The sequence below is a fragment of the Roseburia sp. OF03-24 genome (assembly GCF_003463035.1).
Taxonomy (GTDB): Bacteria; Bacillota; Clostridia; order Lachnospirales; family Lachnospiraceae; genus Roseburia; species Roseburia rectibacter.
In genome coordinates, this window is record NZ_QSCK01000028.1 from 1 (window position 1) to 57,671 (window position 57,671).

General features: G+C 42.4%; 41 protein-coding genes and 1 pseudogene (1 of these 42 running past the window's edge). 35 read left to right on the plus strand and 7 right to left on the minus strand.

Translation table 11 applies throughout. The features are described 5' to 3' along the window. Positions 1 to 384 precede the first annotated feature (384 nt). The 10 genes from DXA60_RS13780 (at position 385) to DXA60_RS13825 (ending at position 13,641) form a co-directional block, all read left to right on the plus strand. Complete coding sequence (locus DXA60_RS13780; RefSeq protein WP_117921959.1) at positions 385 to 1,848, plus strand: ABC transporter substrate-binding protein; 1,464 nt, start codon at positions 385 to 387, stop codon at positions 1,846 to 1,848. 50 nt (positions 1,849 to 1,898) lie between these two features. Beyond that, positions 1,899 to 2,924 (plus strand): carbohydrate ABC transporter permease, encoded by a 1,026-nt coding sequence (locus DXA60_RS13785; protein ID WP_006855606.1) that lies wholly within the window; start codon positions 1,899 to 1,901, stop codon positions 2,922 to 2,924. Between the two features lie 4 nt (positions 2,925 to 2,928). Beyond that, the gene (locus DXA60_RS13790; protein ID WP_006855605.1) at positions 2,929 to 3,804 is read left to right on the plus strand and encodes a carbohydrate ABC transporter permease; all 876 of its coding nucleotides are present in this window, start codon (positions 2,929 to 2,931) and stop codon (positions 3,802 to 3,804) included. A gap of 21 nt (positions 3,805 to 3,825) precedes the next feature. Beyond that, a complete protein-coding gene (locus DXA60_RS13795; RefSeq protein ID WP_117921960.1) occupies positions 3,826 to 5,055 on the plus strand; it encodes an AGE family epimerase/isomerase in 1,230 nt (409 codons plus the stop codon). Positions 5,056 to 5,098: 43 nt separating this feature from the next. Further along, the gene (locus DXA60_RS13800; RefSeq protein ID WP_117921961.1) at positions 5,099 to 6,277 is read left to right on the plus strand and encodes a glycoside hydrolase family 130 protein; all 1,179 of its coding nucleotides are present in this window, start codon (positions 5,099 to 5,101) and stop codon (positions 6,275 to 6,277) included. Positions 6,278 to 6,359: 82 nt separating this feature from the next. Further along, positions 6,360 to 7,382, plus strand: a complete 1,023-nt coding sequence (locus DXA60_RS13805) for a glycoside hydrolase family 130 protein (protein ID WP_015520962.1) — start codon at positions 6,360 to 6,362, stop codon at positions 7,380 to 7,382. A gap of 201 nt (positions 7,383 to 7,583) precedes the next feature. Continuing rightward, on the plus strand, positions 7,584 to 8,630 hold the full coding sequence (locus DXA60_RS13810) for a GDSL-type esterase/lipase family protein (protein ID WP_117921962.1): 1,047 nt from the start codon (positions 7,584 to 7,586) through the stop codon (positions 8,628 to 8,630). 16 nt (positions 8,631 to 8,646) lie between these two features. Further along, the gene (locus DXA60_RS13815) at positions 8,647 to 9,765 is read left to right on the plus strand and encodes an SGNH/GDSL hydrolase family protein (RefSeq protein ID WP_117921963.1); all 1,119 of its coding nucleotides are present in this window, start codon (positions 8,647 to 8,649) and stop codon (positions 9,763 to 9,765) included. A gap of 23 nt (positions 9,766 to 9,788) precedes the next feature. Beyond that, a complete protein-coding gene (locus DXA60_RS13820; RefSeq protein WP_117921964.1) occupies positions 9,789 to 12,095 on the plus strand; it encodes a GH1 family beta-glucosidase in 2,307 nt (768 codons plus the stop codon). 199 nt (positions 12,096 to 12,294) lie between these two features. After that, a complete protein-coding gene (locus DXA60_RS13825) occupies positions 12,295 to 13,641 on the plus strand; it encodes an ATP-binding protein (RefSeq protein WP_117921965.1) in 1,347 nt (448 codons plus the stop codon). Positions 13,642 to 13,825: 184 nt separating this feature from the next. Here the strand turns inward: DXA60_RS13825 and DXA60_RS13830 are convergent, their stop codons facing one another. Both DXA60_RS13830 and DXA60_RS13835 read right to left on the minus strand, forming a co-directional pair. Then, positions 13,826 to 14,689: a bifunctional 5,10-methylenetetrahydrofolate dehydrogenase/5,10-methenyltetrahydrofolate cyclohydrolase gene (locus tag DXA60_RS13830; protein ID WP_117921966.1), complete on the minus strand. Its 864-nt coding sequence runs from the start codon at positions 14,687 to 14,689 to the stop codon at positions 13,826 to 13,828. Positions 14,690 to 14,769: 80 nt separating this feature from the next. Beyond that, positions 14,770 to 15,417 carry a cyclodeaminase/cyclohydrolase family protein gene (locus DXA60_RS13835; protein WP_199536234.1) on the minus strand — a complete coding sequence of 216 codons (648 nt, stop codon included), beginning with the start codon at positions 15,415 to 15,417 and terminating at the stop codon, positions 14,770 to 14,772. A 273-nt stretch (positions 15,418 to 15,690) separates the two neighbouring features. Here DXA60_RS13835 and DXA60_RS13840 point away from each other — a divergent pair, with 273 nt between their 5' ends. The 3 genes from DXA60_RS13840 to clpB all read left to right on the plus strand — a co-directional run bounded on the left by DXA60_RS13840 (position 15,691) and on the right by clpB (position 23,256). Further along, positions 15,691 to 19,239: an HD domain-containing phosphohydrolase gene (locus DXA60_RS13840; protein ID WP_117921968.1), complete on the plus strand. Its 3,549-nt coding sequence runs from the start codon at positions 15,691 to 15,693 to the stop codon at positions 19,237 to 19,239. 1 nt (position 19,240) lies between these two features. Continuing rightward, positions 19,241 to 20,431: a BMP family ABC transporter substrate-binding protein gene (locus tag DXA60_RS13845; protein ID WP_158570879.1), complete on the plus strand. Its 1,191-nt coding sequence runs from the start codon at positions 19,241 to 19,243 to the stop codon at positions 20,429 to 20,431. A gap of 242 nt (positions 20,432 to 20,673) precedes the next feature. Continuing rightward, on the plus strand, positions 20,674 to 23,256 hold the full coding sequence (clpB, locus tag DXA60_RS13855) for an ATP-dependent chaperone ClpB (RefSeq protein ID WP_022112541.1): 2,583 nt from the start codon (positions 20,674 to 20,676) through the stop codon (positions 23,254 to 23,256). Positions 23,257 to 23,427: 171 nt separating this feature from the next. Here the strand turns inward: clpB and DXA60_RS13860 are convergent, their stop codons facing one another. Continuing rightward, on the minus strand, positions 23,428 to 24,750 hold the full coding sequence (locus DXA60_RS13860) for an MATE family efflux transporter (RefSeq protein WP_117921971.1): 1,323 nt from the start codon (positions 24,748 to 24,750) through the stop codon (positions 23,428 to 23,430). A gap of 32 nt (positions 24,751 to 24,782) precedes the next feature. After that, a complete protein-coding gene (locus DXA60_RS13865; protein ID WP_117921972.1) occupies positions 24,783 to 25,634 on the minus strand; it encodes a patatin-like phospholipase family protein in 852 nt (283 codons plus the stop codon). A 350-nt stretch (positions 25,635 to 25,984) separates the two neighbouring features. Here DXA60_RS13865 and DXA60_RS19800 point away from each other — a divergent pair. The 20 genes and pseudogenes from DXA60_RS19800 to DXA60_RS13970 all read left to right on the plus strand — a co-directional run bounded on the left by DXA60_RS19800 (position 25,985) and on the right by DXA60_RS13970 (position 53,463). Further along, a pseudogene (locus DXA60_RS19800) lies at positions 25,985 to 26,457 on the plus strand (HAD-IA family hydrolase). 125 nt (positions 26,458 to 26,582) lie between these two features. Next, positions 26,583 to 27,623, plus strand: a complete 1,041-nt coding sequence (locus tag DXA60_RS13875) for a LacI family DNA-binding transcriptional regulator (RefSeq protein ID WP_243006893.1) — start codon at positions 26,583 to 26,585, stop codon at positions 27,621 to 27,623. 185 nt (positions 27,624 to 27,808) lie between these two features. Continuing rightward, positions 27,809 to 30,232 carry a glycoside hydrolase family 31 protein gene (locus DXA60_RS13880; protein ID WP_117921974.1) on the plus strand — a complete coding sequence of 808 codons (2,424 nt, stop codon included), beginning with the start codon at positions 27,809 to 27,811 and terminating at the stop codon, positions 30,230 to 30,232. 11 nt (positions 30,233 to 30,243) lie between these two features. Continuing rightward, positions 30,244 to 31,917, plus strand: coding sequence for a glycoside hydrolase family 13 protein (locus DXA60_RS13885; protein ID WP_117921975.1), 1,674 nt, complete (start codon positions 30,244 to 30,246; stop codon positions 31,915 to 31,917). A 120-nt stretch (positions 31,918 to 32,037) separates the two neighbouring features. Further along, on the plus strand, positions 32,038 to 34,032 hold the full coding sequence (gene pulA / locus DXA60_RS13890; RefSeq protein WP_243006894.1) for a type I pullulanase: 1,995 nt from the start codon (positions 32,038 to 32,040) through the stop codon (positions 34,030 to 34,032). Positions 34,033 to 34,292: 260 nt separating this feature from the next. Beyond that, positions 34,293 to 37,763, plus strand: coding sequence for a DNA polymerase III subunit alpha (locus DXA60_RS13895; RefSeq protein WP_117921977.1), 3,471 nt, complete (start codon positions 34,293 to 34,295; stop codon positions 37,761 to 37,763). Between the two features lie 62 nt (positions 37,764 to 37,825). After that, positions 37,826 to 38,800, plus strand: a complete 975-nt coding sequence (gene pfkA / locus DXA60_RS13900) for a 6-phosphofructokinase (RefSeq protein WP_117921978.1) — start codon at positions 37,826 to 37,828, stop codon at positions 38,798 to 38,800. A gap of 156 nt (positions 38,801 to 38,956) precedes the next feature. Beyond that, positions 38,957 to 39,826 carry a TrmH family RNA methyltransferase gene (locus tag DXA60_RS13905; RefSeq protein WP_117921979.1) on the plus strand — a complete coding sequence of 290 codons (870 nt, stop codon included), beginning with the start codon at positions 38,957 to 38,959 and terminating at the stop codon, positions 39,824 to 39,826. 6 nt (positions 39,827 to 39,832) lie between these two features. Next, a complete protein-coding gene (locus DXA60_RS13910) occupies positions 39,833 to 40,096 on the plus strand; it encodes a hypothetical protein (protein WP_006855571.1) in 264 nt (87 codons plus the stop codon). A 33-nt stretch (positions 40,097 to 40,129) separates the two neighbouring features. Beyond that, the gene (gene fic / locus DXA60_RS13915; protein ID WP_117921980.1) at positions 40,130 to 40,735 is read left to right on the plus strand and encodes a protein adenylyltransferase Fic; all 606 of its coding nucleotides are present in this window, start codon (positions 40,130 to 40,132) and stop codon (positions 40,733 to 40,735) included. A 118-nt stretch (positions 40,736 to 40,853) separates the two neighbouring features. After that, positions 40,854 to 41,915, plus strand: coding sequence for a PTS transporter subunit IIC (locus DXA60_RS13920; protein WP_117921981.1), 1,062 nt, complete (start codon positions 40,854 to 40,856; stop codon positions 41,913 to 41,915). A gap of 124 nt (positions 41,916 to 42,039) precedes the next feature. After that, a complete protein-coding gene (locus DXA60_RS13925) occupies positions 42,040 to 42,699 on the plus strand; it encodes a GTP pyrophosphokinase (protein WP_117921982.1) in 660 nt (219 codons plus the stop codon). Then, on the plus strand, positions 42,689 to 44,629 hold the full coding sequence (locus DXA60_RS13930; protein ID WP_243006895.1) for an EAL domain-containing protein: 1,941 nt from the start codon (positions 42,689 to 42,691) through the stop codon (positions 44,627 to 44,629). The genes DXA60_RS13925 and DXA60_RS13930 overlap by 11 nt, the downstream gene beginning before the upstream one ends. A 10-nt stretch (positions 44,630 to 44,639) precedes the next feature. Further along, complete coding sequence (locus tag DXA60_RS13935; protein WP_055195497.1) at positions 44,640 to 45,377, plus strand: LytR/AlgR family response regulator transcription factor; 738 nt, start codon at positions 44,640 to 44,642, stop codon at positions 45,375 to 45,377. Continuing rightward, positions 45,374 to 46,633: a sensor histidine kinase gene (locus DXA60_RS13940; protein ID WP_117921983.1), complete on the plus strand. Its 1,260-nt coding sequence runs from the start codon at positions 45,374 to 45,376 to the stop codon at positions 46,631 to 46,633. Before DXA60_RS13935 ends, DXA60_RS13940 begins: the two co-directional genes overlap by 4 nt. Positions 46,634 to 46,812: 179 nt before the next feature. Then, a complete protein-coding gene (locus DXA60_RS13945; protein WP_243006896.1) occupies positions 46,813 to 47,424 on the plus strand; it encodes an isomerase in 612 nt (203 codons plus the stop codon). A gap of 12 nt (positions 47,425 to 47,436) precedes the next feature. After that, positions 47,437 to 47,958: a LemA family protein gene (locus tag DXA60_RS13950; protein ID WP_015521477.1), complete on the plus strand. Its 522-nt coding sequence runs from the start codon at positions 47,437 to 47,439 to the stop codon at positions 47,956 to 47,958. A 20-nt stretch (positions 47,959 to 47,978) separates the two neighbouring features. After that, entirely contained in the window at positions 47,979 to 49,808 is a 1,830-nt protein-coding gene (locus DXA60_RS19285; RefSeq protein WP_243006897.1) for an InlB B-repeat-containing protein, read from the plus strand. A 222-nt stretch (positions 49,809 to 50,030) separates the two neighbouring features. Beyond that, positions 50,031 to 51,509, plus strand: coding sequence for a DUF1846 domain-containing protein (locus tag DXA60_RS13965; protein ID WP_117921985.1), 1,479 nt, complete (start codon positions 50,031 to 50,033; stop codon positions 51,507 to 51,509). 49 nt (positions 51,510 to 51,558) lie between these two features. Beyond that, positions 51,559 to 53,463, plus strand: a complete 1,905-nt coding sequence (locus DXA60_RS13970) for an ABC-F family ATP-binding cassette domain-containing protein (RefSeq protein WP_117921986.1) — start codon at positions 51,559 to 51,561, stop codon at positions 53,461 to 53,463. Between the two features lie 41 nt (positions 53,464 to 53,504). On the opposite strand, the gene DXA60_RS13975 is transcribed toward DXA60_RS13970, so the two are convergent. From DXA60_RS13975 to DXA60_RS13985, 3 genes are all read right to left on the minus strand, one after another. Then, the gene (locus DXA60_RS13975) at positions 53,505 to 55,148 is read right to left on the minus strand and encodes a sensor domain-containing diguanylate cyclase (protein WP_243006898.1); all 1,644 of its coding nucleotides are present in this window, start codon (positions 55,146 to 55,148) and stop codon (positions 53,505 to 53,507) included. A gap of 188 nt (positions 55,149 to 55,336) precedes the next feature. After that, the gene (locus DXA60_RS13980) at positions 55,337 to 55,786 is read right to left on the minus strand and encodes a threonine/serine exporter family protein (protein ID WP_117921993.1); all 450 of its coding nucleotides are present in this window, start codon (positions 55,784 to 55,786) and stop codon (positions 55,337 to 55,339) included. Between the two features lie 5 nt (positions 55,787 to 55,791). Further along, the gene (locus tag DXA60_RS13985; RefSeq protein WP_117921988.1) at positions 55,792 to 56,565 is read right to left on the minus strand and encodes a threonine/serine ThrE exporter family protein; all 774 of its coding nucleotides are present in this window, start codon (positions 56,563 to 56,565) and stop codon (positions 55,792 to 55,794) included. A 716-nt stretch (positions 56,566 to 57,281) separates the two neighbouring features. On the opposite strand from DXA60_RS13985, the gene DXA60_RS13990 reads away from it, so the two are divergent. Then, entirely contained in the window at positions 57,282 to 57,449 is a 168-nt protein-coding gene (locus DXA60_RS13990; protein WP_117921989.1) for a membrane-spanning protein, read from the plus strand. Further along, positions 57,440 to 57,671, plus strand: partial view of a stage V sporulation protein AA gene (locus DXA60_RS13995; RefSeq protein WP_117921990.1) — the start only. 422 nt of this gene lie beyond the right edge of the window; the window shows 232 of its 654 coding nt (coding positions 1-232); the start codon lies at positions 57,440 to 57,442; its stop codon lies off the right edge, out of view. The genes DXA60_RS13990 and DXA60_RS13995 overlap by 10 nt, the downstream gene beginning before the upstream one ends.

Here is a 57,671-nt window from a genome sequence, read left to right on the forward strand (position 1 = left end):
ACACACCATTGGGACGGGCGATTTATTTCATAAACAAACCAGCATTTGGTGAGCATTTTATATTGTTAAGTTATGGATGTTCTGCAGATAACGCTGTGGTGAAATAAGTAATTAGTTAAATAATCAAAAACATAGCTTAATATAAAAAATTAATTAATTGTACAAATTAGGCTAAAATAAGCTAAATAACAAAAATAATTGAAAAACAAATGTGAAAAAGTGCACAAAAATCGATAAATAGAATTGTTTATAGTGCCGAAATGCACAATGAAAGCCTTAAAAAGGTTAAAAAACAAGAAAAAAGTGTTGACTAAAAAACAAAACGATATATAATTAAATTAAGTTACAAAACAAAGTAACAAACATCAAAAGGAGGAAAATTCTATGAAATTAAAAAAGGTTTTATCAGTTGCATTAGTAGCAGTTATGACCATGAGCATGGCAGCATGCGGCGGTTCAAACAATGCAGCAGACAATGGGGGAGCAACAAACGGAGCAGCTTCTGATAACAGTGCAGAAGCAACAAATGATGCAGCAGCTACCGAGAGCAGTGATGCAGCAGCATCCACAGACGGATCTTTATCCTATGCAGACATCAAACTCGGTGAGGATTATACAGATCTGACAGCAACAATTTCATTATTCAACCACAGAACAGATCTTGAATCTGACGATTATAACGGAACAACATGGAAAGAGTATTTAGCAGCATTCAATGAAATGTATCCAAATATTACAGTTGAACTTACAACCGATACCAACTATGCAGATGATGCTTTGATGCATTTACAGTCTGGTGACTATGAGACAGTCATGATGATCCCGGCGGTTGATAAGGCAGACTTAAGCAATTACTTTATTTCATATGGTGATCTTGATACCATGAAGACCCAGATCAATTATGCAACTACATGGGAGTATGGCGGACAGGTTTACGGTGTTCCTTCTACAGCAACTACACAGGGTATCGTATACAATAAAAAAGTATTTGAAGAAGCAGGAGTTACAGAACTTCCAAAGACTCCGGAAGAATTTATCGATGCATTACAGAAAATCAAAGATAACACAGATGCAATCCCACTTTATACAAACTATGCAGCAGGCTGGACAATGGGAGCATGGGATGCTTACATCGGAAATAATGCAACAGGCGACAATACATATATGAACCAGAAATTAGTTCATACAAAAGATCCATTCCAGAATTATGGCGATGATACACATGCTTATGCAGTTTACAAGATCCTCTATGATGCAGTTGCAGACGGACTGATCGAAGATGACTTTGCAACAACTGACTGGGAGGGCTGTAAAGGTATGATCAACAATGGTGAGATCGGTTGTATGGTACTTGGCTCATGGGCTTATCCTCAGATGGAAGCAGCAGGCGAAAATGGCGCAGATATCGGTTATATGCCATTCCCAATCACTGTAAATGGTGAGCAGTATGCATCCGCAGGTGCTGATTACTCTTATGGTATCAATGCAAATGCAACAGATGATGAAAAAGCAGCAGCTATGGTATTCGTAAAATGGATGACAGAAAAATCCGGTTTCTCATACAACGAGGATGGACTTCCAGTCGCAGCCAGCAGTACAGATACAAAACTTTCCTTCGATGGGGTAACATTCTTAGAGGATGAACCGGCATTAGAGGGCGAGGAAGATTTCTTAAATGAGATGAATGCAGAGTCTGAGTTAAATATTAACGCAGGTGGAGACAGTAAAATCCAGGCAATCATTGAGCATGCATCCAATGGCGATAAGACATTTGATGAGATCATGGACGAATGGAACACAGCATGGTCTGATGCACAGGAATCAAACGGAATTGAAGTAACTGAGTAATATAGTTCCACAAAAGGGAAGGGGAGGTTCCCCTTCCCGGATAAAAGACAATGGATGGAGGAATTGTGGATATGGAAGGGAAAAAACCATTCAGTTTTACAAAATGGGCAAAAAGCAGAAAAGGACAGCAGGTGATCATCTGTGTGGCATTTATGACAATTCCGCTGTTATTGCTGTTTGTATTTACTTATCTGCCTTTTGCCGAGATGGTAAAATTCAGTTTTTATAAGATGAAATATTTAACTCCGGTAGATCAGAGAAAATTTGTCGGATTTAAAAATTATATTGACGTATTTCGCAGGGATGACTGCTTTGGAGCATTAAAGCTCAGTCTTTATTATATGGTAGGTGCGATTATTCAGCTTGTACTTGCACTTTATCTGGCTACTATTTTAAGTTTTAAGGTAAAGGGAGGAAACTTCTTTAAAGGATTAATGTTTTTCCCATATCTGATCAGTGGTATTGCGATCGGATTTATTTTTAAATTTTTCTACACCAGAGGATTTGTATTTGATACGATCTTACAATGGTGTGGATTTAAACTTGACAATCTTCCATACTGGCTGAAAGATCAGTCAATTAACAACTGGTCTTTGGTGGCTACTTCGGTATGGCGTTATTTTGGACAGAACATGGTATTGTTTATCGGTGCGATCATGTCTGTGGATGCAGACCTTTACGAAGCAGCAGAGTTAGATGGTGCAAATAAATTTCAGCAGTTTAAACATATTATTCTGCCGAGTATCAAAACAATTATCACATTAAACGTAATTCTTTCCATTACAGGTTCCTTAAGTGCATTTGAACAGCCTTACGTTATCACAGATGGTGCAAATGGAACCGGAACATACTTTGTAATCATGAATGAGATCGCTCATGTAAGCCAGAAGGTAGGTCTTGCTTCTGCAATGGCAGTTGTACTTCTTCTTATCATTTTTGCATGTACGATTTTACAGAAGTTATTCTTTAAATATATCTTCCGTGATGCTGAGAGTGAGGATGAATCCTACAAGGCAAAACGCGCAAGATTAAAAGCGGAAAAACAGGCAAAGAAAGCTGGAAAGGGAGTGGCATAGGAAGATGAGAAAACATAATGTAAATGTGCAGAAAAGAAAAAAACATTATACCGTTGGTGCAATCCTCTGGCTGATCGTTGAATATGTATCGTTGATTTTCTTTGGACTTTGTGCAGTTGTTCCTGTTATCTCCTGTGTGATTACAGCGTTTAAGACACAGGAAGAATATCAGACGACCAATGTTATGACATTGCCGAAGAACTGGCTGAATTTTGATAATTTTATTAAAGCATTTCAGACAGCGGATATGGGAAGAGCTTTCTTAAACTCCGTGATCGTTATGGTATCTGTCCTGGTTGTTTCCATTGTAATCGGAACACAGCTTGCTTATGTATTAAACCGTTTTAAATTCCCGGGAAACGGACTGATCCGAAACCTGTTTTTGTTTGCTTCACTGCTTCCTGCAGTTGCAATGCAGGTAACTGTATATAATATCATGACAGCACTGCACTTTGTCAATCATTTATATGGATATATTATTCTGATGTGCGGAACGGATGTTATCTCAATTTACATTTTCATTCAGTTTATGGAAAATATACCAATATCTCTGGATGAATCGGCAATCATTGATGGCGCATCCTATTGGACAATTTACTGGAAAATTATGCTTCCACTATTAAAACCGGCAATCGTGACATCCTGTATTTTAAAGGGCGTTGGTGTTTATAACGAGTACTATATGGCAAACCTTTATCTGATGGATAAAAAGTTACATACAATCGCGACATCACTTTATACATTTGTTGGCCCGATGGGAAGTCAGTACAATCTGATCTGTGCAGGTGTTATCATTTCCCTGCTTCCGGCATTGATCGTATTTATCCTCTGTCAGAAACAGATTTACAGTGGAATTGCTGCTGGTGCAGTAAAAGGCTAAAGAGAGAAAGAGGAAACGGTTATGAGTGAGTTAAAAGAACTTGCAGCAGAAGCAAAACACGAACTGCTCACACATATCATTCCATTTTGGAGAGGTATGCGGGATGATAAGTTCGGCGGATATTACGGTTATCTTTCCTATGATCTTGCACTGGATGAAAAAGCAGAAAAAGGATGTATCTTAAACAGCCGTATTACCTGGTTTTTTGCAAATGCGTATTTACTTTATAAAGACGGCGGCATTTCGGAAGAGGAATGCGAGGCAGCAGGTTTTAAGGGAGAAGACCTGCTTGCCGAGGCAAAACATGGTTATGAATTTTTAAGGGAACATTGTATCGACAAAGAATACGGAGGGATCTTCTGGTCATTAAATTATGACGGAACACCACTTGATACAACTAAACATACATACAATCAGGCATTCTGTATTTATGCGTTGTCATCTTACTATGATGCAGCCGGGGATAAGGAAGCGTTAGAACTTGCTTTTTCCCTGTTTGATATCATTGAGGAGCGCTGCACGGATGAGATCGGATACTTAGAAGCTTTTACAAGAGATTTCAAACCAGAATCAAATGAGAAACTTTCCGAGAACGGTGTACTTGCAGATAAGACAATGAACACACTGCTTCATGTTTTTGAGGCGTATACAGAATTGTATCGCGTGACAAAAAATGAAAAAGTCGGAAAGAGACTGATGTGGATCATGGATACCTTTGCAGATAAGGTATACAATCCGGTAAAACAGCGTCAGGAAGTATTTTTTGATGCAGACTATAACACAATCTTGGACCTTCATTCCTACGGTCATGATATCGAAACGGCATGGCTGATGGATCGTGGTGTTGACGTGTTAAACAATGAACATTACCGCGAGAAAATGACAGCGATCACAGAGACGCTGACCTCAAGAATTTATCAGGTGGCGTTTGATGGTCATTCCCTTGCGAACGAATGTGACCGCGGCGTGGTCAATGCACACCGCGTCTGGTGGGTGCAGGCAGAAACCGTTGTTGGTTTCTTAAATGGTTATGAAAGAAACACAGGACATTCTGAATATTGCGATGCTGCACTGGCAGAGTGGGAGTTCATCAAAACCTATGTGGTTGATAAGAGAAATGGTTCTGAGTGGTTCTGGGAAGTCAATGAGGATGGAAGTCCGATTTTAGACAGACCGATCGTAGAGCCGTGGAAATGTCCGTATCATAATGGAAGAATGTGTATAGAAGTCATCCGCAGAATCGGAGCATAAAACAGATTCATTTATTTTTAGAAAAAGAATGGAGATTCGACGAATGTTACATGAGAGATATTATGTAGAAAAAGAAAAGCAGGAAAGACTGCTTTCCCGCAAAAATGTAAAATCGGATTTTTACAATGGTGTTTATGACCGTTATGAATATCCGGTATTGACAAGAGAGCATATTCCTCTGACCTGGAGATATGACTTAAACCCGGAGACAAATCCATATTTCATGGAGCGTCTTGGAATCAACGCAGTGATGAATTCCGGCGCGATCGAACTGAACGGAAAATATTATCTGGTTGCAAGAATCGAAGGAAATGACAGAAAATCTTTCTTTGGTGTTGCTGAGAGTGATAACGGAATCGATGGTTTCCGTTTCTGGGATTATCCGATCCTGTTACCGGATACCTGTCCGGAAGAGACCAATGTCTATGATATGCGTCTGACCAAACATGAAGATGGTTACATCTATGGTGTATTTTGTTCTGAGTCAAAAGATACAACCGTAAACGATCTTTCCGCAGCCGTAGCTGCAGCAGGAATCGTTCGTACTAAAGATTTAAAGAACTGGGAGAGACTGCCAAATCTTGTTACTTTAAATTCTCCGCAACAGAGAAACGTGGTACTTCATCCGGAATTTGTAGATGGAAAATATGCATTCTATACAAGACCGATGGATGACTTTATTGAAACCGGATCAGGCGGAGGAATCGGATTTGGACTTTGCGAAGATATCACACACGCCGTGATCGATGAAGAAAAAATGACAAGCCTTCGCAAATATCACACGATCACAGAGGCAAAGAACGGTGCAGGTGCAACTCCGATCAAGACAGACAAAGGCTGGATCCACATTGCACATGGTGTCCGCAACACCGCAGCAGGACTCCGTTATGTTATCTATGCATTTGCAACAGATTTAAACGATCCGTCAAAAGTGATCGCAGAGCCGTCCGGACTCTTAATTGGACCGAGAGGTGAAGAGCGTGTCGGTGACGTAAGCAATGTTGTATTTACCAACGGTGCGATCGTAAATGAGAATAACGAAGTATTTATCTACTATGCATCTTCGGATACGAGAATGCATGTAGCGACAACTACCGTGGATAAACTGGTGGATTATGTATTTAATACACCGCAGGATCCGGGCAGAAGCGTTGAGTGTGTGGCACAGAGATGCGGACTGATCGAGAAGAATTTAGAGTTCCTTGCAAAGGAAGATAAATAAGAAATAAAAAAGAACGACGAAAATAAATTGCAGATAGAATCTGCAGGTGCGTGGATGTAAGACGCAGAAATGGAGGAAGAAAATGAGCAAATATAAAATGATCAGCCAGCCGGTACCAAATGTACCATGGCAGGAAAGACCGGAAAACTTAACAGGAGCACCGGTATGGAGATACAATGAGAACCCGATCATCGGACGTAACCCGGTAAAAGGTGTTGCAAGAATTTTCAACAGTGCCGTTATGCCGTATGAAGATGGATTCATCGGTGTATTCCGTGGAGAGCAGACTAACGGTATTCCTTACATTTACCTTGGAAGAAGCAAAGATGCGATCCACTGGAATTTTGATGAAAACAAGATCAATTTCGTAGACGAGGAAGGCAAACCGTTTATGCCGCGTTATGCATATGATCCGCGTCTTGTAAAAGTAGAAGATACCTATTACATCATCTGGTGTCAGGATTTCTACGGCGCAGCAATCGGTATAGCAAAGACAACAGATTTCAAGACATTCACAAGAATTGAGAATCCGTTCCTTCCATTCAACAGAAATGCAGTGCTGTTCCCAAGAAAGATCAACGGAAACTTCATGTTATTATCCCGTCCGTCCGACAGCGGACATACACCGTTCGGTGATATTTTCGTGAGCGAGAGCCCGGATCTTACTTACTGGGGAAAACACAGACATGTGATGGGCAAAGGCTCTGAGTGGTGGGAGTCCTTAAAGATCGGTGGAGGTGCTGCCCCGATCGAAACATCCGAAGGATGGCTGTTATTCTACCACGGAGTAAGCGGAACCTGTAACGGTTATGTATATTCCATCGGTGGAGCAATCTTAGACATTGACAATCCATCTATCGTAAAATATCGTTGTGAGACATTCTTACTCACACCGGAAGAATGGTATGAGGAGCGCGGATTTGTTCCGAACGTATGCTTCCCATGTGCAACAATCCATGATTCCGAATCCGGAAAAATTGCAATTTACTACGGTGCTGCAGACAGCTATGTTGGTCTTGCATTTACAGAACTTGATGATATCATTGATTACATCAAAGAAAACAGTGTCGTAACACCGGAAGATACCGAGATCGGAAGACGCTAAAATTGCTGCTATTCATCCTTAATAGCATAAAATTGATTTGTAACACAGGCTGCCAGATGCAATGAAAATTGCGGCAGCCTTGTTGCGTAATTCATGAAACGTGTGATGGAGTGTCCGCAGAACGTGCATTTTATCATAATGGAATGTCCGCGGAGCGGGCAGTCTGCTTACATATTTAATTTTTGGAGGGGAACTCAGAACATGATAATTAAACCAGACAATGAAATGTTATCTTACAGTGGAAGAATTGATTTTGATGACAGGCTTGCACCGGTTCTTGTCTATGCGTGCAGTTCGATCGGAATGAAATTTACCGGAACATCCTTAAAGGCAGTGATCGTAAACCACCGTTCCTGCTGGACGAATGAGCTGGGATATTTTATAGACGGGGAACAGAAGCGTTTTACCTTATCGTCCGATGAGGAGAAAAAGACTTATACTTTAGCGGAGAACCTGCCGGAAGGAACACATGAACTGCTTTTATTTAAGAGGATGGATTCCTGTCATACATTTACATTTTACGGATTTGAGATCGATGATGGAGCTAAAGTGCTGGCACTGCCGGAAAAACCAAAACGTAAAATGGAATTTTTCGGTGACAGTGTTTCCTGCGGAGAGGTTTCAGAGGCTGTGGAATATGCCGGAAAACCGGACCCGGAGCATGATGGGCAATACTCAAACAGTTGGTATTCCTATGCATGGATGACGGCGCGCAAATTAAATGCACAGATCCATGATACGTCACAGGGTGGAATATCACTTTTAGATGATACCGGCTGGTTTGCCGCACCTCATTATAAAGGTGTTGAATCCTGCTATGATAAGATCGAATACCACCCGGATCTCGGACCGACAAAACAGTGGGATTTTTCCCAATATATCCCGAATGTAGTCGTTGTCGCGATCGGACAAAACGATAATCATCCGGTAGACTATATGGCAGAAGATTACGACAGTGAAAAATCCGAAAACTGGAGAAAACATTACCAGGCATTTATCGAAAAACTGATGGAACTATATCCAAAAGCACAGATCATTTTAGCTACCACGATCCTGTGTCATGATAAAAACTGGGACCGCTCCATCGATGAAGTCTGCACCCGTATTGGAAGCAGCAGAGTCCATCACTTCCTCTACACGAAAAATGGCTCCGGCACACCTGGACATATCCGTATCCCGGAGGCAGAGCAGATGTCGGACGAACTTGCAGCATATATTACATCACTCGGAGATGAAATCTGGGAATAAAAAGGAGAACATCAACATGGAATATCAGATCAAATACGAAAACGGCATTGCCAACCACGGCAACTTATACCGCTTAAAAAAAGTTATGGACCGCGCAAAAGCCGGCGAACCATTAAACATTGCATTCTTAGGAGGTTCAATCACCCAGGGAAGTCTTTCCACCAAACCGGAACTCTGTTATGCATATCATGTTTATGAGTGGTGGAAAAAGACATTCCCACAGACAGATTTTACTTATATTAATGCAGGAATCGGCGGAACAACCTCACAGTTTGGTGTGGCGCGCGCAGAAGCTGATCTGCTTTCCAAAGAGCCGGATTTTGTCATCATCGAGTTTTCCGTCAACGATGACAGCACGGAGCACTTTATGGAGACCTATGAGGGACTGGTGCGAAAAGTATATACCAGTAAGACAAAACCGGCAGTCCTTTTAGTGCACAACGTATTTTACAATAACGGTGCCAATGCGCAGCTGATGCACGGACGCATTGCAAGACATTATAATCTTCCGGCTGTCAGCATGCAGAGTACGATCTACCCGGAAGTTGTCGCCGGGCGCATCGAAAACCGTGAGATCACACCGGATGACCTGCATCCGAATGATGCCGGACATGCACTTGTCGCATCGGTGATTACATACTTTTTAGATAAAGTAAAAACAGAAGATGCAACGGAACAGAGCGAACCGGATTATCCGACACCTCTCACAAAAAATACTTATGAGAAATCCATCCGTCATCAGAACAGCGACGAAAACGTAGTCTGCCATGGATTTGTCGCAGATACGTCCGCACAGAGAGATATTACCGACTGTTTCAAACACGGATGGACAGCTTCAAAGAAAGGTGATTCCATCACACTTGATGTTGAGGGCTGCAATATTTCAGTACAGTACAGAAAATCTGTAAAACTTCCGGCACCGGTCGCAGAGATCATCGTAGATGGGGACACGGATCATGCAGTTCGTCTGGATGCGAACTTTGATGAGACGTGGGGCGATAAATTAGAGCTTGACACTATCTTAGAATATGGAGAAAATAAAGTACATAAGGTGGAAGTCCGTCTGGTAGAGACACATGAGGACGATGCGGTGCCGTTTTATCTGGTTTCTGTCATTGGTTCCTCTGAAAAATAGCTCATTGGGAAAGGAAAAGAAGAATGTTTCGGGATGATTTTGTTTGGGGTGTTGCGAGCAGTTCTTATCAGGTAGAGGGAACCGATGCAAACGATGGAAGAGGAAAAAACGTCTGGGATGCATTTACGGAGGCGGGCAGGATATATGAAAATCAGAATGCGTATACGACCTGCGATCATATGCATCATTATAAGGAAGATTATGCGCTGATGAAAAATCTTGGCATCAAGGCATATCGTTTTTCATTAAACTGGGCACGTATTCTGCCGCAAGGAACCGGACGTGTCAATGAAAAAGCAATCCAGATGTACCGTGATATGATCACATGTATGAAAGAAAATGGGATCACGCCATATATTACCATGTTTCACTGGGAGTTTCCGCAGGCTCTTTATGAAAAAGGAGGCTGGTTAAATCCAGAGGTGATAGACTGGTTCGGGGAATATGCCAAAGTCGTTGCAGAGAACTTTTCCGATATCTGTGAGTATTTCATTACGATCAATGAGCCGCAGTGTGTGGTAGGACTGGGACATTTAAGCGGTGTGCATGCACCGGGATTAAAGCTGTCGACAAAAGATACATTCCAGATTGCGCACAACCTCATGAAAGCGCATGGTCAGGCTGTTATCAATCTGCGTAAATATGCAGTCCGGGATATCAAAGTCGGATACGCACCGACCGGAGGTGTCGCTTATCCTTATACGGATAAACCGGAGGACATTGAAGCTGCGAAAAAAGTATATTTTGGTTTCTATAATCCGATGGATAACTGGACCTGGAATGTAGCATGGTTTTCGGATCCTGTATTTTTAGGGCATTATCCGAAAGAAGGATTGGAGAAATTTGCGCAGTATCTGCCAGAGATCACGGAAGAAGATATGAAGCTGATCCATCAGCCACTTGATTTTATGGGACAGAATATATACAATGGTTACTATGTCCGTGCAGGAGAGAACGGTGAACCGGAATTTGTGGACCGTGAACCGGGATTTCCTAAGACAGGAGCAGACTGGCCGGTAACGCCGGAAGCTTTTTATTATGGTATAAAATTTCTGACAGAGCGTTATCCATTGCCGCTTTACATCACGGAAAACGGCATGTCCTGTCATGATAATATCAGCGCAGATGGCAGGGTGCATGATCCAAACCGTATCACGTTTCTGGATTCCTATATCGGAGCCATGCAGCGTGCAAGCGATGAAGGTGCAGATGTAAGGGGATATTTCCTGTGGACATTTCTTGATAATTTTGAGTGGTCCGATGGATACAAACAGCGTTTTGGTATCATTTATGTAGACTTTACAACGCAGCAGCGCATTGTAAAGGATTCGGCATTCTGGTATCAGAAAGTAATAGAAACGAATGGAGGAATACTTAGTATGAATCAGGCAAATAAAGATATTTTATTTTTAGACCCGGTATGTACGCACAATATCTGGGGCGGTACAAAGTTAAGAGAGGAGTTCGGCTATCCGGTAGAGGGTGATGACATCGGCGAGTGCTGGGGCATCTCCGCACATCCAAACGGAGACGGAACCGTTCGAAGCGGCGCATTTTCCGGCATGAAGTTATCTGCTGTATGGAAAGAACATCCGGAAGTGTTCGGCAATTACGACTGTGACCGTTTCCCGCTTCTCACGAAGATCATTGATGCAAGAGACGATTTAAGTATCCAGGTACATCCAAATGATGATTATGCAAAAGTGCATGAAAATGGTTCTTTTGGAAAGACGGAGTGCTGGTATATCATGGATGCACCGGAGGGAGCAACACTTGTTATCGGTCATAATGCAAAGACGAAAGAAGAACTTTCCGATATGATCCATCAGGGAAAATGGAAAGAGTTTATCCGTGAGATTCCGGTGAAAAAAGGTGATTTTATCCAGATCGATCCGGGAACAGTTCATGCGATCAAGGGTGGACTTTTAATCTTAGAGACACAGCAGAACAGTGATATTACTTATCGTGTTTATGACTATGACCGTCTTTCAAATGGCAAGCCAAGAGAGCTTCATGTAGAAAAGAGTATTGATGTTATCACAGTTCCGGCAAAATCTGTGGATGACAGTGTAAAATCCGCATTGAATCTGCCGGAAAATCAGTTGAATGAGCTGTATTCCTGCAAATACTATACGATCTTTAAGGCAGATGTAAATGGAAAGATGGAATTTGAGCAGAAGTATCCGTTCCTTCTGGTATCCGTTTTAGAGGGAGATGGAATCGTGGGCAGCAGCCCGGTGAAGAAGGGAGATCATTTTATCCTGCCGAATGGTTATGGAAAAGTTGAGATGCAGGGGAAGATGAGTCTGATCGTTTCTACTGTAAAATAATTATTTTGAGATGAAAAATCCGCAGGATGTGAGAGCGCACCTGCGGATTTTTTTGATGAACGGGGCAGACTTGGTGAATAGCAATGTTAAAAACGGGGCAAAATATAATTATATTAAATTTAAAAACGGGGCAAATCGTAATGATAATGATTGAAAAAACGGGGCAGATAGTGTATTGTGTAATTGGAGGTATGAATTTATGTACAGAAAAGATTCAATTGCAATTGGTGAATGGATTAAAAATTCAAATAAGGCATTATTAGTGACAGGAGCAAGACAGATAGGAAAAACATGGCTCATAAGAGATGAAATTGAAAAGAGCGGATATACTAAGTTTGAAGTGAATTTTATTGATCAGCCGGATATGGTTTCCTACTTAAATGCAGAGATGAGTGCGGAAGATTTTTTGATTAAATTAAAAATGATCATGCCAGAAGATTGCAAATCGCATGAAACGGTTGTTTTTTTTGATGAGATTCAGAAATGCCCGGAAATAGTAACTAAAATAAAATTTCTTGTAGATGAGGGAAGTTTTAAGTATGTAATGAGCGGATCCTTATTAGGGGTAGAACTGAAAGGTATCGCTTCGGCTCCGGTTGGATACCTGACTGTTTTAAAGATGTACCCTATGGATTTCGAAGAATTTATGATGGCGAATAATGTCTCAGTAACTACATTAGATATGCTAAATGAAAAATTTAAAAACGCCAGTCCTGTGGACGAATTTGTACATCAGAAGCTTTTGTCTATGTTTTTTGTTTATCTTATTGTTGGAGGAATGCCAGATGCTGTAAAAACTTATATAGAAACAAAAGATATTCGAGAGGTTGACAAAGTACAACGTGATATAACAACGCTTTATAAAGAGGATTTTTCCCAATATGAGATTGAGGACAGAAAGCTTAAGTTAAAGTCCATATATGACATTATTCCTGCTGAACTAAATAAGCAGAATAAAAAGTTTGTATTTACGATGTTGGATAAAGAACTGAAATTTGACAGATACGAAAATAGTTTTTTGTGGTTAAAAGATGCAGGTGTGGCGTTGCCGGTTTATAATATTGAGGCACCAGTTATTCCACTTTTAGCAAGCAAGAGCAGTAATATATTCAGACTTTTTTCGAGCGACATTGGATTGTTGACAAGTGCATATCCGGCAGAAACAAAAATGGAATTAATTAATAAAAACGGAGAAGTGAACAACGGAGCACACTTTGAAAATGCTGTCGCACAGCAATTAACGGCGAATGGTTTTACACCATATTTCTGTAAAAAGAAAAATATTGGTGAAATGGATTTTGTGATAGAAATGAATGGAAAAGTTGTTCCGATTGAAGTTAAGTCTGGTAAGGCATATAAATCACACAAAGCTTTGGATAATTTTATGAACATACCGGATTATCATCTTGAGAAAGCCTATGTTTTTTCCGTTGGAAATGTAGAAACAGAAGGAACTGTGACATATCTTCCAATCTATATGTGTTATCTGTTAAAAGAGCAGAAACTCGGTCAGATGATCGTAGAGTTGGATACTACTGGTTTGTAGATCAAAAAGGTTATTATTATCATAGGTGAGTATGACGTTTTGTTAGGCTATAAAAAGGACTGTAAAGTTGTGATTGGAGAGTAGATTTAAAGTCTCAACGTAGAAAGCTATGCCTGCGTTGAGACTTTTTTCTAGTGCAGTGACCTATTGCTATTTAGAAAAATGATGTACTGGTGCAGCACAATTATAAGATGTCTAATCCAGCCTTTAGGAGAGCAGCATCCACAACATGCTCGATCAGGACAGAAGTTGTGACACTTCCGACACCGCCCGGAACAGGAGTGATCGCATCCACAACAGGTTCTGCGTCGGCGAAGTTGACGTCACCACAGAGCTTGCCTTCCTCGTTTACGTTGATGCCGACATCGATGACAGTCTGACCGGCGCGCAGGTAGTCTGCGCCAATGACACCTGGTCTTCCGGCGGCAACGATCACGATGTCTGCTTCTTTTACAACGGATGGCATATCTTTTGTTTTTGTGTGACAGATCGTGACAGTTGCGTTTTTCTGGAGAAGCATCATGGCGGCTGGTTTTCCAACGACGGGACTTCTGCCGATCACGACAGCTTTTTTGCCGGAGCAGTCGATGCCATAGTGATCTAAAATCTTCATGCAGGCACTCGGTGTACACGGTGCAAAACCGGTTTGTTTTCCAAGGAAAACAGAGGCCATGGATCGGTCAGTGATGCCATCAATGTCTTTTTCTACGGCGAGCGCGTTGATGATCTTATTTTCATCTAAATGACGCGGCAGAGGACGGAAGAGTAATACGCCGTGAATATCGTCTGCCTCATTTACCTGTGCGATCGTATTTAAAACCATTTCCTCTGAGGCATCTTCCGGAAGCAGGAATTTTTCATAGGAAACGCCAAGAGTTTCACAGCGTTTAGTCGCACCGCGCTCGTAAGAAATATCATCTTCTCTTTCACCAATGCGGATGATGCCGAGTTTTGGTGTGATATGATGTGCAGTGAGCAGTTCTGTTTTTTTTCGGATTTCTTTATTTAAAGAAGCGGTAACTTCTTTTCCTGATAATAATTTAGCCATTGGTACCTCCATTTTTGCAAGTTTGTATCTCTGTTTTTATTTTTGCACATAGATTGTTTGAGAAAATGTACAATCCATGTTTATCTGATTTTTGAGCAGACCCGATTGAAAATCTCGTCAGCCTTCTGTTCGTATTTTTCACGCAGTTCATCAGCTTCCTTATTATAGGAAGCGGCAGCTTTTTTGTCAGCCATGGATTTTGTGTTGATGTAGATATTTAAGGATGCCCCCTGAAGAGCAGATTTTAGCAGCGTGGCGCCGACACCGGCATCGCTGATGGCAATTTTACTGCCCTTTTCGGCAAAGGTTTCAATCAGATCGATTGCCTCTGCGCAGGTCCGCATGATCTCAAGTGGAACTTCACAGGCTCCCACTAAGGCGGCTTCCATTACTTCTGCCTTTTTTTCAATTTCTTCCGGTGTGCTTTTTGGCATGCCGTAGGCGGCACTTAACGGTTCGAAAGCTTCGGCGTCTTTTTCCACGAGATCTAAAAGCCGTGCCGTGATCTCGTCCGCTTTTTTCTTACATTGAATGATATCCTCTTCCACAGCGGCATAGGTCTTTTTTCCAACGGTAAGACTCCCGACCATATTTCCAAGAGCGATACCGATCGCGCCGGCGAGGGCAGCGGCACCTCCGCCTCCCGGAACCGGAGACTTGCCGGATAAAACGGTGATAAAATCTTTACAGGAATAATCTGTAAAGCATGAATTTGTCTGATGTTCCATGATATTCCTCCATTGCACATTATTCTCCATACCTGTACGGTATTTTTTAACCATTTTCATTCGATAAGTTACAGTGATTGCTTTATTCTAACATATTGTAATTTTAAATGAAATAGAAATCCTGTAGCCCGGTACTTTCGTACATTAAAAAATTAATGTATGAAATCAACGGAAACAGTTGTCTTTTTACCGGTTTTTGTTAAAATATTAGTAGAGTTACCTGGGATAAAGCAATAGCACCTGTGTTATTGATGTACACATGAGGAAAAGGTTATGAAAAATAATAAATGGTATGTGATCAGCACGTTTGTACTTGGATGTATAGTGATAAATTTTGCCGGCAGGATTTTGTCTGACAGGCTGCAGCTGCCGTTGTGGCTTGATTCTTTTGGAACAGTAACGGCGGCGTATGTGCTGGGACCTTTCTGTGCAGCTATGGTCGGGATGACGGTAAATCTTACCTATGGGATTTTATATTCCTGGACAAATATGTTTTACGCAGTGGTCAGTGCCATGGTCGGCATAACGACCGGCATATGTGTGAAAAAAGGATTTTTAAAAAATCTTTATGGAGTACTTTCAACAAGTTTTTTAATAGCGGTTTTATCGGTGACACTTTCTGTCCCGCTTAATTATCTGTATTGTGATGGTTCTACGCAGAATATCTGGGGAGACGGTGTTATTGAGTCTATGGAAAAAGTTGGATTCAACAGCTTTTTCAGTCACTGTATGGGACAGTTTTATCTTGATTTTCTTGATAAGGTTATAACGATCGTCTTAGTATTTTCTCTTATAAAATTGGTTCAGAAAAAAATTGTATCTAAAAGACAGCATACTTTGCTCATGATGTTTCTTTGTATATTGGTGCTTGGCATGATCCGGGGAGAGACAGTAACGGCAAAAACAGTTACAGAACAGGAAGATTACAGTAGTTATCTTCAGACTGTTTATGGCAGGGAAAATGGAATACCGGGTGGATGTGCCAATGATATTGTGCAGACGAAGGATGGCGTTTTATGGATTGGAACATATGGCGGGCTGTACCGGTATAATGGCACAAAATTTCAATGGATCAATGAATATGAATCGATAAAAACCGTGAACTGCCTGTATACGGATGAGGAAGGCAGACTGTGGGTTGGAACGAATGACAGCGGACTTTCCATCTTTATCAATGATACGGTTGCAAATGTTATTACTGAAAAACAGGGACTTGCATCGGATTCGGTGCGCTGTATTACACAGTGCGCAGATGGAAATTATTATGTTGGAACAGCCGGGGCACTTTCCATTGTCACATTAGCAGGTGGGTTAAATGTGAAAAAGACGATGGAAGATATTGTGTATGTAAAAAGTATGGATGCAGATGCAAATGGAACAGTTGCAGCGGTAACCGATGATGGAAAACTGTATTTTATCAGGCAGGGAAAGATCATGGATATTGTGGAGCCATCCGAGGGAGCTGATTTTTCCTGCTGTAAGTTTGATGAAAACGGGCTTTTGTATGCCGGAACTTCACAGAATGAGATACTTTGCTATGGCTGTGATACGGGAGAGTGGAAATACAGGGAAACGAAAGGCTGTGAAGAATTATCAAATATAAAGTCGCTGTATTTTTTAGATAACGGAGCCATGTTTGTCTGTGCCGATAACGGAGTGGGATATTTTGTGGAACGGACAGATTTTAAAATGATAAATACAGATACATTTAACAGTTCGATTGATCATATGCTGATGGATTATCAGGGAAATCTCTGGTTTACATCATCAAGGCTTGGCGTTCTTCGTTTATGTAAGTCAGTATTTACATTGTTACAGACAGGAGCTATACAGGAAAATCAGGTTGTTAATTCAGTTACGAAATGGCAGAACAGGTTTTATATAGGAACGGACAGCGGATTAGAGGTAATGGATGAAGAAACCGGAGAAGAATATACGGATGATATTACGGAAACCTTAGCTGGCACAAGAATACGATGTCTTCGGACAGACAGCTGTGGAAACTTGTGGATCTGCACAACGGGAAAGGGCATTTATGAGATTACAGCAAAAGGAGAGACTTTTGTCTATGACAATGCCAGTGGGGCAAATGGTAATAAATACCGTACCGTCGAAGAACTAAAAAACGGAACGATACTTGCGGCAGGAGATGCGGGACTTACGTTTATCCGGGACGGGGAGATTACAAAAGTGACCGGTGAATCAGATGGACTTACGATACCGAAGATTCTTTGTGTATTAGAACAGGAAGACGGAACCATATTTGCCGGCACGGATGGAAATGGAATCGCGGTGATAAAAAATGGAAAAGTGAATGATGTTTACAACAAAGAGGATGGATTAAGCTCAGAGGTGATCCTCCGTATGGTGAAAAATGAGGATGGAGGTGTATTTATTGTAACAAGTAATGGAATCTGTTACATGGATACGGAAGGAAAAATCAGGAGTCTTGATAAATTTCCTTATTATAATAATTATGATATTGTGGAGGGAATCGACCATACTTTGTTTATACCAGGGTCAGAGGGGATCTATGTTGTGGATAAAGAGGAGCTTTTGTCCGGGAGGAAATTAGAGTATAAACTGTTAAACAGTGATGCCGGGATTAACCGGGCGCTGACACCAAATGCATGGAATTATGTAGATGAAGATATGAATTTCTATTTTTCCACAGATACGGGAGTGATTTGTATGAATCTTAAAAATTATGAGGTTTCTGTCCGTTCCTACCGTATGCAGATGAAATCCGTAAAAATAGATGATGTATCGCATTTTGTCAGACGTGGAGAGGTGATCTATCTGGAAAGGGGAGCAGAAAAGCTTGAGATATTTCCGGAAATTATCAATTATTCCGTGAATCTCCCTTATGTAAGTGTTTACTTAGAGGGGTATGACAGTGAGCCGCAGGTGATGTCCCAAAGTGAGATGTCCAGTGTGATTTATACAAATCTTCCGGTAGGAACCTATAAGTTTCATATTGCGGTGCTGGATCATAAGGGACAGAAGCCGGTAGTGGAAAGTGTGTATACCATTGAAAAAAAGGCAGAGATCTACGATCACTGGTGGTTTGTGGTTTATATAGTGGCAGTGTTTGCGTTAGCAGTAGCTTATCTGACCTGGATGATTTTTCATACACAGGTGCAGAGAGTGATCAATCTTCAGAAAAAGGAGATTGAACTGGTAAAAAAGAAGCTGGAAATGGGGAATGAGACGGTACTTACGATTGCTAAGACGGTAGACGCTAAAGATGTAAGGACGAGTCAGCATTCTGAGCGTGTGGCAGAATATTCCGTACTGATCGCAAAAGAACTTGGGTTTGATGAGAAAAGCTGTGAGGATCTGAAAAGGGCAGCGCTTTTACATGATATCGGAAAAATCGGTATTCCCGATCGGATTTTAAATAAGCCGGGAAAATTAACGGACGAGGAATATGGAATTATGAAATCGCATGTGACAAAAGGTGCGGAAATCTTAAAAAGTTTCACGATCGTAGACCATGTGGAAGAGGGTGCCTTATATCATCATGAAAGATATGATGGAAAAGGATATGTGCACGGGTTAAAAGGAGAAGAAATCCCGATCAATGCCAGAATTATCGGAATTGCAGATACATTTGATGCAATGACGGTGAATCGCGTTTACCGGAAACAGTTGGATATGACCTATGTGATACAGGAACTGAAAAATGGAAGGGGAACGCAGTTTGATCCAGGACTTGTCGATGTTATGTTAGGACTGATTGACAATGGAAAGATTGACATATACAGTCTGTACAAAGAACATACACATACAGTTCATAGCAGGGAAAAAGAGGAGGAGTAAGGTGAAAAAAGTATATCTTGTGACATTGTGCACCTGTCTGGTTGTGATTGCTCTTGTGTCGGCATCTGTATACTTTCTGAGAGACGAAGAAAAAGAGATCACTGTTGGTTTTGTGTATGTGGGAGATGCGAGTACCGCATATACCAGCAATTTTATTGATGCGCAGGAGGCAATCCAGACAAAATACGGGGATCAGGTAAAAGTCATTGCACTCAATAATGTTGCGGAGGGAACGGAAAGGGAGTACTTACAGCAGCTTGTGGATGCCGGATGTGACCTGATTTTTACGACCAGTTATAATTATGGAACCGTTACGAAGGAGTTTGCAGAAAAATATCCCGGGATCGAGTTTTGTATGGCAACATGTGCGAATGCAAATGAAGAGCCCCTCTTAAAAAATTATCATACATTCATGGGGAAAATTTATCAGGGAAGGTATACGGCGGGAGTGGCAGCCGGGATGAAAATGAAAGAACTGATCAAAGAAGGCGTGATCACAGAGCAGCAGGCAAAGATCGGATATGTTGCAGCCTATCCTTATGCGGAGGTGATCTCCGGATATACGGCATTTTTGCTCGGAGTGAGATCGGTTGTACCGGATGCGGTGATGACAGTGCGTTATACCAATAAATGGAATGATTACCGGACGGAAAAACAGTATGCCAAAGACCTGATCGATGAGGGCTGTGTGATCATATCACAGCATTCGGATACTGCAGGTCCCGCTACCGCATGTGAGGAAACTGCTGCGGGGACTCCGGTTTATCTGGTAAGTTATAACCAGAGTATGGAAGATGTGGCACCGACCACTTATCTTACCGGGTGCAAGATCAACTGGGAACCCTATATGATGGGAGCTGTGGATGCAGTTTTAAACGACCGTGTGATTGAGAAAAGTATCAAAGGAACTGTCAATGGAAATGATATTGGTGCCGGTTTTGAAGAAGACTGGGTGCAGATGTTAGAGTTAAATGAAATCACGGCTGCGGATGGCACAGCGGAAAAAATGCAGGAAGTGATCCGGCAGTTTAAGCAGGGGAAACTGGATGTGTTCCGGGGAGATTATGTCGGGGCAGATCCGGATGATCCGGACGATACCTATGATCTGAATCAGGGATATACGGAGAATGAGTTTGCGTCTGCACCTTCGTTTCATTATGTGCTGAAAGATGTGATCCGGATAGGAGAATAGGGGATTGTGAAGGAAAAAGTCCTGCGGATGCAGAGCATATCGTATTCGCAGGACAGTTTATATTTTTTTTATAAAATAATTAGCACTCACCTCTTGACAGTGCTAACAATCAGGTGTATAACACAAATTGTAAACAGAAAAATAGAAATAAAAGAAATAAGTAAGAAAACTCATGATGGTTCTCCATCATTTGATATAGATGTCCAGTTTGGACCACAATTGAATAAGAGGGAGGAAGATATATGAACATTCAGAAATTTACACAGAAGTCCGTAGAAGCGATCAATGATTGTGAAAAACTTGCATATGAATATGGCAATCAGGAAATCGAGCAGGAACATCTGCTTGTTGCATTGCTGCAGCAGGAAGACGGACTGATTTTAAAATTGATAGAAAAAATGGATATCCAGAAAGAGCATTTCCTGGATAACGCCAAAAAACATCTCGCAGCAAGGGTAAAGGTATCCGGCGGTCAGGTCTATGTCGGACAGGACTTAAATAAAGTGCTGATCCATGCAGAGGACGAGGCAAAGCAGATGGGAGACGAATATGTTTCCGTAGAGCATTTATTCCTTGCACTGTTAAAATATCCGAACAAGGCGATGAAGGAGATCTTCAAAGAGTATGGGATCACGAGAGACCGGTTTTTACAGGCACTCTCAACCGTGCGCGGCAACCAGCGTGTTGTTTCGGACAATCCGGAAGCTACTTATGATACTCTTGAAAAATACGGTTACGATATGGTAGCGCGTGCAAAAGAGCAGAAACTTGATCCGGTCATCGGACGTGATGATGAGATCCGTAATGTAGTCCGCATCCTTTCCCGTAAGACGAAAAATAACCCGGTACTGATCGGTGAGCCTGGTGTAGGTAAGACCGCAGTCGTAGAGGGGCTTGCACAGCGTATCGTAAAAGGGGATGTGCCGGAAGGCTTAAAAGACAAAAAGTTATTTGCACTGGATATGGGTGCCCTGGTCGCAGGTGCGAAGTATCGTGGTGAATTTGAGGAGCGTTTGAAAGCGGTTCTTGATGATATCAAAAATTCTGACGGACAGATCATCCTGTTTATCGATGAGCTGCACACGATCGTCGGAGCCGGAAAAACGGACGGCGCAATGGATGCCGGACAGCTGTTAAAACCTATGCTTGCGCGTGGTGAACTGCATTGTATCGGTGCAACGACACTCGATGAGTACCGTGAATATATTGAAAAAGATGCAGCGTTAGAGCGAAGATTCCAGCCGGTCATGGTGGATGAACCGACGGTTGAGGATACGATCTCTATTCTGCGTGGTTTAAAAGAGCGCTACGAAGTGTTCCACGGTGTAAAGATCACAGACTCTGCGTTAGTATCGGCAGCAGTGCTCTCAAACCGTTATATTTCCGACCGTTTCCTGCCGGATAAAGCGATCGACCTTGTGGATGAGGCATGTGCCCTGATCAAGACAGAACTTGATTCCATGCCGACAGAACTTGATGAATTAAACCGTCGTGTCATGCAGCTTGAGATTGAGGAAACCGCATTAAAGAAAGAAACAGACAGGTTAAGTCAGGAGCGTCTCGCTGACCTGCAGAAAGAATTGGCAGAACTGCGCGATACGTTTAATACGAAAAAAGCGCAGTGGGAAAATGAAAAGAAATCGGTAGAAAAAGTCCAGAAACTGCGTGAGGAGATCGAGACAGTCAAAAATGAGATCAAGACCGCACAGCAGAATTATGATCTGGAAAAAGCAGCAGAATTGCAGTATGGCAAATTACCGCAGTTAGAAAAACAGTTGGAAGCCGAAGAAGAGGAAGTAAAAAACCGTGATCTTTCACTGGTACATGAAAATGTCAGCGAGGAGGAGATTGCACGTATTATTTCCCGCTGGACCGGTATCCCGGTTGCAAAACTGACGGAGAGTGAGAGAAACAAGACACTTCATCTCGATGAGGAACTGCACAAACGTGTCATCGGACAGGACGAGGGTGTCACAAAGGTTACAGAAGCAATCATCCGTTCCAAAGCAGGAATCAAAGATCCGACAAAGCCGATCGGTTCGTTCCTGTTCTTAGGACCTACCGGTGTTGGTAAGACGGAGCTCGCGAAGGCACTTGCGGCAAGTCTGTTTGACGATGAATCTAACATGGTGCGTCTTGATATGAGTGAGTATATGGAGAAATATTCTGTCTCCCGTTTAATCGGAGCGCCTCCAGGATATGTCGGATACGATGAGGGCGGTCAGCTCACCGAGGCAGTCCGCAGAAAACCATATTCCGTCGTACTGTTTGATGAGGTGGAAAAAGCACATCCGGATGTATTCAATGTGTTGTTACAGGTACTTGATGACGGACGTATCACTGATTCGCAGGGCAGGACTGTGGACTTTAAAAACACGATCATTATTATGACGTCAAACCTTGGTTCGGCGCATCTGCTCGAAGGAATTGATGATAACGGAGATATCAATCCGGAGTGTGAAGAAGCAGTCATGAACGAACTGAGAGGACACTTCCGTCCGGAATTTTTGAATCGTCTTGATGAGATCATCATGTTCAAGCCACTCACAAAAGGCAATATCGGAAACATCATCAATCTTCTGATCACAGATCTCAACAAACGTCTTTCTGACCGTGAGATCACTGTGGAGCTGACAGATGCAGCAAAGCAGTATATCGTGGACAACGGATACGATCCGGTTTACGGTGCAAGACCGTTAAAGCGTTTCTTACAGAAACATGTGGAGACACTTTCTGCAAAACTGATTCTTGCAGATGAGGTAAGGGAAGGCGATACGATCCTGATTGACGTGGAAGGAGACCATCTGACTGCGCGCGTAAAGTGACAGATTGTGGATGGTAGCGAGAGAATCAGACAATGTGCCTGAAGAGATAATTGCATAGATACAAAATAGAAAAAGAAGGACTTTATCCCCAAAACGGATAGAGTCCTTTTTTCAATATTTGTATTTTGAAGATGAAGGAACATGATGAGGAAGAAATCTGAAAAAATTTGTTTATTTGCTGTGTACTTTGCGCAGCAAAAGCGGTAACTCCACGATCAGCATGGCGATCCAGCCTGCAAGATAGGAATACGGTAGCGCCTCAATGCCAAGATGCATTTTAAAGACGAGAGGTGCGGCGGCAAGCACGCGGATTCCCATATTTACAAAACTGCTGATAAGTGTGATCTTTAAATCTCCGATGCCACGGAAATATCCCTGAATACCGTTTGTGACAGCCGGCAGGACATACATCAGGGAAATCAGGTGAAGGTAAATAACGCCGTGACCGATGACTTCCTCATCTTTGATAAAGCAGAGCATAAATTCTCTTGCAAATAAAAAGCAGAGTGCAAATACAATAAGCCCGTATATAATTTCAAGAATCATACCGCAGCGGAATCCTTCCCGCATGCGGTCTTTTTTTCCGGCACCTTTATTCTGTGCCATCAGGGCAGTCATGGCATGCGCAATATTCTGTTCCGGTGTGTAGGCAAAGTCGTCAATTCTGTTTACGATCGCAAATGCGGCTGCAACCGAAACACCCATGGTGTTAACGATTGCCTGGATGCCGAGTTTTCCAAGCTGTACAGTTGCCTGCTGTAATGCGGATGTCCAGCCATAGGCGATCGTGCGCATTAAGAGCGAGCGGTCAAATACCAGCCATTTTTTTCCGAGTCTTAATAAGGGCACTTTTTTCTGGATATAGATGACACAGAAAACGCAGCATAAGGCTTCGCTCAGCACGGTAGATACCGCGCAGCCGTTGCTGCCGGCTTTCAACACGACAACAAAAAACAGATCCCCTAAAATATTTAAAACGGCACTGATCATCAGAAAATAAAGCGGGGTATTGCTGTCACCGAGTGCACGCAGTGTGCTCGAAAAAAAGTTGTACAGAAAAGTAAAGACCAATCCTAAAAAGATGATCTGTAAGTATTCTGTTGTGAGGGATAAAATACCTGCATCCGCCTGCATTAAGATCAGGATCGGTCTTGCAAACAGGATACATGCTGTGGATAAGATCAACGAAAAAATAACGCCGGAGAGCATGGTGGTACTGATCTGGCGGTGCAGCGTGTCGTAATCTTTTGCCCCATACTGCATTCCCATTAAAATGCTGGCACCCATGCACAGTCCGTTTAAAAACAGGATCATCAGAGTGGAAATCGGATTGCAGATGCCGACAGCGGCAAGTGCTTCTTTTCCGACAAAATGCCCGACAATGATACTGTCTACGGCATTGTAGGTAAGCTGGAACAGGTTGCCGAGCACGAGCGGGATCGTAAAGCGGATCAGGATCGGCATGATTTTTCCGGTGGTAAGATCTTTGGTCATAGTGGTAAAAGTCCTTTTATTTGTAAGATAAATTAGTTCAAAAAATATTTCAACTCTTCTGCGCGGGCTTCATAATCTGCAACTCCGAGATCATAAAGATCCTGTTCTAAGGCAGCATCCTTGGAGAAAGTGCTAAGCGGCATATGGCGGCTTGGCGCAAAGATAAAAACATAGCCTTCTTTTTCTAGCCGGCAGGCAAGGTCGATGGATGCCTGATAATTAATATGCCGGTTGTCGATGCTTTGGATTGTTTTCGGATATTTATGCAGCATATGTTTATACAGCGGGCGGTGTGCCTCTGGTTTTTTTACGAAGTCCCTTGGATTTGAGAGGATAACGACCATTTTGGTACAGCCTTGTTCGATCGCATGGTGCAGCGGAATCGAATCGGCAACACCGCCGTCATAATAAAAATGTTCCCCTACTTTTACAGGACGGCAGAAACCGGGAAGAGCGCAGGTTGCCATAACCGTGCGGTAATCGTCGCGGATAATGTCATATTTGGAAAAATAAGCTGCACGCCCGGTTGCTGCATCGGTTGCAGTCATATAAAATTCAGCCGGATTTTCCATGACGGCAGAGTAATCAAGCGGATCTGCCCCATCGGAATTTGTCAGTGTCCCGTAAATATACTGCAGACCGAATAAGTTTCCAGTATGTACTAAACTTCGTACGCTTAAGTAGCGCGGATCACTTAGATGTTCCGTATAAAAACGGAGATTACGTCCCCGCTGCCCTGCAAGATAAGACAGCGTATTTGCAGCACCCGCAGATACGCCGATGCAGTAGGAAAATGTGATATCATCGTCTAAAAATTTATCCAGAATGCCGGCACTGTATGCGCATTTCATACCACCGCCTTCTACTACAAGTCCTGTTTTCATAGTGTTCCTTTCTTTGTATTTTGATAGGTGTCAAAATGAGCTTATGGACATTATACTTTATTTACTACAAATCGTTCAATACCAATATAAACAGATTTGCCGGTGTTTTTGTTTCGCCGGATGGAAGTATGGAAAGAAAGGCTTGTCTGCTGTAAAATTCAACCGCAGTTTTTGCAGTACATGAATTTTATTGACAATTTACCAAAACGTTGTTGATTTTTAAAATAGAGGATGATAATATAAATTTACCAAAACGTTTTGGTAACTGGACGCATGAACATAGACAAGAGAGAAAACACACAGGATGATATCGGAAAACTAAGAGCGAGAGAAAGTATGGAGGTGTAGAAATGTCATTAAAAGGACTTATTTTTGATCTGGACGGGGTGATCGTGTTTACAGATCAGTATCATTATAAAGCATGGAAACAGATGGCTGATGAGAAAGGTATTTATTTCGATCAGGAGATCAATAACCGGCTGCGCGGAGTGAGCCGTATGGATAGCCTGGAAATTATTCTGGAAAGATATGAGGGACATCCGTTAAGCGATGAGGAGAAACAGAAGATGGCGGAAGAGAAGAATGATATTCGGATGGAACAAATATTAAAAAATCCAAACCAGATCCGGAAGTTTTCTTAAAAGCAGCAGAGTTTCTTGGCTTGAAGCCGGAAGAGTGCGGTGTTGTGGAAGATGCATATGCGGGAATTGATGCAGCAGTTTCCGGTCATATGACAGCAATTGCGATCGGCGATGCGGCAGGTTATGACAAAGCAGATTATAAGCTGTCTACATTTAAAGATTTACTGGACATTGCAAAATAAGAATTACAAGTAATATAAACAGGAAAAATATGGATGGAATTGCTTGCTTTGCAGTTGGAATATCATGATAAAATGTGATAAGATGGTTACAAATCACTGAAAAATGTAATGCAATGGGGGAGCATATGGCGAAAGACAGAAAGTTATATCTGAATGAAAGAACGACGATACGTGATGTCGCACAGGAGGCAGGAGTATCACTGACTACGGTATCCCATGCACTGAACGGCTATAAAGATGTGAGTGAAAAGACCAGACAGAAAGTCATGGAGGTGGCAAGACGACTGGATTATATACCGGATGAGGCTGGCCGTTCACTAAGAGGCATACAGAAGAAGACAATTGCACTGCTGCTTGCCGGGGAATTGCCGGAAGAAGATCCGAGCGGTATTATGTTTGGACTTACGAGTGGAATTTATAAGATTGCCCAGAAAATGGAGTATGAATTTACGATTCTTACAATGCCGACAAACAAGCAGATAAAAATCAGTTTTGGGCAGATCTGCAAGAAAAAGAAACTGGCTGGAATCATAGTTGACGGGCTTGCTATGGATATGCCGTACTATGAGCAGATTAAAAACAGTGAGATTCCATGCGTCCTTGTGGATGTTGCGCTGGAAAGCGACCATGTATGTGAGGTTTCCGTTGATAATGAGAAAGCATCTTTTGAAGAAGTAGAACATCTTATTGAGAATGGATGCCGTAATATTGCAATGCTTTCCGGTAAGAAGATGGCGCAGGTGTCAGAACGCAGAGAGTGTGGATACAGGCGTGCATTAGAGAAACATGGACTCCATATCCGGGAAGAATGGATCGAGGACTGTCTGTTTGAGCAGAAAATAGCAGTTCAAAAGTCAATAGAATTAAAAAAAAGCTATCCGGAGATTGATGCTTTTTTTTGTGTGAGTGACAGCATTGCGATTGGAGCAATTGAAGGCATGGGACAGCTTGGAGTACGGGTGCCGGATGATGTAGCAATAGCAGGGTTTGATGATTATACGGTTTCACAGTATATTCACGGAGGGATTACATCGATTAAGCAGTATCCTTACAAAATGGGCGTAGCGTGTGCGAATACGGTCATCAGCATGATTGAAGGAAACCGTGTACCAGACTGGATACCAATGGAATACAAACTTATGAAACGCGCATCAACAAAGAAATGAGCTTGTGAAAATTATATAAAAGTAAACAATAAAATTCGTGAAACATGATGAAAAAACAAAAAAATGCACAAAAGACTTGAAAACCAAAACGTTTTAGTTTTTTACTTTATACTAATATTTCAAACAGTTTTTTCTTAAAGAAGATTTTTCAAAATGTAAAAATACGAAAGGATGTGTAATAGACGATGAAACAGCAGTTCATATGTGAAAGAAGACCAAAAGCAGATCCGCGGAATATTGTTCTTGGAAAAAATTACCGTATTACATTTCTGACGGACAGGCTGGTCAGATTTGAATATAATGAATCCGGTGCATTTGTGGATGAGGCTTCGCAGGTAATATGGTACAGGGATTTAGAAGAGGTTCCTTTTGAGATAAAGCAGAAAAATAACTTTCTGGAGATCCAGACAAAAAGCATACGGATACGCTATGATGAGAGAGCATTTGATGAGAGCATCCTGAGTGTGAAGCTGAAAAAACCGGACAATGGATGTGATCTGGAATGGTATTATGGCAGAAAAGAGGATCGTAATCTTTTCGGAACTGCCCGTACGCTCGATGAAGCAGACGGCAGGATCAGACTGGAAAAAGGAATTCTTTCCAGGGATGGATTTGCAGTATTAGATGATTCAAAAACGATTTTACTTACCGAGGATGGCTGGATCAAAGAGAGAAAACAGGGAGGAGAGGATTTCTATCTGTTTGCCTATGGTCATGATTACCGGGGCGCGGTAAAAGATTTTTTTAGGGTTACCGGCCGTGTCCCAATGCTTCCAAAATATGCACTTGGAAACTGGTGGAGCAGATATTACGAGTATTCACAGGATGAGTATCAGAGACTGATGGATCGTTTCTTAGCGGAAAAAATCCCGTTTTCGGTGGCAGTCATTGACATGGACTGGCATATCACAGATATTGACAAGAAGTATGGTTCCGGCTGGACCGGTTATACATGGAACAGGGATCTGTTTCCGGATCCGGGGAGTTTTATGGATAATCTGCATGACAGGGGAATGAAAGTGACTTTAAATGTGCATCCGGCACTCGGTATCCGGGAATGCGAAAGTATGTATAAAGAAATGGCAGAGGCAATGGGAATGGATCCGGCAGCCGGAGAACCGGTTGAATTCGATATTACAGATCCGGAGTTTCTGGAAAATTATTTTGAGATCGTACATCATCCGCTTGAGGAAGAGGGGGTTGATTTCTGGTGGCTGGACTGGCAGCAGGGTGGACATACGGCAGTGAAAGAGTTAGATCCGCTTTGGATGCTGAATCATTACCATTATCTTGACAGTGGACGGGATGGAAAAAGAAAAATGACATTTTCACGTTATGCAGGTCCTGGTTCTCACAGATATCCGGTAGGTTTTTCCGGGGATACAGTTGTAACGTGGGAGTCTCTTGATTTCCAGCCTTATTTTACAGCAACGGCATCAAATATTGGATATGGATGGTGGAGTCATGATATAGGCGGACATATGCTTGGAATCCGGTCAGATGTTATGGAGGCACGCTGGTATGAGTTAGGGACATTTTCCCCGATCAACAGGCTGCACAGTACAAAAATGTCGTTCAGTGGAAAAGAACCATGGAATTTCAGACCGGAAGTAGAACATGCGATGGGAGAAGCCCTGCGCTTAAGGCACCAGTTACTGCCTTATCTTTACACTATGAACTATCTGGCATACAAAGAATACCGCCCGGTCATTGCACCAATGTATTACGATTATCCGGAAAAGGAACAGGCATATCCGGTTCAGGATCATTCTTTTGTTGAGGGAGTAAGCAACAACCAGTATCTTTTTGGAACAGATATGATTGTTGCACCGATTACAAGTGACCAGATAGCGAGTTTAAATCAGGGAAAAGTAAAAGCGTGGATACCGGAAGGCTGTTACCACGATTTCTTTACCGGATTGATCTATAAAGGTGAGAAAGTAATGTGGATGTTCCGCGGCATTAACAGTATTCCGGTGCTTGTAAAAGCAGGGGGCATCATTCCGATGCAGAAAGAGCTGTTCGGAAAAGATTTTCTGAAAAATCCGGAAGAACTTATCATAAGAGTCTATGGCGGAGCGGATGGCAATTATACACATTATGAGGATGACGGTGAGACCGAGGATTATAAAGATGGCAGGAGCTGTTGCTTTACATCCATGCATTTTGACTGGGAAAGAGGGGCGTTCACAATCGAAGGGGCAGCCGGACAGACAGATCTGATCCCGGAATTCCGGGATTATACAGTGGAACTGTGTGGAGTGAAAGAGGCAGTGCCTAAAGTATACATAAGTGGAAAAGAAATCAAAATAACGTATGAATATCAGTGGAAGAAGGGATGTATCAGAATCCACATTCCGAAAGTGTCAGTGGATGAAAAAGTGGAAATTGTTTTTGAACAGAAACTGACATTAAATGACAACCATACACTGGAGCGTGTGTATGATCTGCTGAATCAGGCACAGGACAGTAATCTTGCAAAAGAGTCTGCATACCGGCTTTTAAGTAGTGGAAAAAATCTGGCAGATATCTTAGGCGAGCTTGAGACGACGAATTTAAAAAAAGAGATCAGACTGGCAGTCATTGAGATCATGACCGCTGATTTATAAGGAGAAAAAAGATGCAGAAAGCATGGTGGAAAGAAGCAGTTGTTTATCAGATTTATCCAAGGAGTTTTATGGATAGTAACGGAGATGGAATCGGAGACCTTCAGGGGATCATAAAAAAATTAGACTATATAAAGAATCTCGGTATCACAGTTATCTGGGTATCCCCGATCTATAAATCTCCAAATAAAGATAACGGATATGATATCAGCGATTATCAGGCTATAATGGATGAGTTCGGGACAATGGAAGATTTTGATGAATTATTAAAAGAAATTCATCAAAGAGGAATGAAACTGGTAATGGATCTGGTTGTCAACCATACATCTGACCAGCATAAATGGTTTCTGGAAAGCAGAAAATCAAAAGATAATAAATACCGCGATTATTATATCTGGAAAGATCCGGTAGATGGTCATGAACCGACAAACTGGGGATCATATTTCAGTGGATCTGCATGGCAGTTTGATGAGACAACCGGACAGTATTATCTGCATCAGTTTGTGCCGGAACAGCCTGATCTTAACTGGGATAATCCTGTGGTAAGAAAAGAAGTTTTTGATATGATGACATGGTGGTGTGAAAAAGGCATTGATGGATTCCGGATGGATGTGATCAGTCTGATCAGTAAGCCGGAAGAATACAAAGATGGTCCGGTAAAAGAAGGGGAAAAATATTCTTTTTGTGGTGCAGTCACAGCCAATGGACCTCATGAACATGAATATCTTCAGGAGATGAACCAAAAAGTATTAAGCAGGTATAACCTTCTGACAGTGGGTGAAACATCATGCGTTACGCTCGAAGAGGCAAAAAAATATGCGCGAAGCGATGGAAAAGAGTTAAGCATGGTATTCCAGTTTGAGCATATGGATGTGGATTCGGATGAACATGGAAAGTGGACAGATAAGAAACTTTATCTTCCGGATCTCAAAGAAGTTTTAAACCGCTGGCAGAAAGGGTTAGAGGAAGTAGCATGGAACAGTCTGTACTGGAACAATCATGACCAGCCAAGGGTTGTTTCGAGATGGGGAAATGATTCCGGGGAATACAGGGAACTTTCAGCAAAGATGCTTGCAACCTGTCTTCACATGATGCAGGGAACACCGTATGTATATCAGGGGGAAGAACTTGGAATGACCAATATGCATTTTTCGGATGTGTCTGAATGTGACGATATAGAAGAAAAAAATATTTATATAGATCTTGTTACCGATACAAAAGTATATACGCATGATCAGATGATGGACATTATCAGTAAGAAAGGACGGGATAATGCAAGGACACCTATGCAGTGGGATGATTCAGAAAATGCAGGATTTACCACGGGAACGCCGTGGTTTGCCGTGAATCCGAATTATAAAACGATCAATGCGGCTGCTCAGGTGGAAGATCCGGATTCCATATACAATTACTACAGGAAACTCATAGAACTGCGCAAAGAGGAAGAAGTGATCGTTTATGGAACGTTCGACGGACTTGAAGATGCAGATGAAAATCTTTACATTTATACAAGATCATCCGAGAATAAAAAAATACTGGTAATCTGCAATTTCACGGAAAAAGAACTGGATGTTCCGGCTTCTATTGCGGATATGGTAAAAGAAAACCGGGGAATTCTGATAGGAAACTATAAAGATATTTCAGAAAAAATCCGTCCGTATGAAGCGGTAGTATACCTGACAAAATAGGATAATTTACGAAAAAAAACGAAAAAAATTAACTGGACGAACTGAAAAGGGAGAGGTATACTAGGCGGGTAACAGGATGATTCTTTGAACAGACAAGGCTATGAAGGATGTATGGTATCGATGAAAAGAAAGATTGGTTCTTCTACTTATTTTAATGATGAATTGGTATATGACGGTAACGATCTGGGGGCTGTATATACAAAAGAAAAGACAACATTTCGTATATGGACACCTGCTGCCGGGAAAGTATCGCTTAACTTATATGAGCAGGGCGATGGTGACAATTTGATAGAAACAATTCCAATGACAGCAGATGTCAAAGGAACCTGGGTGTGTGAAAAGACAGGAGACCTGAATGGTGTATATTATACTTATTCAGTACAGATCGGTAATAAAGTAAATGAAGTTGTTGATTTATATGCAAGAAGTGCAGGCGTAAATGGCAACAGAGGTGAGATCCTTGATCTGCAAGCTACCGATCCGGATGGATTTGATGCAGATGTCAGACCGGCATTTAATAATGCAACAGATGCAGTGATTTATGAAGTACATATTCGTGATCTGTCTTCCGATGCTTCTTCCGGGATTCGGAATGCAGGTAAGTTTCTTGGACTGACAGAGCGCGGAACAAAGAACAGGGAAGGGCTGGCTACAGGACTTGATCATATTCTGGATCTTGGAGTGACTCACGTACAGATTCTGCCGAGCTGTGATTATGCTACTGTAGATGAAACAAAGCCAGATACAGCGCAGTTCAACTGGGGCTATGATCCTAAGAATTATAATGTGCCGGAAGGTTCTTACAGTACAGATCCATATCATGGGGAAGTACGCGTCAATGAAATGAAGCAGATGATTAAGACACTTCATGAAAATGGAATCCGCGTGAATATGGATGTTGTATATAATCATACTTATCATCTGGCAGATTCATGGTTTCAGAAGACAGTGCCTGATTATTACTACAGAAAGAATGGCAATCATTATTCAGATGGCTCAGGCTGTGGGAATGAAACAGCCTCAGAGCGTGCCATGATGCGCAAGTATATCGTAGATTCTGTTGTATACTGGGCAACGGAATATCATATAGATGGTTTCCGGTTTGACTTGATGGGCGTACATGATCTGGATACCATGAAGGCTGTCAGAAAAGCACTGGATCAGGTGAGTCCTGACATTATGGTATATGGTGAAGGATGGACTGGAGGAGAATCTGCATTGCCGGCAGCACAGCTGGCAACGAAGAACAATATTTACCGGCTGGATCGTGTGGGTGCTTTCAGTGATGATATCCGTGATGGGATCAAAGGCAGTGTATTTGATTTTCTGGACAAAGGTTTTGTAAGCGGCAAAGATGATATGGAAGAAAACATTAAATTCAGTGTTGTAGCAGCGACCCCGCATTCGCAGGTTACGCTCACAAAGGCTGGTGATAAGTGTACGAACTGGTCGGGACAGCCGGGACAGAGTATTAATTATATATCCTGCCATGATAATCTGACATTCTGGGATAAGCTTGCCATTTCCAATGCAGATGACAGTGAGGCTGACAGAGTGAAGATGAATAAGCTGGGAAGCGCGGTTCTTTTTACTTCGCAGGGTGTACCATTTATGCAGGCTGGTGAAGAGATGCTTCGCTCTAAGCCAAATGAGAAGTCTGAGACTGGATTTGATGAGAACAGCTATTCTTCCCCTGATGCAACGAACAGCATTAAGTGGGATAATAAAGGTAACGTAATGGATGTTTATGAATATTATAAAGGTCTGATCGCATTCCGTAAGGCACACAGTGCACTGCGCATGACAACAGCCGCTGCAATTCAGAATAATCTTACCTTTATGACTGGACTTGATGCAAATGTCGTAGCCTATACCATTCAGGGTGAGGTACAGGGAGAAACGGCACAGAATATTGCAGTCATCTATAATGGAAATCCGGATGCAGTCACAGTAAACTTACCTGCCGGGACGTGGGATATTTGTGTCAATGGTAAAAAGGCAGGATGCAGATCTCTTGGAACGGCGGAAGGTTCTGTTACTGTCGAAGGTATCTCTGCGCTGGTTCTGGTACAGGGAGATGATACCGTAAGCAAAGTGCCGGCAGAGGATGCATAGGCAGACACGGCAGTCAGATAGACAAAGAGAGAAAATTGTTACTGTTCACAGGTAGGCATTTTCTGAACTGAAAATGCCGTATGATACAGTGGTGGCAGCAGATTTTGCCGATTTGGAATGCGAAGCATCGGCAAAATCCGTTACTGGAACGAGGTACGAGTGAACAGTAACAGAAAATTGTATGAGATTGTATGAGATGTGCAAAAAAAATTGAATATTTATCAGGGAGACGATATAATAGAATGCGGAGGAAACAAAGCATGTCATTTACACATCTGCACGTCCATACAGAGTACAGCCTTTTGGACGGTTCAAATAAGATAAAAGAATATATTTCAAGAGTCAAAGAACTTGGGATGAACAGCGCCGCCATCACAGATCATGGTGTGATGTACGGCGTGATTGATTTTTATAAGGCAGCAAGGGCAGCCGGAATCAAGCCGATCTTAGGCTGTGAGGTATATGTAGCGCCTGGATCGAGATTTGACAGGGAGCTTTCCCATGGAGATGACCGTTATTATCATCTGGTACTTTTAGCAGAGAATAACAAAGGTTACCAGAACCTGATGAAGATCGTTTCCAAAGGATTTGTGGAAGGATATTACTACAAACCACGTGTGGATATGGAAGTTTTAGAAACTTATCATGAGGGAATCATTGCATTAAGTGCCTGTCTTGCCGGTGAGGTGCAGCGCTATCTGGTACGTGGGCTTTATGAGGAAGCAAAAGAGACTGCATACAAATATGAAAAATGTTTTGGAAAAGGCAACTTCTTTTTAGAACTGCAGGATCATGGAATACCGGAACAAAAGACAGTCAATGCAGGACTGATGCGGATGAGCCAGGAGACAGGTATTGAACTGGTGGCGACGAACGACGTGCATTATACTTATGCCGAGGATGCCGAGCCGCATGATATTTTACTCTGTCTGCAGACCGGAAAAAAACTGTCCGACGAAAACCGCATGCGTTATGAGGGCGGGCAGTATTTTGTGAAATCTGAGGAGGAGATGCGCGCGCTGTTTCCGTATGCGGCACAGGCGATTGACAACACACAGAAGATCGCGGACCGCTGCAATGTGGAGATTGAATTTGGAGTGACCAAGCTGCCACATTTTGATGTGCCGGAGGGGTATGATTCGTGGACTTACCTGAACAAACTCTGTCATGAGGGGCTGGTAAGACGTTACCCGGACAAGCATGAGGAGCTTTTGCCGAAGCTTGACTATGAGCTTTCTGTCATCCAGAAGATGGGGTATGTCGATTATTTCCTGATCGTGTGGGATTTTATCAACTATGCAAGAACACACGGCATTCCGGTTGGCCCTGGAAGGGGAAGTGCGGCGGGAAGCCTTGTGTCTTATACAACAGGCATTACCAATATTGATCCGATCCGTTATAACCTGCTGTTTGAGCGGTTCTTAAATCCGGAACGTGTGACCATGCCGGATATCGATATTGACTTCTGCTATGAGAGACGAAGTGAAGTCATTGATTACGTTATTGAAAAATACGGAAAAGACTGTGTAACGCAGATCGTTACCTTCGGTACGTTAGCGGCGCGCGGTGTCATCCGTGATGTCGGACGTGTCATGGATCTGCCGTATAATTTCTGTGATACGATTGCAAAAAATATTCCAAACGAGCTCAATATCACGATCGACAAAGCACTCATAATGAACCCGGAACTGCGTTCCATGTATGAGTCGGATGAGACGGTAAAAAGACTGATCGACATGGCGAAAAGACTAGAAGGTCTGCCGCGCCATACCTCCATGCATGCCGCCGGAGTCGTAATCTCCCAGAAGGCAATGGACGAATATGTGCCTCTGTCGAGAAGTTCCGATGGCACGATCACAACACAGTTTGTCATGACCACGATCGAGGAACTCGGACTTTTAAAAATGGATTTCCTTGGACTTCGTACTTTAACGGTCATCAGTGATGCGGTCAAGCTTGTGGAAAAAAATCATGGAATAAAAATTGATGTGGATAACATTGATTATAACGATAAAAAAGTATTAGATTCGATCGGAACCGGAAGATGCGACGGTGTATTCCAGTTAGAAAGTGCGGGCATGAAAAACTTCATGAAGGAGTTAAAACCGCAGAGCTTAGAGGATGTTATCGCCGGTATCTCCCTTTATCGTCCGGGTCCGATGGACTTTATCCCCAAATACATCAAGGGAAAAAATGAACCGGAGAGTGTGACCTATGTCTGCAAAGAATTAGAGCCAATCTTAGAGCCGACCTATGGCTGTATCGTTTATCAGGAGCAGGTTATGCAGATCGTGCAGAACCTCGCCGGTTATACAATGGGACAGGCAGATAACATCCGCCGTGCCATGAGTAAAAAGAAGCAGTATGTCATTGACGCGGAGCGTCAGAACTTTGTCTATGGCAATGAAGAGCAGGGCATCAAAGGCTGTATCGCAAACGGAATCAGCGAGCAGGCGGCAAACCAGATCTACGATTCCATGGTCGATTTTGCCAAATATGCATTTAACAAATCCCACGCGGCAGCTTATGCGGTGGTTGCTTATCAGACGGCGTATTTAAAATATTATTATCCGGTTGAATTTATGGCGGCGCTCATGACGTCTGTGATCGACAATACAAGAAAAGTTGCAGAGTATATTTATTCCTGCCGCCAGATGGGAATTAAGGTACTTTCTCCGGACATCAATGAGGGAGAAGGACGCTTTTTGGCAACGAAAGATGGAATACGCTATGGCATGTATGCGATCAAGAGTATCGGCAGACAGGTCATTGATATCATTTTAGCAGAAAGAGAGGCAAACGGTAAATATATCACACTTTCTGATTTTTTAAGCCGTGTTGCCGGGCGGGAGGTCAATAAGCGTGCGGTCGAAAACCTGATCAAAGCCGGAGCCTGCGATGGATTAGACGGCAACAGACAGCAGATGCTCTTAGTATATAATACGCTGATCGACAACCTGAACCAGGAAAAGAAAAATTCACTTGCAGGGCAGATGTCTTTATTTGACCTTGTATCCGAAGAGGAAAAAAAAGCGTATGAAGTCCGTTTCCCGAATGTGGAGGAATACAGCAAAGAGATCAAACTTGGTTTTGAGAAAGAAGTCCTTGGAATTTACCTAAGCGGTCATCCTTTGGAGGAATATGAGGAAAAATGGCGCAAAAATATCAGTGCAGTGACGGCAGATTTTATGCTGGATGAAGAAACAAATGCGGTAAAGATTAAAGATAACCAGAGTGTTGTCATCGGCGGCATCATTACTGAAAAGACGATCAAATACACAAAGCAGAATAAAGCGATGGCATTTATCACGATCGAGGATCTGTTTGGAACTGTGGAAGTTATCATTTTCCCGCGTGATTACGAGAAATACAGCCGCTATTTAAACGAAGATGAAAAAGTATTTGTCGCAGGACATGCCAACGTCGAGGAAGATAAAAACGGAAAACTGATCTGTGAAAAAATCTATTCCTTTGATGATACAAAACGCGAACTATGGCTTCAGTTTGCGACAAAAGAAGCGTTTGAGGAAAAAGAAAAAGAATTGTATTCCCTGCTCTATGGTTCGGACGGAAATGATGAGATTGTGATCTATATTGCGTCGCCGCGTGCCATGAAAAGATTAGGCCAAAATTACAATATTCATATCAATCCGGAGCTTGTCGGTAACTTGACGGAATTTTTGGGCGAAAAAAATGTAAAAATTGTTGAAAAGAGCATTGAAAAGAAGTAACAAAGAGATTAAAATAGTAAAGATTAGAAAAATGGGTATATTATTTTAGGAGGGAACGATAAATGGCAAAAGAGATTAATACAATCGGTGTGCTGACAAGTGGTGGCGATGCGCCGGGAATGAACGCAGCCATTCGTGCAGTTGTAAGGGAAGCAATTGCAAAGGGAAAGAAAGTAAAAGGAATCAAGAGAGGTTATGCAGGACTTCTTCAGGAAGAGATCATTGATATGGAAGCAAAAGATGTTTCCGATATCATCCAGCGTGGTGGTACGATTTTACAGACAGCCCGTTGTATGGAGTTTACAACAGCAGAAGGACAGAAACGCGGTGCAGAGATCTGTAAGAAACATGGCATTGACGGAATTATTGTTATCGGTGGTGACGGTTCTTTTAAAGGTGCCCAGAAGCTGGCAGGACTTGGAATCAATACGATTGGTCTTCCGGGAACGATCGATCTTGATATCGCATGTACTGAGTACACGATTGGTTTTGATACAGCAGTAAATACAGCAATGGAAGCAATTGACAAAGTCCGTGATACATCAACATCCCATGAGCGTTGCAGTATCATTGAGGTTATGGGACGTGGTGCAGGTTATATCGCATTATGGTGTGGTATTGCAAACGGTGCCGAGGATATCCTGCTTCCGGAAAAATATGACTATGACGAGCAGAAATTAGTCAACCACATCATTGAGAACCGTAAACGTGGTAAACAGCATCATATCATTGTAAATGCTGAGGGAATCGGACATTCTTCCAGTATGGCAAAGAGAATCGAAGCTGCAACCGGTATCGAGACACGTGCAACTATCTTAGGTCACATGCAGCGTGGTGGAAGCCCGACATGTAAAGACCGTGTATATGCATCAACCATGGGTGCTTTAGCAGTAGATTTACTCTGCGAAGGCAAGACAAACCGTGTTGTTGGATACCGTCATGGTGATTTCGTTGATTATGATATCGACGAGGCACTTGCAATGACAAAGGAGATTCCGGAATATCAGTACGAGATCAGCAGAAACCTTTCTCTGTAATACAAGACAATAGATCGTTGATCTATTGTACAAGACAGTAGATGATGAACTATACAATCTGATGTTATATTACATAAATTTGATAGTTTTTGCATTTTAGAGAGAAATCCGTTATACTTAGCGACAGGTATAACGGATTTTTTAGTGAGGGAAATTATGATTACAAGTACATCAAACCAGCAGATGAAAAATTTGACACTGCTCATGAAAAAAGCAAAAGCCAGAAATGAACAGGGTGTTTTCGTGGCAGAGGGAAGAAAAATGTTTTTAGAGGCCCCGGTGGAATGGGTGAAACAGGTTTATGTTTCCGAGAGTTTTTATGAAACATGTATGCAGGGCAATATGCAGGATTGCATGAAATCATGCACACCAAAACATGGGGAAGAAAAACTGAACAGAAAAGTACTGGAACGTTTGAATGAAACCGGCTATGAGATCGTCTCCGACAATGTGTTTAAAAGTGTTTCCGACACACAGACACCGCAGGGAATCCTCTGTGTGATAAAGAAACCGGAGTATGCATTAGAGAAACTGATCAAAGGGGAACAGACGCATCTTCTGATCTTAGAGAGCATCCAGGATCCGGGAAATCTCGGCACGATGGTGCGTACCGGTGAGGGGGCAGGCATCACAGGGGTGATCATGAACCAGACGACTGTGGATCTGTTTAATCCGAAAACCATCCGTTCCACGATGGGAAGCATTTACCGGGTTCCTTTTTTCATCACGAAAGATCTTGCGGGGACGATTTCATCACTCAAAGAGCAGCAGGTCAATGTCTATGCGGCGCACCTTAAGGGCACACTTTCCTATGAAGAGCCGGACTATAAGAAAAAGACGGCGTTTCTCATCGGAAATGAGGGAAACGGATTGTCGGATGAGATCGCAGATTTGGCAGATACTTATATTAAGATTCCAATGCAGGGACAGGTGGAATCCTTAAATGCGGCAATCTCCGCATCACTTCTGATGTATGAGACGGGACGGCAGAGAAGACACGGATCAACAATAAAAATGGAGAGATAACAATTCATGAGAATCTGGTTTAAAATGATGAAGGGTACGCACCTGATCAAAGACATGACAGTGACAGATGAGTCAGATGATACGAGAACGCACAAAATTTTCAAGGCGTTAGATGAGGTATGTTATGCATTTGACCTTGGAAAACCGATCTGGTTAGATGCGAATGTGGAAGAGTTTAAGAGGCATGCAAAGACACGTTTTACGCAGGATTGTTTTATTGAGCATGTGGATTTTGATTTTCTGGAGATGCATGTGATCGAGGAGGATTAAAGGGAGAACATCCCAATATGGAGGACATGTTGTATGGCGCTGGAAAATAAGCTTGGAATTAAAAGTTCCGCAGAACTCGCGCGTGAAGAGGAACGTATCAGTAAAAAGAAGGCAGTAGAACTGTTTGAAAATGGTATGCTCGAGAAACTTGAGGCGGGAAAGTTTCAAACGTTATGTGAGATTCATAAATATTTATTTGATGATATCTATGACTTTGCAGGAAAAATCCGAACCGTAAATATATCAAAAGGCAATTTCAGATTTGCACCGCTTATGTATCTTGAAACAGCAATTAAAAATGTAGACAAAATGCCACAGAACACATTTGATGAGATTGTTGAAAAATATGTGGAAATGAACATTGTGCATCCGTTCCGTGAAGGAAATGGAAGAAGCATGCGCATCTGGCTGGATATGATGTTAAAAAAACAGATCGGACAGGTAGTAGACTGGAGTAAGATAGAAAAAGAAGATTATCTGATGGCGATGGAACGCAGTCCGATCAAAGATATTGAAATTAAATATATTTTAAATGCAGCACTTACCGATCAGATCAATGACCGGGAAATTTATATGAAAGGTATTGACCATAGTTATTATTATGAGGGATATGTCACGTATAAGACGGAAGAGTTGTAGGGACAACATCCCTTGCTTTTTTCTCCCCTCTGTGCTACACTGTCACAAGCTGACAAGACACATGTTAACCACATGAAAAACAGCAAAGAGGAGTAAGAAACTCCGGATTGGAGAGATTATGGAAAAAGTAAAGGCATTTTGTAAAAGGAAAAATATTGAGATATCCGTCAAACGTTATCTGATTGATGCACTTGGTGCGATGGCACAGGGATTATTTGCATCGCTTTTGATCGGAACGATCATCAGTACACTTGGAACGCAGCTTAATATTCCGATTCTTGTGACAGTCGGAACTTACGCGAAAGCGGCAGTCGGACCGGCAATGGCGATCGCAATCGGATATGCCCTGCAGGCAGCGCCTTTAGTACTGTTTTCACTTGCGGCAGTCGGTGCGGCGGCAAATGAACTTGGCGGGGCAGGTGGGCCGCTTGCGGTACTTGTGGTTGCAATTTTTGCAGCAGAATTCGGAAAAGCAGTTTCCAAAGAGACAAAAATCGATATTATTGTCACTCCGTTTGTGACCATTTTTGTCGGGGTCGCGCTTTCTATCTGGTGGGCTCCGGCGATCGGTGCGGCAGCGAGTGCAGTTGGCAATGCGATCATGTGGGCAACGGAACTGCAGCCGTTTTTCATGGGAATCATTGTATCAGTGATCGTAGGAATCGCACTGACACTGCCGATCAGCAGTGCTGCGATCTGTGCCGCACTTGGACTTACCGGTCTTGCAGGAGGGGCAGCACTTGCAGGATGCTGTGCACAGATGGTTGGATTTGCAGTGGCAAGTTTCCGCGAAAATAAATGGGGCGGACTGTTTGCACAGGGAATCGGTACATCGATGCTTCAGATGGGAAATATCGTAAAAAATCCACGTATCTGGCTGCCGGCGACATTGGCGTCTGCAATCACCGGACCGATCGCAACGTGTCTGTTCCATTTACAGATGAATGGTGCAGCAGTTTCCTCCGGTATGGGAACCTGTGGACTGGTCGGACAGATCGGTGTCTATACCGGGTGGATTGCAGATATTGAAGCGGGAAGCAAAACAGCCATCACACCAATGGACTGGATCGGACTGATCTTAGTCAGTTTTATTCTGCCGGGCATTTTATCATGGCTTTTTAGTGTGCTGTTCCGTAAAATCGGCTGGATCAAAGAAGGTGATATGAAGCTGGACTTATAAATCGGTAAAAGTTTAGAAATAAATCCCCAATAATAAGGAAAGTATGGTATACTGTAAATAGTAGTCATTACAGGGACGCTATGTATAAAATTACATTTTGCGCTGCAAAATAAGGAGGATTTTTATGGATAAGCCATTCACCTTAAGTGAGGGCGTTGACAGTTGGAACACGATTATTTTTTTATACAATTCCGCATTGAAGGAGGTACGTACCAAAGTTGAAATCTTAAACGATGAGTTTCAGCAGGTACATCAGTACAACCCAATAGAATATATTAAGTCAAGGATCAAGACGCCTGAGAGTATTGTGAAAAAGTTAAAGCGTTACGGATATGAGTCGTCGATCGACAATATGGTTAATTATGTCAATGACATTGCAGGTATCCGTATTGTCTGCTCTTTTACTTCTGATATTTATAAGCTTGCAGAGATGATTGGAAAACAGAACGATCTGACCGTTATTTCCATCAAGGATTACATTAAAAATCCGAAGGAGAGCGGTTATAAAAGTTATCATATGCTTGTAACTGTTCCGATATTTTTATCGGACTGCGTGATCGATACCAAGGTGGAGATACAGATCCGGACGATGGCGATGGATTTCTGGGCAAGCTTAGAGCATAAGATCTATTACAAATTTGAGGGAAATGCGCCCGGCTATATCAGCAGGGATCTAAGAGAATGTTCCGATATTGTTTCTATGCTGGATGCAAAGATGCTCCAGCTAAATGAAGCAATCATACAGGCGAAAGAAGCACAGGAGGAGCAGACGGGTGCAGTATAATTACGACTTCGAGATTATGTCACTCGTCATTTTTGTGGTTATCAGCGGTCATTTCCTGTTGATCAGACAGTTCCCAACGGTTAAGTCGAAAGTATTTGGCAGACTGCTTTGGGTGTGTCTTGGCGAGTGTATCGCAAATATTTTATCATGTATTGGACTGGCAAATGCAGCAATCGTTCCGCTAATCTGGAACGAATTGTTTGCGTTTGCTTTTTTTGCGTTGGAAGGAGCGGCTTCTTATCTGATGTTCCGCTATATGGAAGAGGTATGCAGCTTTTCCGGAGTAGCAGGTCGGATGATAAAATACATGGGAAAAGTCCCGTTTTTCTTTTTCGAGATCATGCTTTTAGCGACACCGTGGATGGGCTTTTTCTTTTATTTTAAAGATGGCAGCTATTATCAGGGAAATTTTGCATGGTTTGGCTATGTGTATATTGGATACTATTTTTTTATGAACCTGCTTCTTGTGTTTTTGGGGAGAGCGCGTATTGAGACGCGGATCAAGGTAATCGTTATCTTATACAGTATTGTGGCAGTTCTTATGGTGGTGCTTCAGTATGAGAGAAAAGAAATGCTGCTTACCAGTGCGGCAAATATGCTGTTTATTCTGATGATCTATATGGCAATGCAGAATCCGTCTGCTTATATTGACAGTGAAACCAGAACCAGTGATGAGCAGGCATTTCTGATCCAGATGAAAAATGTAACGGAGCAATCCGGCAAAAAAGTATTTTTTGTGGTACATATCAGACAGATGCATCATATCGAAATGCTTTTAGGATATGAAAACAGCAGGCGGCTGTTTGCCGAAGTGGGACATTATCTTACCGCACTGTGTGGAAAGTTCTGTGTGTTTCGCAATGCGGAGGATACATTTACCATTCTGCTGGATGAGGGAAAAGAAGAACACATAAAGGGGCAGATCAAAAAAAGATTTGAACAGGATTTTCATGTGTCTGGCAATTCGATTTCTTTAAATGAGATCATGATCACCCTGCATTATCCAAGAGATTTTTGTTCTCTGGCAGAGTACAGGGCACTGTATGGATATTTGCTGGAAGCGGCACAAAATTCAGGGAAACAGATCTTTTTTGAGGTGGATGAAGCCGTAAAAAAAGACTATTACCGAAGAAATAAGGTAGAGCAGGCGGTGGATCGTGCAATTACGGAAAACAGATTTGAAGTATATTATCAGCCGATCTATTCCCTAAAAGAAAAATGTGTTGTATCATTAGAGGCGCTGGTGCGTCTGAAGGATGAAAAACTTGGAGCCATTCCACCGGATGAGTTTATTCCGTTGGCGGAGCAAAACGGAACGATCACACAGATCAGTGAGATCGTACTTGAAGAGTGCTGCCGTTTTCTGGCAAAACATGTACTTCCAAATCCATCGCTTGGGATACGGACGATTCATGTAAATATTGCTGCAGCGCAGTGCCTGAACCGGAATCTGAAAGAAAGCATACTGCCAGTGTTAGAGCGTTATCATGTGCCGACACATATGATCACACTGGAGCTGACAGAGCGGACAGCGATTGAAGCGCCAAAGCTGATGTTATGGCACATGCAGGAGTTTGGCAAAATCGGCATGGGGTTTGCAATGGATGACTATGGAAACGGCAATTCAAACTGTTCTTATCTGATCCGTTTTCCATTTCGGGAAATCAAGATTGATAAAGACATGACCTGGTCCTATTTTGAAAATCCAACTGCAAAAATCGTGATTGAAAATGAAATAAAGACGATACAAAAACTTGGTATTCCGCTGATCATGGAGGGCGTGGAAAAGAAAGAACAGAGTGATGCCTTAGAGGCACTTGGTGTGGATATGATCCAGGGATATTATTACGGGAAACCGATGCCGGAGACGGAGTGTCTGCGCTATATCAGAAGAATGCATTTTGCCAAAGAGGATTACGGAAAGAGTTGATGGAAAGTTTATGCTAAAAATAGCATTTTGTGATGATGATTTAGAAATATTAAAAGAACTTGGTATCTTATTGGACAAATATAAAAAAGAAAGAGACGAAGACCTTACCTATACGGTATTTCAGAGTCCCTTAGAGTTACTGGCCGCGATTGAGAAAGGGTTTTCTTTCGATATTTTATTTTTGGACATTTTAATGCCGGGGGAAAACGGAATTGAGACTGCAAAAGAAATCAGACAGTATGATAATAATATGAAAATTATTTTTCTTACCTCATCTCCGGAGTTTGCAGTACAGTCTTATACGGTCGGGGCATATTTTTATCAGTTAAAGCCAGTCTGGGAGGAAAGCTTTTTCCGGCTGATGGATTCCGTGCTTGCAGAGTGCACAAAGACACAGGAAAACAGTCTGATTCTGCGGAGCAAAGAAGGAATTACAAGAATTGACCTTGAAAAGTTAGAATATTGTGAAGTGATAGGACGGACGCTCTTTTTTCATCTCGGAAATGGAAAAGTATTTGAGAGTGTCGGCAGTTTAGACGATTTATTTTTGCAGTTAAAGCCTTATGGCAATTTTTTACGGCCACATCGGTCATTTCTGGTAAATATGGATTATATACAGAATATTTCTTACCGTGCAATTAAACTGATAAGTCTTGCAGAAATACCAATCCCGCATGGGAAATGCTCGGAGATAAAGAATAAATATCTCGAGTATGCGTTTAACAGAAAGCAGGTATTTTTATCATGAATCTTCTTTATGTAACAAATGGTGCAGCAGTCGGGATATTCGGCATGGTTTTGTCCGGGGCTTTTTGTGATATTCACTGGACGAAAGAAAAACGGGAATTTCTTGTTGGAAGTATTTTTGTGCTGCTTGCCATACAGGGCGTGATGTATCTGTTGGCCGGGGCAGCGACGATCCGTTATCTTTATCCTGTGATCACACATGTCCCGATGTGTATTGCCCTTTACATTTTAACGAAAAAACGTCTGTGGACAGTGATTTCCGTGCTGACTGCTTATCTCTGCTGTCAGCTTCGCAGGTGGGTGGCACTTTTTATAATGGCTGTGTTTGTGAACAGTGAAACGGTGCAAAATGTGACGGAACTGATTGTTACACTGCCGTTATTATTTCTTTTACTGCGCTTTGTGGCACCCTCGGTGCGGGCAATATCAAATTATCCCGTGTCAATACAGCTTCAGTTCGGGTTGATTCCGGCATTGGGATACGGCTTTGATTACCTGACGAGAGTTTATACGGATTTACTTTCAGAAGGTATACCGGCGGCAGTGGAATTTATGCCGTTCGTCTGCTGTATTGCTTATCTGGTGTTTGTGCTTCGTACTTCAGAGGAGGAGCGGAAGAAAAATGAACTTGAGCAGATGCAGAGCTGTCTGAATCTCCAGATTTCCCAGGCGGTCCGCGAGATTGAGGCTTTGAGGGAGTCGCAGAAAGATGCCAGTACCTACCGGCATGATTTAAGACATCATATGCAGCATCTGTTATCATGTATCGAGAATGGAAAAATTGAACAGGCAGAAGGCTACATTCATGAAGTATGTGCGCAGATTGAGGCAGGCAGGGTAAAAAATTACTGTGAGAATGAGACGGTCAATCTTATTTTTTCCTCTTTTGCAGGAAGGGCGGAAAGTGCTGGTGCCACAATGAACATAAAAGCGGTGGTGCCATATATTCTTCCGGTTTCGGAGACAGATTTGTGTGTGCTTTTATCAAATGCGTTAGAAAATGCACTCCATGCGTGTACAGCACAGGAGCAGAAGGGAACGATAGATATTTTAGCGTATGAGAAGAACGGGAGGTTCTTTTTTCAGGTCACGAATCCATGCAGAAAAGAAGTAGCATTTGAAAACGGTGTTCCGGTTACCGACCGGCCGGGGCATGGAATCGGCGTACGCAGTATTTGTGCAATTGTTGACCGGTATGGTGGTATGTACAGCTTTCTGGTAGAAGATAATAAATTTATTTTACGCGTTTCTTTATAAGGTGCAGCTTTATGCTGCACTTTAAAAGAGACAACAAAACTACATATGAAAAATAAAAAATGTCGATTGAGTGCACATTATAGTCGATTCAGAACAAGTTAATCCACTGCAGCACAAAATACGGTACATTAATGTCAACAGAGAGAAATGAAAAACAAATGACAAAGGAGAGAAAAATTATGAAAAGAAAAATTTTAGCAATTATGTTGAGTTCAATGCTGGCATTCTCTTTTACCGCCTGCGGGAATACCGAGGAGACTGCTGATGGCACAGTGACAAACGCAGAGGCAGATGTAGATGTGGCAGATACTGGCACTGATGTGGAGACCGATGCGGCAGAGAACGATGCAGCAGATATTGTTGTGGACACAGAGGCAGCAGATGCACAAAGCGAAGATGTGGAAACAGATTCTACCGAAGACTTATTCTGCCTGCTTGATGTGCCGATTTTAGAGATGCCGGACTTAGCAGGAACAACCTGGAGTTTCTGTGGGGGTAACATTGGCGGTGTGCAAATGACACAGGACGATTATGATGCTGCATTAGAGCAGTATGGCGGAAAATTGGAGATCGTGTTTAGCGATGATGGTTCCACTGTACAGATGGTACAGGGAGGTGGAACGTTAGACGGTGTCTGTGAATATCATTATGAGGATGAAGGTGTGCGTTTAACATTTGACAATAACGGCACAGATCTGGTATACGCCTGCGTGTTTGCAGATTTTGACGGACTGACAATGGTAGCATTGTCCGATACTTCCGGATACAATGCAGTATATTTTGTACAGTAAAGGAGTATTTGAATGGAAATCTCTGTAATTGTTTGTTTGCTTGTGATTTTGCTTGCCATATGGATTGTTTCTGTACGGAAAAAATTAGCGATCATGGATGAAAATATCAATCATTCCATGAATCAGATCGGAGTGCAGCTTTCGTCACGGTTTGATGCGTTACTTTCCCTGCTTGATTTTACAAAAAAATATGCAGGATACGAGGCACAGACACTTACAGATGAAGTAAATGAAAAACGGTGTATCATTATGGAAACTTCCACACCGGAGGAGGTTTTGCGCCAGGAAGGTGTGATAAACGAGGTGCTTTTCCGGACACAGACGGTTTTAGAAGAATATCCGGGTTCGACTGATGAAAATGAATACATCAAATGTATGGACGCGGTAGAGTGTTATGAAAAAATGGTGCAGACCAGCCGACTGATTTATAATGATTCGGTGACAAAATTAAACAGAGAGCTTCACATTTTCCCAACCAGTGTACTTGCACATATGCTCGGATTTGAAAAACGGGATTATCTGGTAGAAAATTAGCAGAAAAGGAGATGCAAAGGATGAATAAGTTACACAGAAGCAGGTACATAAATGTAGTTGTATCAATGATGATGGCATTTTTGATGCTTGCTGCAATGGGAACGACACAGGTACATGCAGCACAATATACAACGGGAACGATTGATCCTGCCGAATTGAAAGCTGGAGATGTGGTTTACAGGGGGGTTCAGTTAACGGTAGACAGACAGATTGTGGTTTGTAAAAAGTGCAATATGATATGGATTACGACGGGCACGGATTACGGTACTGGAGACATGAAACGCTCTGAGGTGGTGGCTACGGAAGCCCATAAGGATCATCCGGATAAGGTGGGGTATAGCGAGTTTAACTGGTATTTTAATCTTGACAGCTCCGGCCCATTGTTAAAAAATACGCCATATACGATCGTAGAAAATGCTAACATTAAATATAAGATTATCTACAATACAAACGGTGGCAGTCAGATAGCAGAGGGAAATCAGACGAACCTGCCAGATCCGCTGCCAGCTGCGACGAAAGATGGATATGATTTTGTCGGCTGGTATACAGATGCAGATTTTACGACGATTGCGCGGCCGGGACAGGCACTTACTGCCGATACGACTCTTTATGCAAAATGGGTAGAACACAGGCACACATTTAGGGATGAGTGGAGCAGCAATGATACGTCCCATTGGCATGCTGCCACGTGTGAACACACCACAGAAAAAAAGGATGAAGCAGCTCATGTTTATGGAACAGCAGGTGTGGAAGGATATACCTGTAGTGTCTGCAAATATGTAAGTGAAACAAGAAAAAAAGAAGCTGAGGCTGCAGATAAAAACATTAAATACAAGATTACCTATAATACAAACGGTGGCAGTCAGATAGCAGAAGAAAAGCAGACGAGCCTGCCTGATCCGCTGCCGGCTGCGACGAAAGATGGATATGAGTTTGCCGGCTGGTATACAGATGCAGATTTTACGACGATTGCGCGGCCTGGACAGGCACTTACTGCCGACACGACTCTTTATGCAAAGTGGGTAGAACACAGGCACACATTCAAGGATGAGTGGAGCAGCAATGATACGTCCCATTGGCATGCTGCCACGTGTGAACACACCACAGAAAAAAAGGATGAAGCAGCTCATGTTTATGGAACAGCAGGTGTGGAAAGATATACCTGTAGTGTCTGCAAATATGTAAGTGAAACAAGAAAAAGAGAAGCTGAGGCAGCAGATAAAAAGAATACGGAAAGTAAACCGGTAAAAGTAAAAAGGACAGAGGCAAAAGACGCAGCATTAAATTCGAAATTTAATGTGAAAGCAGGAAAGACGGTCAAGGTAACTTGGGGAAAAGTTAAAGATGCAGATGGTTATGATGTTTATATGGCATACTGCGGAAAAGATAAGGAAAAGGTTGTAAAGTCCGTAAAGGCAGCGGATAGTTTATCTGTTGAGATCAGCAAATTGAAAAAGAAAGGAATCAATCAGAAAAAAAATATAAAATGTCATGTTCTTGCATATAAGATGGTTGATGGCAAAAAAGTAACAGTTGCGAAATCGATCACGATACATGCAGCAGGAAAGAAGAATAAATCAGTAACAGATGCAAAAAGCATTAAACTGAAAAAGACTTCTTATGTATTGGCAAAAGGGAAAAAAGCTGTCGTAAAAGCTTCGATTGTCAAGAAGAATAAGAAACGTCCGATCATTAATCATATATCGGAATTCCGATATGCTACATCAGACAGTAAAGTGGCAGTGGTATCTAAAAATGGTAAGATCACCGCGAAAGGAAAAGGATCCTGTTCTATATATGTATATGCAACAAACGGATGTGCACAAAAAATAAAAGTTGTGGTCAAATAAGAGAGACAGGTATAAAGTGAAAATGAATGTGTAGGAGAAAAGCTGCCAATGATAGTGATAATATCATTAGGCAGCTTTTTATAATGAACAAAGGAAAAAGAAAACGTGTATTTTGACTGGATTATATAGTATAATATATTCCGTGTCTGAGAGAGAAATAAAACATAAGAGGATAGTGCGTGTGAAAAATAAGATTTTTCACACGCAAGAATGGGGATTAAGATGAGAATAGGATTTGATAATGACAAATATTTAAAAATTCAGTCGGAGCATATCAAAGAACGCATCAGCCAGTTCGGTGATAAGCTGTATCTGGAATTTGGTGGAAAATTATTTGATGATTACCATGCGTCGAGAGTATTGCCGGGATTTGCACCGGACAGTAAACTTCAGATGCTGATGCAGCTTTCGGATGTTGCAGAAATCGTAATTGTAATCAGTGCGGCGGATATTGAGAAAAACAAGGTGCGTGGAGACCTTGGCATTACTTATGATGTGGACGTTGTCCGTCTGATCGGAGAGTTTGAGAAAAAAGGACTCTATGTTGGAAGTGTGGTCATCACACAGTTTGCCGGACAAAATGGTGCAGTGCAGTTTCGGGAAAAACTCGAAAAACGTGGAATCAAAGTATATCAGCATTATAAGATCGAGGGGTATCCGTCGAATATTCCACTGATCGTCAGCGAGAATGGTTTTGGAAAAAATGATTATATTGAGACGACAAGACCGCTTGTGGTTATTACTGCGCCGGGGCCTGGAAGCGGAAAAATGGCAACCTGTCTTTCACAGCTTTATCATGAAAATATCCGCGGAACAAAGGCGGGCTATGCGAAGTTCGAGACATTCCCAATCTGGAATCTTCCGTTGAAGCACCCGGTCAACCTTGCATATGAGGCTGCAACAGCAGACTTAAATGATGTGAATATGATTGACCCGTTCCATCTGGAAGCATATGGAAAGACAACGGTAAATTATAATCGTGATATAGAAATATTCCCTGTTTTAAATGCCATTTTTGAGGGAATTTACGGTGAAAATACCTATTACAAATCGCCGACTGATATGGGAGTAAATATGGCAGGAAACTGCATCATCGATGATGAAGCCTGCTGCGTGGCATCTAAAATGGAAATTATCAGACGTTATTACACCGCAGTGAATAAGCTGGTAAGAGAAGAAGCGACCGAAAATGAAGTTTACAAGATCGAGCTTCTAATGAAACAGGCGAAGATTACAACAGACGACAGAAAAGTTACCGTTGCCGCAAAGAAGCGTGCGGAGGAATCAGGTGTTCCGACCGCAGCAATCGAACTTTCTGATGGAACAATTATTACATCAAAAACGTCTGATTTCCTTGGAGCATCAGCGGCATTGCTTTTAAATGCTTTAAAATATTTAGCTGGAATTGAACATGACGAGAAGCTGATCCGCCCGGAGGCAATTGAGCCAATCCAGGATTTAAAAGTACGTTTCTTAGGAGGAAAGAATCCAAGACTTCACACAGACGAGGTTTTGATTGCGTTATCTCTCGCGGCGGTTTCCAATGAAAATGCAAAATGCGCCATTGAGCAGATCCCTGCACTCCGTGGCTGTCAGGTGCATACGTCGGTTATGCTTTCCGAGGTGGATATTAAAATCTTCAAAAAACTGGGTGTGGATCTGACAAGTGAACCGGTACGCAGTGGATTGAAGCTGTACTAAATTTATTTGATGTATCATGAGCCATAGAATAAAGTGAAAGAGGAAATACATGAATCTGATTAATATAGAGAATCTGACAAAGGTCTATACCGAAAGAAAGTTATTTGATGGCGCGTCATTTTCGCTGCAGGATGGGGAGAAGGTAGGTATCATTGGTATCAATGGAACCGGAAAGACAACACTTCTGCGGATGATCATGGGGGAAGAGGAGACAGACGAAGGAACCGTTACGACGGCTAACCATGTGGTCATACGTTATCTGCCGCAGCATCCGGAATTTGATCCGGAAAAAAGCAGTCTGGAATGTGTACTGGAAGGAAATGTGACAGATGAAAACCGCTGGTCTGTTGAAAGTGATGCCAAGGCAATGATGACCCGGCTTGGAATTAAAGATTTCATGCAGCCTGCGGGACAATTATCCGGTGGACAAAGAAAGCGTCTGGCATTGATATCGGTACTTCTTTCCCCGGCAGATATTCTTTTGTTAGATGAGCCTACGAACCATTTAGATAATGATATGGCAGACTGGCTGGAGGATTATCTGAAAAAATGGAGAGGTGCGCTTATCATGGTAACACATGACAGGTATTTCTTAGACAGTGTGTGTAACCGGATCGTGGAGATTGATAAAGGAAAAATTTACAGTTATCAGGCGAATTACTCCGGGTATCTGGAACTAAAAACCCAGCGTCAGGAAATGGAAACAGCCAGTGAACGAAAACGTCAGTCGATCCTGCGTGTGGAACTGGAATGGATACAAAGGGGAGCAAGGGCACGTTCTACGAAACAGAAAGCACGCATCCAGCGTTATGAAGAGCTGAGAGATCGTGAAAATCCGGCGCAGGATTCACAGATGGAATTAAGTTCTATTTCTACAAGAATGGGAAAAACGACCGTGGAGCTGGAAAATATCTGTAAGGCTTATGGAGACAGAAAACTGATCGAGGATTTTTCTTATATCTTTTTGAAGGGAGACAGAGTTGGATTTATCGGACCAAACGGTTGTGGCAAGTCTACTCTGATGAAAATTATTGCAGGTATTATTCCGCAGGACTCCGGACAGGTCATTATCGGACAGACTGTGAAAATGGGATATTATGCGCAGGAAATAGCCTCAGAAAAAAATGAGGATGAAAATGAAATTGATCTGTCATATATGAACCCGGATCAGAGAGTGATCGATTATGTAAAAGATACGGCAGAATATATCCAGACTGTGGACGGAGTGATATCCGCAACCGTTTTATTGGAGCGTTTCCTATTTCCACCGGAAAAACAGTACAGTCCGATTGGAAAACTGTCAGGCGGGGAAAAGAAAAGATTAAATCTGCTCCGGGTATTGGCAACATCCCCGAACTTTATATTGCTGGATGAGCCTACAAACAACCTTGATATAGCTACGCTGACGATTTTAGAGGACTATCTGGACCGTTATGAAGGCATCGTTGTTACGGTATCGCATGACCGTTATTTCCTCGACCGGACAATGAAACGTATCTTTGCCTTTGAGGGAGACGGAAAACTGAAACAATATGAAGGCGGCTATACAGATTATGTAAACCGTCTTGCAGAAGAGGGCAGGACACCGGGAGAAACCGGACTGAATCAGTCTGCAGGTGCAGCAGGTAGTACACCGGGAAATTCAAAAAATCAGGAATCGGGAGAAAATGGAACCGTGAAAGCCGATTCGACTGCAACCTGGAAGCACGAAAAGAAACTGAAATTCAGCTATAAAGAGCAGAAAGAATACGAGACGATCGAGGATGATATTGCAGCACTCGAACTAAAGTTAGAAGATTTAGATAACGAGATGGCAGCGAATGCCACCAATGCAGCAAAGCTGCGGGAGCTGGTTGAGGAGAAAGAAAACGCAGAGAAAATGTTAGAAGAAAAGATGGACAGGTGGGAGTATTTAGAAGAGCTGGCGGCAAAGATCGCAGGGCAGCAGAGCTAGTGTACTGAATCATTGATACAGTACACTGGAAAGCCTGCCTGTCAGTCCACGTTCAGGACAAATGTATTCTTGCCGTTCTCTTTTGCCTGATACATTGCCAGATCTGCCTTGCGGATTAGCTGTGTATAGTCAAGTGTATCGCCCTGGGACATGACAATGCCGATACTGCACGGCACCGGCAGCACCTCGCCGGTCTGTTCGTTTACATGCTGCGTGCGCAGAATCTCAAGAATTTTGCCGGCATTATGCCGGATGCGTTCCGGTTCTAACTCACCGGCATAGCAAAATGCAAACTCGTCCCCTCCGATCCTGCCGACTGCACCGTGTATGTTTTCTTTAAGTGTCTGCGCTACGAACTGGATGACAGCATCGCCCTCCTGATGACCGTAATTGGTATTATAATCCCTGAAATCATCGATATCGACAAAGCCGAATGTGATCTGTTCATGGCTTTCAACCGCCCTTTGCACCATCGAAAGCATCTCTTTTTCAATCGCTTTTTTATTTTTGATACCGGTCAGAGGGTCGTTCTCTGCCATCTGTAAAAGTTTCTGCTGACGCTCTTTTTCTTTCCGGTCTGCCTGTTCCACATAGTCTAACAGCTCGTTGATACCCGCAGCCAGTTCACCTGTCTCATGTTTTTCCTGAATGTGAACGCGCAGGGAATAATCCTCACTTTCCCTGATTTGCGCAAATACCTGCAGAATATGGGTAATCGGTGCGAAAATTTTCTTTGTCATAAAATACTGTGTACAGCACACGCCGATGATGAGTGCAGAAAGACCGAGCGTGATCAGCATGCCATAGGTTCTTCCAGTCTGCTTCTGTGCACTCAGATTTTCAGTCACACGGATGCCCCAGCAGGTATTTTCCACATCGGAATAATATGTAATATAATCCTGTCTGTGATAGCGGTAGCGCACATAACCGGACGGATTTTTCTCATGGTCGATCGCATCCCATTTTTTCTGAAAATCATTGCGGTCGGAACTTTTAGAGACAAATGTCTTTAAGCTTCTCTTGTTTTTTGTGTCACCTGCCGTGATGATCGCCCCATTGCCGTCGAGAAGATAGAAAGTTCCATCTGCAAGCGTGTCCATATTCAGCCGCAGGTCGTCAAAATATGCCGTATCCAGCTCCTCCATCACATAGCCGATCAGTTCATTATTATAATAGACGCCGGTATAGGCGGGCACGACATTTTTCCTGCCGTCATCTGTTATACGCTCATACACGTCACCGATAATAAATTCGCCGGTCTGATATTTAGGATCGACATCTTTCATTGCACTGACAGTGCCCGGTTCGTACTCTTCACTTGAACTGACCACATGAAAATTCCGGTTTACCACAGAGATGCTCGCTACAAAGATACTGTATTTTTTGCGTTCCTTCAGCAGATTGTCTACATAGTTTTGTGCCAGAGGGCTTTCATTTTCCCTTAGACTGTAAAGGATCGCGTTCTGCGTCAGCTGATAACTCGCGATCATGTCCATCTCGTTATTGCGGTCCTGCGTAAAGTTTTTGATATTCATCACCTGATTTTCGCTGATCGCCCGCACATTCTGCTCCGTCAGCTCATCAATCTTGCGGTTCGTTTCATAAATGGAAAATATTCCGAAGATACCAAGCGGTATCAGGGTAAAAAGTAAAAGTAACCCTAAAATACTATGTTTTAATTTCATGTTTGCAGCTCCCCCCATCTGTTATCTATTTTATAGCGAAACTGTTGTTTACGTCAACTGTTGTCCACAACACCTGAAAAGATATTGATATTAGATGTGTATGATAAGACCATAGAGGTATTCCGGGAAACAATTGCAAATGCTTTGATCCATAGTGTGTGGGATGTAAGCGGAACCTTCCTGCGTTGTCAGGTGTGTCTGCTTTTTGTCCGGTGTTTCAATGCATTAAACCATGTCTGCGGCAGGGAGAATCCGAAAATGATACCCAGTACGATCGCACCGGCAACCTTGATCGTTTCCATGCCATAGCGGGAGAAATCTTTCATCTGGTTCATGATAAAGTAATAGGAAGTATAATAAATTCCCGCTCCAGGTACAAGAGGGAAAATACCAGCGATCAGATAAATAGTTACCGGATTTTTCCGAATGGCAGCGACAGTTCTTGAAAAGACTGTGAGAGCAAGTGTTGCGACCATATTTGCAATGACAGTACCGGTATCAAACTGCAGGCAGATCAGATATACGATCCATCCGATCGCACCGGTAAGTCCGCAGAAAATAAGCTCTGGTTTTGGCGCACAAAACAGTACTGCAAAAGAAAGTGTTGCGATCATACTGACAATAAACTGGATAAACATGGTTGTCATAAAATACCTCCTATTGCAAGATTGTAGATCGTCATGACAGTTCCGACGCCTGCCGCAATACAAAATGCCGTAAGAACAGCGTCAATCATGTGGATCGCACCGGAGAGATAATCACCGTTGAAGAAATCCCGGATCGAGGTCGTCAGCGCAATTCCAGGTACTAAGGGCATGATTGCACCGATAATGATTTTGTCATATAAAACAGGCAGTCCGACTGAAAATGTAATCAGACTGACGAGTGTCACAAAAGCACTGCCGAAAATGTTGGTGATAAATTTTGAGGTTTTCCGCTGTGCAAATTTTTTTAATATCAGATTCAAAAGCGCACCGGCGATAAATGCGATCACGCCGTCTAACGGAGTTCCGCCAAACAGGTAGGCAAAAGCACCGCTTCCAAGCCCGCAGAAAAATACTTCTGTCCATTTCTTACAGGTAGGAATCGCTTTGCATTCATCCAGACGCGTCCAGGCATCTTTTAAGGAGCATTCATGAGAGCAGATCTCTCTGGAAAGTTGGTTTAAGGCTGCAATACGTCCAAGATGCGTCTGACCGAGCGGAATGTGCCGGATCATACTGCACGCGTCATCTTTATTTTCATTTGCACTTGCAAAAATTCCATTTGAAAGTACATAGACATCATATTCTTCGATTTCATATGCTTCTAAGATATGCATTACGGTATCTTCCACACGGTACACTTCCGCACCATTTCTAAGAAGTGCATCGCCGGTCTCTACCGCTAAAGATAAAATTTCCTTTGTGACTGCCATGTTGCAGTTCCTTTCTACTATATGATAGGTCTGATAATGATAGCTGTTAAAACAGGTTTTTTCTTAATAACACTCATGAAAAAATAACATGTTTTTTTGTAAAAAGCAATCTGTCGCGTGAAAAAATTATATATTCAGTTCTCGGAGTGACGTGTGCGTCTTAAACGTCCCATCCAGGGGCATTAAGACTTGTGCTGCCATCCGTGGCAGCACAACACTGTATTATGAACAGGCATATTAAGATTGTCTAATTTTCTCCCAAAGTCACAAAACGAGTCCCGGATTGATGCGATTTGCCAGCCACTAAGTTGTGAACCACCCTTTGACGTGGAACTCATTTTATAACCTTAGGGGTGCGTAAATTTTTAGTGTTTTGTGTCTGAATCTGATAAAAAAATATTTCCAAATAACTATGTTTAATAGATTATTATTGGTTTGATAATACTGGCAAAACCGCAATGTATCCCGTTATGCCCGTGTTTATTGCCATACATATTTGAAAAAATATTCTGTGTTATTTGGTCTGGCAATTTACGCCCCCGATTTTGCGCAAGACGCCACTCACAAGCCTACGACACACCATTTGGACGGGCGACTCATGTCCATACATAATATCCCAAAAAAGAGAAATAATAATTCGCATAGTCGGTGAAATATCAGATTTGCACAAAGAACGCAGAGTATGAAAAATTTTACAGGAAAAATGGAGGATTATGATGAATTGTAAAAAATACAGAGCTGTATTACTCGGAGTGATTGTCATGGCGCTGGTGGTCGGAGTATGTTTTTACACGAAATACAGGAAAGAAAATGAGATACCGACAGATGGCATATTGGTATATGACAGTTTGAACGACGGGGATGTGGATGAAACATGGGCGTAAATAACGAGACACTTTATTTAAAGATCGAGCAGAACACGATCGTTTTTGACCGGCATGTTGTGTTAAACGACATTGCAAAAATGGAGTGCACGAACGAGGCAGTCCTTCGTCAGCTGAAGCAGAAAAAAATATATAGTTTTACAGACCGGAAAGATGAAAAAAAACAGAAAAATCAGATGCAGGTTTTTTCGGTGTTAAAGATCATTGAGCAGATTCATGAGG

What these genes read in the sequence shown, in the direction of transcription:
- DXA60_RS13780 (WP_117921959.1), top strand. Translation starts at nt 385, where the DNA reads ATGAAATTAAAAAAGGTTTTATCAGTTGCATTAGTAGCAGTTATGACC.
- DXA60_RS13785 (WP_006855606.1), top strand. Translation starts at nt 1,899, where the DNA reads ATGGATGGAGGAATTGTGGATATGGAAGGGAAAAAACCATTCAGTTTT.
- DXA60_RS13790 (WP_006855605.1), top strand. Translation starts at nt 2,929, where the DNA reads ATGAGAAAACATAATGTAAATGTGCAGAAAAGAAAAAAACATTATACC.
- DXA60_RS13795 (WP_117921960.1), top strand. Translation starts at nt 3,826, where the DNA reads ATGAGTGAGTTAAAAGAACTTGCAGCAGAAGCAAAACACGAACTGCTC.
- DXA60_RS13800 (WP_117921961.1), top strand. Translation starts at nt 5,099, where the DNA reads ATGTTACATGAGAGATATTATGTAGAAAAAGAAAAGCAGGAAAGACTG.
- DXA60_RS13805 (WP_015520962.1), top strand. Translation starts at nt 6,360, where the DNA reads ATGAGCAAATATAAAATGATCAGCCAGCCGGTACCAAATGTACCATGG.
- DXA60_RS13810 (WP_117921962.1), top strand. Translation starts at nt 7,584, where the DNA reads ATGATAATTAAACCAGACAATGAAATGTTATCTTACAGTGGAAGAATT.
- DXA60_RS13815 (WP_117921963.1), top strand. Translation starts at nt 8,647, where the DNA reads ATGGAATATCAGATCAAATACGAAAACGGCATTGCCAACCACGGCAAC.
- DXA60_RS13820 (WP_117921964.1), top strand. Translation starts at nt 9,789, where the DNA reads ATGTTTCGGGATGATTTTGTTTGGGGTGTTGCGAGCAGTTCTTATCAG.
- DXA60_RS13825 (WP_117921965.1), top strand. Translation starts at nt 12,295, where the DNA reads ATGTACAGAAAAGATTCAATTGCAATTGGTGAATGGATTAAAAATTCA.
- DXA60_RS13830 (WP_117921966.1), bottom strand. Translation starts at nt 14,689, where the DNA reads ATGGCTAAATTATTATCAGGAAAAGAAGTTACCGCTTCTTTAAATAAA.
- DXA60_RS13835 (WP_199536234.1), bottom strand. Translation starts at nt 15,417, where the DNA reads ATGGAACATCAGACAAATTCATGCTTTACAGATTATTCCTGTAAAGAT.
- DXA60_RS13840 (WP_117921968.1), top strand. Translation starts at nt 15,691, where the DNA reads ATGAAAAATAATAAATGGTATGTGATCAGCACGTTTGTACTTGGATGT.
- clpB (WP_022112541.1), top strand. Translation starts at nt 20,674, where the DNA reads ATGAACATTCAGAAATTTACACAGAAGTCCGTAGAAGCGATCAATGAT.
- DXA60_RS13860 (WP_117921971.1), bottom strand. Translation starts at nt 24,750, where the DNA reads ATGACCAAAGATCTTACCACCGGAAAAATCATGCCGATCCTGATCCGC.
- DXA60_RS13865 (WP_117921972.1), bottom strand. Translation starts at nt 25,634, where the DNA reads ATGAAAACAGGACTTGTAGTAGAAGGCGGTGGTATGAAATGCGCATAC.
- DXA60_RS13875 (WP_243006893.1), top strand. Translation starts at nt 26,583, where the DNA reads ATGGCGAAAGACAGAAAGTTATATCTGAATGAAAGAACGACGATACGT.
- DXA60_RS13880 (WP_117921974.1), top strand. Translation starts at nt 27,809, where the DNA reads ATGAAACAGCAGTTCATATGTGAAAGAAGACCAAAAGCAGATCCGCGG.
- DXA60_RS13885 (WP_117921975.1), top strand. Translation starts at nt 30,244, where the DNA reads ATGCAGAAAGCATGGTGGAAAGAAGCAGTTGTTTATCAGATTTATCCA.
- pulA (WP_243006894.1), top strand. Translation starts at nt 32,038, where the DNA reads ATGAAAAGAAAGATTGGTTCTTCTACTTATTTTAATGATGAATTGGTA.
- DXA60_RS13895 (WP_117921977.1), top strand. Translation starts at nt 34,293, where the DNA reads ATGTCATTTACACATCTGCACGTCCATACAGAGTACAGCCTTTTGGAC.
- pfkA (WP_117921978.1), top strand. Translation starts at nt 37,826, where the DNA reads ATGGCAAAAGAGATTAATACAATCGGTGTGCTGACAAGTGGTGGCGAT.
- DXA60_RS13905 (WP_117921979.1), top strand. Translation starts at nt 38,957, where the DNA reads ATGATTACAAGTACATCAAACCAGCAGATGAAAAATTTGACACTGCTC.
- DXA60_RS13910 (WP_006855571.1), top strand. Translation starts at nt 39,833, where the DNA reads ATGAGAATCTGGTTTAAAATGATGAAGGGTACGCACCTGATCAAAGAC.
- fic (WP_117921980.1), top strand. Translation starts at nt 40,130, where the DNA reads ATGGCGCTGGAAAATAAGCTTGGAATTAAAAGTTCCGCAGAACTCGCG.
- DXA60_RS13920 (WP_117921981.1), top strand. Translation starts at nt 40,854, where the DNA reads ATGGAAAAAGTAAAGGCATTTTGTAAAAGGAAAAATATTGAGATATCC.
- DXA60_RS13925 (WP_117921982.1), top strand. Translation starts at nt 42,040, where the DNA reads ATGGATAAGCCATTCACCTTAAGTGAGGGCGTTGACAGTTGGAACACG.
- DXA60_RS13935 (WP_055195497.1), top strand. Translation starts at nt 44,640, where the DNA reads ATGCTAAAAATAGCATTTTGTGATGATGATTTAGAAATATTAAAAGAA.
- DXA60_RS13940 (WP_117921983.1), top strand. Translation starts at nt 45,374, where the DNA reads ATGAATCTTCTTTATGTAACAAATGGTGCAGCAGTCGGGATATTCGGC.
- DXA60_RS13945 (WP_243006896.1), top strand. Translation starts at nt 46,813, where the DNA reads ATGAAAAGAAAAATTTTAGCAATTATGTTGAGTTCAATGCTGGCATTC.
- DXA60_RS13950 (WP_015521477.1), top strand. Translation starts at nt 47,437, where the DNA reads ATGGAAATCTCTGTAATTGTTTGTTTGCTTGTGATTTTGCTTGCCATA.
- DXA60_RS19285 (WP_243006897.1), top strand. Translation starts at nt 47,979, where the DNA reads ATGAATAAGTTACACAGAAGCAGGTACATAAATGTAGTTGTATCAATG.
- DXA60_RS13965 (WP_117921985.1), top strand. Translation starts at nt 50,031, where the DNA reads ATGAGAATAGGATTTGATAATGACAAATATTTAAAAATTCAGTCGGAG.
- DXA60_RS13970 (WP_117921986.1), top strand. Translation starts at nt 51,559, where the DNA reads ATGAATCTGATTAATATAGAGAATCTGACAAAGGTCTATACCGAAAGA.
- DXA60_RS13975 (WP_243006898.1), bottom strand. Translation starts at nt 55,148, where the DNA reads ATGAAATTAAAACATAGTATTTTAGGGTTACTTTTACTTTTTACCCTG.
- DXA60_RS13980 (WP_117921993.1), bottom strand. Translation starts at nt 55,786, where the DNA reads ATGTTTATCCAGTTTATTGTCAGTATGATCGCAACACTTTCTTTTGCA.
- DXA60_RS13985 (WP_117921988.1), bottom strand. Translation starts at nt 56,565, where the DNA reads ATGGCAGTCACAAAGGAAATTTTATCTTTAGCGGTAGAGACCGGCGAT.
- DXA60_RS13990 (WP_117921989.1), top strand. Translation starts at nt 57,282, where the DNA reads ATGAATTGTAAAAAATACAGAGCTGTATTACTCGGAGTGATTGTCATG.